Below are 55,721 nucleotides of genomic sequence, written 5' to 3' on the forward strand. Positions count from 1 at the left end.
CCCGCAGCGGCGGGCGTCAACGAAGAGCACCTCTCTGCCCGACGGCAACCGCCCGACCGAGGACGGACACCCCCCGGCACGGCCCCGACCCACAACGCACCCGCAGGCGCTACCCGCACCCCCACTCACCAAAGCGGGCCGCCGCAGGCATCGACAGCCCAACCGCCGGAGGCACGCGTGTCGGACACGTCACCCCACCAACGCACCACCCCCCGGAACCGATCCCGCCGGGGGGCGCGTCTTGGGGGGCGTGCAGCGTCAAGGCTCCATCGGCGGCAACGCCGCAATCCGCATCCGTGCGACAGGAGGCATCCTCCTGCTCGCGCACCTCGCATTCGTCGCCTGGCTCACGCTGCGCCCCCTGGACGTCCCCTGGGTGACCCCGGCCAACCTGCAGCCGCTCGCAGGCATCAGAGCCGACCTCGCGCTCGGCTGGCAGGAGGCCGCCCGCCGCATCGGCGAGAGCTTCGCCCTGCTGGCCCCCCTCGGCGTACTGATCCCGATGGCACACGGCAGGCTCACCGCCTCCCCCCTCGGCTCCCTGGTCCGCACGGTCGCCGCGGGTGCCCTGATCTCCCTGGCCATAGAGCTGCTGCAGACCGGCGTCCCCGGCCAGATCGTCGACGTGGACTCACTGTTCCTGAACACGGCCGGCGTGGCCCTCGCCCACGCGACGATCGTCCCGGCGGCCCGCATCCATCTCCGCCGCAGGTCCGAGCGCGCACACCGGGCCACGGTCCCCCAGGAGGAGCCCTCTCAGGGTCGGACCCCGACGATTCCCAGGGTCGGGATAGCTCCATAGAGTGACGCTTTGCCCGGTTCGTCTTCGTAGCGTGGATGTCAGATGAGGCAACCACTCACCAGGCCCCACAAGAGAGGCCTTGGACCGACGCTCACGAAGGAGCCGCACCATGACCGCGCTCGCCCGACCCACCAACGGCCGCATGATCGGCGGAGTGTGCGCCGCGCTGGCGCGACGCTTCGGCACCTCCGCGACGACGATGCGCGTGATCTTCCTGGTCTCCTGCCTGCTCCCGGGCCCGCAGTTCCTGCTCTACATAGCGATGTGGATCCTGCTCCCCTCCGAGGACAAGGCGAACAAGACCCGCACGGCCTGGTAACACCCGGCACCGACCACCCACCACGAACCACCGCCGCACAACGCCGCTGGGGCGCACCCCGTGTCCAAGGGGTACGCCCCAGCGGCGCGTCACGAGCTCACCCCTACCGAGGCGGGCCCAGCAGCGGAACTCAGGCGAGCGGAAGCCCGTTCACCGGCAGCCCCTGAGTGGGAAGGCCCTGGGTGGGAAGCCCCTGGGTGGGCAGGCCCTCGGTCGGCAGACCCTGCAGCGGCAGCCCGCCGAGCAGCCCGGCGACCACTTCGGTCGGCCCACCGGCCACCGCCTGCTCGGCAGCGGGCTGCGCGGCCGACAGTCCGGTGGCGAGCGCCTCCTGACCCTGGGCGAGCCCCGCTCCGGCACCGGGCGCCGACTGCGAGAGGTTCTCGGCGGGGAGCGTCCTGGTGACGGTGTCGAGCGCCGAACCGGCGGCGTCCGGCGCGACCGGCGCTGCGTTCGCGGCACCCGCGCCCGCGGCGGCGAAAGCGGCACCGAGAGCGGCGACACCGAGGGTCTTGGCAGCAGACTGCTTCATGAAATGCGTCCTCGAAAATTGGTTACGGGGATGTAAGCGGTCCTCGACCGTAAACACGCCCCGCACCCGGCCGCAAACATCGAAATGAGGACGGATTGTGAATGCCGCCCGCATTCCGTGTGACCACAAGACCCCAGGTCAGCCGGATTCTTCCGGAGAACCGCTGGTGGAGGCGGTCTGCCGGAACAGCCACTCGGACTTCAGTTCGGCATATCCGGGCTTGATGACGTCATTGATCATCGCGAGCCGTTCATCGAAAGGAATGAACGATGATTTCATCGCATTGACGGAGAACCATTGCATGTCATCGAGCGTGTATCCGAAAGCCTCGACAAGATGCTCGAATTCCCGGCTCATACTCGTATGTGACATGAGCCGGTTGTCGGTGTTCACCGTCGCCCGGAAGTGCAGCCGGCGCAGCAGCCCGATGGGGTGGGCGGCGTAGGAGTCGGCGGCCCCCGTCTGGAGGTTGGAGCTGGGGCACAGCTCCAGCGGGATGCGCTTGTCCCGTACGTACGAGGCGAGCCGCCCGAGCTTCACGGAGCCGTCGGCGTGCACCTGGATGTCGTCGATGATGCGCACCCCGTGCCCCAGCCGGTCGGCGCCGCACCACTGCAGGGCCTGCCAGATGGACGGCAGCCCGAAGGCCTCGCCGGCGTGGATGGTGAAGTGGTTGTTCTCGCGCTTGAGGTACTCGAAGGCGTCGAGATGCCGGGTCGGCGGATGCCCGGCCTCGGCACCCGCGATGTCGAAGCCGACGACACCGAGGTCGCGGTAGCGGTTGGCGAGTTCGGCGATCTCCAGCGCGCGGGCGGCGTGCCGCATGGCGGTGAGCAGGGCGCCCACGCGGATGCGGTGACCGTTCTGACGCGCGAGCGCCTCGCCCTCGCGGAAGCCCTCGTTCACCGCCTCGACGACCTCTTCGAGGCTGAGCCCGCCCTCGAGGTGCTGTTCGGGCGCGTAGCGCACCTCGGCGTAGACGACGCCGTCCTCGGCGAGGTCCTCGGCGCACTCGCGCGCGACGCGGACGAGGGCGTCACGGGTCTGCATCACCGCGACGGTGTGGGAGAAGGTCTCCAGGTACCGCTCCAGGGAGCCGGAGTCGGCGGCCTCGCTGAACCACACGCCGAGTTTGTCGGGGTCGGTCTCGGGGAGCTGGGTGTAGCCCGTCTCGCGGGCGAGTTCGACGACGGTGCCGGGGCGGAGCCCGCCGTCGAGGTGATCGTGCAGCAGAACCTTCGGGGCCCGGCGGATCTGGTCCGAGCTCGGGGTGTTCGCCTTCTGGGCAGTCTCGCTCGTCATTTCCGCACTCTAACGCCTACGCGCGTAGATCACTCCCTGAACACCCCATTTCCCCGGTTGTGCTGATCCGTCGATACGTAACGGTGATCCCAACGAAGGGTGGCGTACACCCATGCTTCTGACACTGTTCTGTCATGGCACACCAAGCGACGCCGGTTCGCAGGGTCCGGCTGGGCAGGGCGATCGGGCCGGAGCCGACGGCGGTGAGCGGAGTGGTACTTCTGCTGCCCGGAGGTGACGAGGTCTCACATCGCAAGCCGGCACCGTTGTTGGCGACCTCCTACGTGCGGACGCTGGGCCGCCGTCTGACGCGGGCGGGACGCGAGGAGGGCCTGGCCACCCATGTCGTCCGCTACCGCTTCCGCGGCTGGAACGGCAACGCCGCGAACCTCGCGAGCGACGCGCTGTGGGCGGCCGACGAGGTCGTACGGCTGTACGGGGACGTCCCCGTGTGCCTCGTAGGCATCGACATGGGCGGCCGGGCCGCCCTGCACGCCGGTGGCCACGAGGCCGTCAACTCCGTGCTGGCGATCGCCCCTTGGCTGCCGGAGGAGGACATGGCGGCCACACCCGAACCGGTGAGGCAGCTCGGGGGCAGACGGGTGATGTTCGTGCACGGCACGAACGACGAACGGACCGATCCCGAACTGTCGTTCCGGCTGGCGGAGCGGGCGAAGAAGGCGAACCGGGACGTTTGCCGGTTCGAAGTGCACTCCGACCGGCACGCGTTGCACCAGCACCGGGACGAAGTCCTCGCCCTGGCACAGGACTTCGTCATGGGGGTGCTGTTCGGGAGGGCGTTCTCCAGGCCGGTGGCGGACGCGTTCGCCGCTCCGCCTCCTTTGGGACTTCGGATGCCGTTGGCCGCCGGGTTCGGGAAGTCGCTGCGGCGCTAGCGCCGTTGGGGCGTCGGTTCGTCGGCGGGTGCGGCATCATCGTGGCTTGTCGGGCGGCTCCCCACACCCCTGGGGCGTTGCCCTTCACGTGGGTAGCAAGTTGCCCCGTCTCGACAGCAGGAACTTCTTGAACGCCGCCACCGGAGGTGTGTCCGGGCGGTCCGCCAGCCAGGCGACGCCGATCTCCCGTGCCGCTCTCGGGGCCGTCACCGTCAGCTCCACTACCCCCGGGCGGGGCACGGCGGGCGGGGGCAGAAGGGCGACCCCGAGTCCCGCCGCCACCAGCCCGCGCAGCGTCTCCGCCTCCTCCCCCTCGAAGGCGATGCGCGGCTTGAAGCCCGCCTCCTTGCACAGGTCGTCTGTGATCCGGCGCATGCCGTAACCGGGCTCCAGGGTCACGAAGATCTCGTCGGCCGCCTCCGCCAGACGGATGCGCTTGCGCGCGGCCAGGCGATGGTCGGCGGGGACGACGAGGCGGAGCTTCTGCTCGTCCAGACGCCGGCCCACCAGGTCGGGGGCGTCCGGCACCGGAGAGGTCAGGCACAGGTCGAGCTCGCCGGCCCGCAGCCGCTCGATCATCGCCTCGCCGTAGTTCTGGACGAGGCTGAAGCGGATGCGGGGGTGATCTTCGCGGAAGGCGTGCAGCAGACCGGGCACCGTCTCCGCGCCCATGGTGTGCAGAAAGCCGAAGGCGACCTTGCCGGTGGCCGGGTCGGCGTCGGCGCGGACCTCCTCGGCGGCGCGCTCGATCTCGGCGAGGGCACGTTCGACCGAGGCGTGGAAGGTGCGGCCGGCCGGGGTCAGCGAGACCGTACGGCCGTGGCGGGCGAACAGGTCGACGCCAAGGTCCTGTTCGAGGCGGACCATGGCACGCGAGAGCGTGGACTGCGGGACCCGCATCTCCTGGGCGGCACGGGTGACGTGCTCGGTACGGGCGACTCCGGCGAAGTGGGCGAGGCGCGGGGCGAGCAACCTCGACATCTCTGCCATGTCTTCTGTGTCACTGGACGGTGACAGTCGATCCTGTGACCTCTGCTGATGCGCCATGGGAACGATTATGGCGATTCCATGCATTGGACGGATGAGCGGGGCCGTACGTAACTTCGAAGCATGTCTCCCGCCAGTACCGGGGCGTCCATCACCGTGGACGCCACACCCGCAGTCCCCGTCGTCGACTCACGTATGGCCCCGGGCGGCCCCGGCTACCGCCGGATGAGCTTCGCCCTCTTCCTCGCCGGTGTCGCGACCTTCGCGCTGCTGTACTCCACACAGGCCCTTCTGCCGCTGATCTCGGGCGAGTTCGGGGTGGCGGCGAGCGACGCCAGCTGGACGGTGGCGGCCGCGACCGGCGGTCTGGCCCTCTTCGTCCTGCCGATGAGCGCACTGTCGGAGCGGTACGGCCGCCGTACGGTCATGACGGCGTCCCTGGCGGTCGCGGTGACCGTCGGGCTCCTGGTCCCCTTCGCGCCGAACCTGACCGCTCTGGTCGTGCTCCGGGCGGTGCAGGGCGCCGCGCTGGCCGGACTCCCGGCGTCGGCGACGGCGTATCTGGCCGAGGAGGTCCGCCCGAAGGCGCTGGTCACGGCGATCGGCCTGTTCGTCGCGGGCAACAGCGTCGGCGGTATGAGCGGCCGGGTGATCACGGGTTGGGTCGCCCAGGAATGGGGCTGGCGGGTCGCGGTCGGCGTCATCGGCGCGATCGCGGTGGCCTGCGCGGTGGCGTTCCGCCTCCTGCTCCCGGCACCGCGCCACTTCAAGCCCGGCTCCCTGCGCCCGCGGGTCCTGGCCCGCACGGTCCGCGAACACCTCTCCGACCCGCTGCTGTGCCGTCTGTACGCGATCGGCGCGCTGTTCATGACGGTCTTCGGCGGCGTGTACACGGTGATCGGCTACCGCCTGACGGAAGCCCCGTTCTCGCTCCCCCAGGGCATCATCGGCTCGATCTTCCTGGTCTACCTGGTCGGCACCGTCTCGGCGTCCACCGCGGGCCGTCTGGTGGGCCGGCTCGGCCGCCGGGGCGCCCTGTACGCGGCGGGCGCGACCACGGCGGCCGGGCTGCTGGTGTCCCTGGCGGACTCGCTCCCCATGGTCCTGCTCGGCCTGGTCCTGATCACCGGGGGCTTCTTCGCGGGCCACGCGGTGGCGTCCTCGGCGGTCAGCAAGGCGGCCACCCGCGGCCGCGCCCAGGCCGCCGCCCTGTACCAGTCCGCCTACTACGTCGGCTCCAGCGCGGGCAGCACGGTCGGCGCGCTCGCCTTCCACGCGGGCGGCTGGGCGGGCACGGTGGGCGTGGGCCTGCTGGCGGTGCTCGGCGTCGTGACGATCACCGTCCTCGGAACACGTGCGGCAAGGGCCGGCCGGCCCTAGGTGTATTGACCCGCAGCGGCTCGCTACGGCCTGAGCCGCACGTCCTCTTTCCCCCCGACCGGGGTCGGCCGGTCGGGGGGATCGGCTTTGTGGGCCTCTCACCTGGGTGTTCGTCCACTCCGGGGGCCGTTGTCAGTGGGCTGCGGTAGCTTCCAAGTACTGGGCGCAAAGGCGCGACACAGCACGGCCACAGGGGTGGGTGGACGATGAGCGACGGCACGGCGACTACGACAACGGACCTCGACGTCAGGCTGGAGAAACACCGCGTCGAACTGACCGGGTACTGCTACCGCATGCTCGGCTCGTCCTTCGAGGCCGAGGACGCGGTGCAGGACACGATGGTGCGGGCCTGGCGGAGTTACGACAAGTTCGAGGGCCGTTCCAGTCTCCGGTCGTGGCTGTACCGCATCGCGACGAACGTGTGCCTGGACATGCTGACGGCGGGCAACAAGCGGGCCCGGCCGATGGACCTGACGGAGTCGACGCCGCTGGCCCGGGCGGCGCTCTCGCCCCGCCCGGACAACACCTGGCTGGAGCCGATGCCGGACAGCCGGGTGCTGCCCACGACCGAGGACCCGGCGGAGGCGGCGGTCGCCAAGGAGTCGGTGCGGCTCGCCTTCATGGCGGCCCTCCAGCAGCTGCCGCCCAAGCAGCGGGCGGTGCTGATCCTGCGCGAGGTGCTGGCCTGGAAGGCGAGCGAGGTCGCCGAGCTGCTCGGCACCTCGGTCGCGTCGGTCAACAGCGCCCTGCAGCGGGCGCGGGCCACACTCGCCGAGCGGGAGCAGCCGGGCGCCCAGGCCACCGTCTCCGACCCGCTGGACGAGGAGCAGCAAAAGCTCCTGGACCGGTATGTCGCGGCCTTCGAGGGCTACGACATGACGGCGCTGACGGCGCTGCTGCACGAGGACGCCATCATGACGATGCCGCCGTTCGACCTGTGGCTGACGGGCCACGACGACATCTCCGGCTTCATGACGACGCTGGGCTCCGCCTGCGAGGGCTCACGGCTGGTGCCGGTCCAGGTCAACGGCCTGCCCGGCTTCGCCCAGTACAAGCCGGACCCCGAGGCGGGCGGCTACACACCGTGGGCGGTGCAGGTCCTGGAGATCTCAGAGGGCCGGCTCACCGGGTTCCACTTCTTCCTCGACACCAAGCGCTGGTTCCCGCTGTTCGGGCTCCCCCTCCACCTCGAAGCGGAGACCGACCAGGTCGAGCAGGGCGTGTAGCGCGGGGTCGGGGTCGCGCAGCCGGATCCGGCCCCCGGCCCGCCGTGCGGCCAGCTGCAGCCGTGCCAGCAGCTCCACGACGCCCAGTCCCGGCGGTCCGAGCCCGCCCACGTCACACACCACGACTCTCACCCCGCCGGCCTCCAGCCGGGCCCGTACGTCGTCGCACAGCCCCGCCACCTCGTCCCGGGTGACGGGGCCGGCCAGCACGAGTACAGCGGGTGTCATGGCGTCCACGATCGGTAGACCGGGCGGGAAGCGATAACTCATCGCGGCCGGAGTTCCCCCCGCTCCCCCGTCCGATGCCCGCCGCCCGGATTCCGTGCCTCGCGGGGGTGTCCGCCGACCGAGATCACATTGACCTGGTCCCCTCCTTCCCAGGAGGGTTTGCTGTATGCCCCACGTATTGTCCCACCCCCGAATACCCTGCGGTCTGCGCCCCGCCAAGGAGGTTCCGTGCAGGGGGTGTTGACGGGGTTCGCGGTGATCGCCGTTGTCATCGCGGTGGGTTATGCGATCGGCCGGCGCGGCCACCTCGGCGTCCACGGCCGCGAGGTCCTCACCAAGCTGGCCTTCCATGTGGCGTCCCCGGCGCTGCTGTTCACCACACTCGCGCAGACCGACCTCTCGGTGATCTTCTCCAGCCGCCTTCTGGTGACGGCACTGAGCACGGCCGCGGCGGCCGGGATCTTCGTCGCGGTGGGTGCCGTACGGCACTGGGGGGTGGGCCGTACGACGATCGGCGCCCTGTGCTCCAGCTACGTCAACTCCGGCAACCTCGGCATCCCGATCGCGGTGTACGTCCTGGGCGACGCGTCGCTGGTCGCGCCGGTACTGCTCTTCCAGCTGGTCGGCGTCACACCCATCGCCCTGACGATCCTCGACCTGTCCGGCGAGGGCGAGAAGGGCCCCCTGTGGCGCCGCCTCCTGACACCGCTGCGCAACCCGATCGCGCTCGGCTCACTGGCGGGCGTGGCGGTGTCGGCGACGGGACTGCGGATCCCGGCCCCCGTCCTGGACCCGCTGACCCTGATCGGCGGCATGTCGGTCCCCGCGGTCCTGCTGGCCTTCGGCATCTCCCTGTGCGGCAGCACGATGCCCGGCCGGGGCCCCGACCGCCACCCGGTGTTCCTCTCGGTCGCCCTCAAGTCACTCGGCCAGCCCGCGGCAGCCTGGGCCCTGGCAGCAGGCGTCTTCGGCCTACGGGGCGCTCCGCTGTTGGACGTGGTGGTGACGTCGGCACTGCCGGCGGCGCAGAACCTGTACACGTATGCGTCGGGTTACGGGGTGGGTGAGCGGTTGGCGCGGGACTCGATCCTGCTGTCGACGGTGATTTCGGTGCCGGTGCTGGTGGTTGTTGCGGCCTTGCTGGGCTGACGATCAGTCGACCGGGAACTCGCCGGTGTCGATCGTCACGTCGAACGGGTCCGGCAGCTTGATGGGGTCACCGAACTTCACGGCGCTCAAAACCCGGTACACATCGCCCTTCGGCTCTCCGAAGAGCGTGGCGGTGGGCCCTCCGGGGGCCCAGCGGTCGATCAGCAGATAGAGCGGAATCCCGGCGGTGGCGTAAGCGGCGGGCTTGCTGACGCGGTCGTGCTGGGCATTGGACTTCGAGGTCACCTCGACGACGAGTTCGGCCAAGGCCGCCGGGATGTGGGATTCCGCCTCCGCGCATTCCTGCACAGGAGCCACGAGCAGATCTGGGATGAGCATGCCCAGCCGTGACGGCACGGCGATCGCCAGTGTCTGGAAGATCCCCCAGTCATCGGGGATCGCGGAGTAGAGGCGACGCTGAATTCGTTCCGCGATCACGTTGTGGCGGGATGCGGGAGCAGGTGACACGGTGATGATCCCCTCAATGATCTCCACCTTGCTGCCCTCGGGCCATTCCATCTCCTCCCAAAACCGGACGAGGTCGTCCCAGTTCTGGTCGGGGTCCTGGCTCACGGTGAGTGCGCTCATCGCGGTCTCCTATCGGTGCGTCACCGATCCCAGCATGCCGAACGGGACCGGCAGGGGTCTACCGATCCCGTTCACCCGAATGGGGAAATCCCTGGTCAGGCGATGCGCTCCAGCACCACCGGCGAAGCCGTGAAGTCCGTCCCCGTCGTCGCGATGTCGTAGGAGCCCTCCACCGACTGAAGGGCGTACTCGAAGCGTTCCGGGGTGTCGGTGTGGAGGGTCAGCAGGGGCCGGCCCTCGGTGACCGTGTCGCCGGGCTTGGCGTGCATCTCGATGCCGGCGCCAGCCTGCACCGGGTCCTCCTTGCGTGCGCGGCCGGCACCCAGGCGCCAGGCGGCGACACCGATGCCGTAGGCGTCGAGGCGGGTCAGGACGCCGGAGGACGGGGCCTTGATCACGTGCTGCTCGCGGGCCACCGGCAGCTCCGCGTCCGGGTCGCCGCCCTGGGCCGCGATCATGCGCCGCCAGACGTCCATCGCCGAGCCGTCGGCCAGGGCCTTCGCCGGGTCGGTGTCACGCACACCCGCCGCTTCCAGCATTTCCCTGGCCAGAGCGATCGTCAGTTCCACGACGTCGGCCGGTCCACCGCCCGCCAGGACCTCCACCGACTCGCGGACCTCCAGCGCGTTGCCCGCGGTGAGGCCGAGCGGGGTGGACATGTCCGTCAGCAGGGCGACCGTCTTCACGCCGTGGTCGGTGCCGAGGCCCACCATCGTGGACGCCAGCTCACGGGCGTCCTCCAGCGTCTTCATGAAGGCGCCCGAGCCGACCTTCACATCCAGCACCAGCGAGCCGGTGCCCTCCGCGATCTTCTTCGACATGATCGAGGACGCGATCAGCGGGATCGCCTCGACCGTGCCGGTCACATCCCGGAGCGCGTACAGCTTCTTGTCGGCGGGGGCCAGACCGTCGCCCGCCGCGCAGATCACCGCGCCGGTGGTGTCCAGGACGTTCAGCATCTGCTCGTTGGAGAGCAGGGCCCGCCATCCCGGGATCGACTCCAGCTTGTCCAGCGTGCCGCCGGTGTGACCGAGGCCCCGGCCCGACAGCTGGGGGACGGCGGCGCCGCACGCCGCCACCAGGGGTGCGAGCGGAAGCGTGATCTTGTCGCCGACTCCGCCAGTGGAGTGCTTGTCGGCCGTCGGGCGGGACAGGGACGAGAAGTCCATGCGCTCGCCGGAGGCGATCATCGCGGCCGTCCAGCGGGCGATCTCCCGGCGGTTCATGCCGTTGAGCAGGATCGCCATGGCGAGCGCGGACATCTGCTCGTCGGCGACCTCCCCGCGGGTGTACGCGTCGATGACCCAGTCGATCTGCTCGTCGCTGAGCTCACCGCGGTCCCGCTTGGTGCGGATGACGGAGATGGCGTCCATGGCCATGGTTTTCCTTCCGAAGGTTCCAGAAGTGGTACGGCCCCTCCGAGCCGATCGCCGGATCAACTCGGAGGGGCCACAAGGGAGTTACTTGCGGAGGTGGCCCGGCCCGAAGGCCTGGGGCAGCATCTCCGACAGCGGCAGGATGCCCGCCGGGGTCTCCAGCAGGAGCTCCGGGCCGCCGAACTCGAAGAGCAGCTGGCGACAGCGGCCGCACGGCACCAGGACGTCGCCCTGGCCGTCCACGCACGTGAAGTGCGTCAGCCGGCCGCCCCCGGTGTTGTGCAGCTCCGAGACCAGCCCGCACTCGGCGCACAGGGCGAGGCCGTACGACGCGTTCTCGACGTTGCAGCCGGTGACGGTACGGCCGTCGTCGACGAGGGCCGCGACCCCGACCGGGAAGCCGGAGTACGGGGCGTAGGCACGGGACATGGCGTCCAGCGCCGCGGCGCGCAGCTTGTCCCAGTCGACGTCGTGGGCGGCGGGCGACATCACTTGCCCTGACCCTTCCGGTACGGCAGGCCGTCCGCCTTCGGCATCCGCAGGCGTTGCGCGGACAGTGTGAGGACGACGAGCGTGACGACGTACGGCGTGGCGGACACGACCTGGTTGGGCACCTCGTTGGTGGTGGCGTACCAGGTGTAGACCAGAGCGCCGATCACCGCGGTGATCATCGACGGGGCGTACTTCTTGCGGACCACCAGCCAGATGGCGCCGATGATCAGCAGGAGCGCGCCGAGCAGCAGCAGGGCGTGCACGTTGGTGGAGCCGCCGCGCAGGTTGAGGCTGTCGGTGTAGCCGAACAGGCCGGCGCCCAGGGCGAGGCCGCCCGGCATCCAGTTGCCGAAGATCATCGCGGCGAGACCGATGTAGCCGCGGCCGCTGACCTGGCCCTCCAGATAGAAGGGGTTGGCCACGATGGACAGGAAGGCGCCACCGAGACCGGCCAGGCCGCCGGAGATGATCACGGCGATGTACTTGTACTTGTAGACGTTCACACCGAGGGACTCGGCCGCGATCGGGTTCTCACCGCAGGAGCGCAGCCGCAGACCGAAGGCGGTGCGCCACAGGATGTACCAGGTGCCGGGGATCAGCGCCACGGCGATCAGGGTCAGCCAGGAGACGTTGGTGACCAGACCGCCGAGCAGACCGGCGATGTCGGAGATGAAGAACCAGCCCTGGTCGTTCAGGTCCCGCAGCCCGTCGGACAGGCCCGGGATCGTGAAGTTGCCGAGCGTGTCGACCGCCGGGGACTGCTTGGCGGAGCCGCCCGCGTGGCCCACGAAGGCGAGGGGCGCGAGGTAGCGGGTGATGCCGAGGGCGAGGATGTTGATCGCCACACCGGAGACGATGTGGTTGACCCGGAAGGTGACGGTGGCGATGGCGTGCAGGATGCCGCCGATGCAGCCGCCGAGGATGCCGACGACGACACCGGTCCACGGGCCCCACTGGAAGCCGGCCCAGGCACCGAACCAGGTGCCGAGGATCATCATGCCCTCGAGGCCGATGTTGACGACGCCCGCCCGCTCGGCCCACAGACCGCCGAGACCGGCGAGGCCGATCGGCACGGCGAGCTGGAGCGCGGTGGACATCTGGCTGACGTTGGTGATGCCGTCGGCGCCGGTGATGATGCGGACGATCGAGGTCAGCGCCAGGGCTCCGGCGATGACCAGCAGCAGGACGGACCACGACAGGCGGCGGCCCGTCGGCGCCGCGGGCTGCAGCGTGGGCTGGTTGACGTCGACCGCTGAGGTCTGCGGGGTGGTCATCGGCCGGCCACCTCCTTCTTGTTGTTGTCGGCGCCGAGGACGTGACCGGCTGCCAGTTCCGCGCCCACGCGGCGCTGCTGGCGGCGCAGGCCCCATTCGCGGACGGCCTCGTAGGAGACGACGACCGAGAGCACGATCAGGCCCTGCATGATGACCGCGATCTCCTTGTCGTAGCCGTGGAAGTCCAGCTCGGGCGAGGCCTTGTCGAGCCAGGCCCACAGCAGGGCGGCGAACGCGATGCCGACGGGGCTGTTGCGGCCGAGCAGGGCGATGCCGATGCCGAGGAAGCCGATGCCGGTGGGGAAGTTCAGGCTGTACGTGTGGGTGTCGCCGAGCAGGATCGGCAGACCGGCCATGCCCGCGATACCGCCGGAGAGCAGCATGGCGGTGAGCACCATGCGCTTGGGGTCGACACCGCTCGCCGCGGCGGCCGTCTCCGAGGCGCCGGAGGCGCGCAGGTCGAAGCCGAAGCGGGTGCGGTTGAGGGTGACCCAGTAGGCGATGCCGAGCACGACGGCGAGGAAGACCAGGCCGTAGATCTCGCCGGCGTCGCCCATGTCGATGCCGGGGATCCAGCCGGACTCGTGCATCTCGCCGGTCGTGTTGTTGTTGCCGACCTTGACGCCGAAGACGCTGGGCAGCCACAGGTAGCCGATGACGGACGTGGCGATCGCGTTGAGCATGATCGTCGCGACGACCTCGCTGACGCCGCGGGTGACCTTGAGGACACCGGCGATGCCGGACCAGAAGGCGCCGGTGCAGACGGCGGTGAGGATCAGCAGCGGGACCTGGAGGGCGGCCGGCAGGTTGGCGTGGGCGCCGACGATCGCGGCCATCATGGCGGCGAGCTGGTACTGGCCGTCGACGCCGATGTTGAACAGGTTCATCCGGAAGCCGATGGCCACCGCCAGAGCCGCGATGTAGTACAGCGAGGCCTGGTTGATGATCAGTACCTGGATGTCGGAGTAGCCGAGCTGCTCGAACATCAGGGTGTACGGCTCCACCGGGCTCTTGCCCGAGGCGACCAGCACGATCCCGCTGAGCACGAAGGCCACGGCGAGCGCGATGACCGGTCCGGCCACCGCGAGGAGCACACGCTCCTTGTCGAACTTCTTCATCAGCGGGCCTCGTCTTCGCCGGACTCGGGGGACTTGCTCAGGTCGGGAGTCTCGGGGGTGGTGTCGTCGTGCTCCAGGTGCCCGGTCGCGGCACCCGTCATCGCCGAGCCCAGCTCCTCCGGAGTGACGGTGGCGGGGTCGGCGTCCGCGACCAGCTTGCCGTTGTAGATCACCCGGAGGGTGTCGGACAGGCCGATCAGCTCGTCCAGGTCGGCGGAGATCAGCAGCACGGCCAGGCCCTCACGGCGGGCCTCGCGGATGTGGTCCCAGATCGCCGCCTGCGCGCCGACGTCCACACCACGGGTGGGGTGCGCGGCGATCAGGAAGCGCGGCTTGTGGCTCATCTCGCGGCCGACGATCAGCTTCTGCTGGTTGCCGCCGGACAGGGAGGCGGCGGTGACGTCGATGCCCGGGGTGCGGACGTCGTACTCCGTCACGATCCGCCGGGTGTCCTCCTGGGCCGCCTTCGGGTCCAGCCAGACGCCCTTGGCGAGCGGCTTCTCGGTGACATGGCCGAGGATGCGGTTCTCCCAGAGGGGGGCCTCCAGGAGCAGGCCGTGCCGGTGGCGGTCCTCGGGGATGTAGCCGAAGCCCTGCTCGCGGCGCCTGCGGGTGGTCCAGCCGGTGATCTCCTCGTCGATCATCGTGATCGTGCCGGAGTCGGCGCCCTTGAGGCCGATGAGCGCGTCGACCAGTTCGGTCTGGCCGTTGCCCTCGACGCCGGCGATGCCCAGGACCTCGCCCGCGTGGATGGTGAAGGTGATGTCGTCCAGCAGTGCCTTGCCGCCGACCGCCTCCAGGCGCAGCTTGTCGACGGTGATGACCGGGCGGTCGGTGACCGTGGACTCGGCGGTCTCCGGCGTCGGCAGCTCGCTGCCCACCATCATCTCGGCGAGCTGGCGCGAGGTCGTCTCGGCGGGGACGGCCGTACCGACGGTCGTACCGCGGCGGATGACGGTGATCTCGTCGGCGACGCGGAGCACTTCGCCCAGCTTGTGGGAGATGAAGATGACCGACAGGCCCTCGGCCTTCAGCTCGCGCAGGTTGTCGAAGAGCGCGTCCACCTCCTGCGGCACCAGGACGGCCGTCGGCTCGTCGAGGATCAGCGTGGTGGCGCCGCGGTAGAGGACCTTGAGGATCTCCACACGCTGGCGGGCGGCGACACCGAGCTCCTCGACGAGGCGGTCGGGCTCCACGCCGAGGCCGTAGCGCTCGGAGATCTCCTTGATCTTGCGGCGGGCCTTGGCGCCGATGCCGTACAGCTTCTCGCTGCCGAGCACGACGTTCTCGAGGACGGTGAGGTTGTCCGCGAGCATGAAGTGCTGGTGCACCATGCCGATGCCGCGCACGATGGCGTCGGCCGGCGACGAGAAGGTGACCTTCTTGCCGTCGATCGCGATGGTGCCCTCGTCCGGCTTCTGCATGCCGTAGAGGATCTTCATCAGCGTCGACTTGCCGGCGCCGTTCTCGCCGACGAGGGCGTGGACGGTGCCCTTGCGGACGGTGAGGTGGATGTCGTGGTTGGCCACGACGCCCGGGAATCGCTTGGTGATCCCGGCGAGCTCGACGGCGGTCACCTGACCGTTGACCGCCGCGTCGGCCGGAGGGCTGCTGGACGCGTTGATGGCGCACTCTCCTGGGGACGGGGGTCGTCTACGCGCGTAGCGCCCCGATGGCCTGAAAGGGGGCCGACGCACCGCGACAACGGGGCACGAGGAGCGAACCCTCCCCGTACCCCGTCGAGCGGACGTAACCCCGCGGTTACCGCTGCTCAGGGTGTTGCTGTGCTCAGCTGGTCTTGACCTTGATCTCGCCGCTGACGATCTTCTCCTTGGCCGTCTTGATGGCTTCCTGAAGCTCGGCATTGTCCGCGAACTTCGGGTTGGAGTTCGACAGGCTCACCTCACCCGACTTCAGATCGCCACGAACGATACCGGTCTCGGGCTTGCCGTCCTCGACCGACTGCGCCAGGTTGTAGACCGCCTTGGCGACGTCCTTCATCGCCGAGGTCAGGATGAAGTCCTTGTACTTGGCGAGGGCTTCCTGGTTGTACTGGTCGGAGTCGACACCGACCGCCCACACCTTGTTGGCGGCGGCGGCCTCGATGACGCCCTGACCGGACAGACCGGCGGCGGCGTAGACGACGTCGGCCTTCTTCTCGATCTGGCCCTCGGCGGCGGACTTGCCCTTGTCGGGGCTGGAGAAGCCGCCCTCCTCCGCGGTCTGCGTGAGGTACTGGGTGAGGACCTTGGCCTGCGGGTTGGTGTCCTTGACGCCCTGCTCGAAGCCGGCCTGGAACTTGTGGATCAGCGGGATGTCCACACCGCCCACGAAGCCGACCGTGTTCGTCTTGGTGCTCTTGGCGGCGGCGACGCCGGCCAGGTAGGAGGCCTGCTCCTCGGAGAAGACGAGGTCGGCCACGTTCTTCGACTCGACCGTGGAGTCGTCCACGATGCCGAAGGTGGTGTCCGGGAACTTCTCCGCGGCGCCCTTCACGGCGGCGGCGTACGCGTAGCCGACACCGATGACCGGGTTGTAGCCCTGCTTGGCCAGCGACACCAGTCGCTGCTCCTTGTCGGCGTCCGTCTCACCCTCGGTGGGCTCGACGTCCTGCGTGTCGTACCCGAACTCCTTCTTCGCCTGCTCCAGACCCGCGAACGCGGCGTCGTTGAAGGACTGGTCGCCCTTGCCGCCGACGTCGTACGCGATGGCGAGGCCCTTGTCGCCGCCCTTGGACTCCGAAGAGGCCGAGGTCGAGGTGCCGCCGCAGGCGGAGAGCGCGAGGGCCAGAGAGGCGGTCGCTGCGCCTGCGACCGTTATCCGGGAAATCCGGCGCATGTGGGGAGACTCCTGTCGTACGAGCGCCGGACGGTACAGCTCGGGAACGCTTCACAGCAACGGCGCTGGCTTTCGCCGCAGATTAACGCGCGTAGACCTGCCTGAAAACCCCTTCTGTCCACCTTGTTATCCGGCCGTGTTCAACTCCACGCTCGGCCTTGACCAAGGGCTTGCCGACAGCAAAGGGAGGATGGCGGCGGGAGATCCACTCCGAGCTGGGAAAAGCAGAGCGGGCGGGCACCCTCGGATGCCCGCCCGCTCTGCTCGACCACGACCGCGACTACTCGGTCTTGACCTTGATGGAACCGTCGATGATGCCTTCCTTGGCCTTCGCCACGGCGTCGGAGAGACCGGCGATCTTCGCGAACTCCGGGTTCGACTCGGACAGGCCGACGCCGTTGACCTTCAGGTCGAAGGTCTGGGTGCCGGTCAGCGGCTTGCCGTCCTCGACCGACTTGGCCAGCGTGAAGACCGCACCGCCGACGTCCTTGAGGGCGGAGGTCAGGATGTAGTTCTTGTAGTTGGCGAGCGCCGCCTGCTTGTACTGGTCGGAGTCGACACCGATCGCCCAGATCTTCGCCTTGGCGGCGGCCTCGATCACGCCCTGACCGGACAGACCGGCGGCCGCGTACTCGACGTCGGAGCCCTTCTCGATCTGGCCCTCGGCGGCGGCCTTGCCCTTGTCCGGGCTGGAGAAGCCGCCCTCCTCCGCGGTCTGCGTCAGGTACTGCGACAGGACCTTGACCTTGGGGTTGGTGTCCTGGACGCCCTGCTTGTAGCCGGCCTCGAACTTGTGGATCAGCGGGACGTCCACACCGCCGACGAAGCCGACGGTGTTCGTCTTGGTGGCCTTGGCCGCGGCGACGCCGGCCAGGTAGGAGGCCTCCTGCTCGGCGAAGACGAGGGAGGCGACGTTCTCGCCCTCGACCACCGAGTCGACGATGCCGAAGGTGGTGTCCGGGTACTTCTTGGCCACGGCCTCCATCGCGGGGCCGTAGGCGAAGCCGACGCCGATCACCGGGTTGTAGCCCTGCTTGGCGAGGGAGGACAGCCGCTGTTCCTTGTCGGCGTCCGTCTCGCCCTCGGTGGGCTCGATGTCGGCGGTCTTGTAGTTGAACTCCTTCGCGGCCTTCTGCAGGCCCGCGTACGCGGCGTCGTTGAAGGACTGGTCGCCCTTGCCGCCGATGTCGTACGCGATGGCGAGACCCTTGGTGTCGCCGCTGCCGTCGCTGCCGCTGTCGCTGTCGCTGCTGGTACCACCGCACGCCGTGGCAGCGAGCGCGATCGACGCGACCCCCACCGCGACACGGGTCAGTTTGGATGTCCGACGCATCGTGAAGTCCCCATTCTCCAAGCCCCGCAGTGGGTGCTGAGTTCGGCGCACATTAACGCGCGTAGACACTCCTGGGAACGGGGTTTCGCCCGGCCGTTATCCATTCGTGCCGATGGCCGGTTACGCCCTTGTGAACCACCGGATCGAAAGGCACGCATGGGGCAACTGCACCAGAGGTGCCTTCCCCACGACAGCGCACAGGACCGCCCGCCATGGGGCCAGACTCCCCCCGCCCTGTGGCGACCGCAACCGGAACGCCCCCGGGGGTATGAGGGCCTGCGCGCCCGGTCACGACGGACCCGCGACCGCCGCGCGAGGGCACCCGGCGGCGATCCGCCTAGGCCCTGTCGTTGGGATCAGCTCGGCCGTGAGGTGCGGTTCTTCTCAGCCGACCCGAGCGGGGCATGGCGCGTGCAGCTGCAAGGCGGAGGAGGGGGTCAACGCGATGGGGGTCCCCCCGCTCGAGCGAAGTCGAGAGTGGGGGAGTCGGCGACCGACGACAACGCCGCAGATGCGCGCGCCATGCCCCGCGACGCCGAGATGATCCAAACGACAGGGCCTAGCCCGCGGCGTCGATCAGCGCCGCCGCCGTGAACATCTCCACGCCCACCGTGATGGCCGATTCATCCACATCGAAGTCACCCTGATGGAGGTCACGCCCGCCCCGGTCCCCCGGCACCCGGACGCCGAGGCGGGCCATGGCGCCGGGGACGTGCTCCAGGTACCAGGAGAAGTCCTCCCCGCCCAGGCTCTGCTCGGTGCCCTCGACGGAGTCGGCGCCGCGGCGGGCGGTCATGGCCTCGCGCAGCAGCTCGGTCGAGGCCGGGTCGTTGACCACGGGCGGGACACCGCGGATGTAGTTGATCTCCGACTTGGCGCGATGGAGGTTGGCGACCTCGTCGATCGCGGCGACCACGACGTCGGGCGCCTGCCGCCAGGTGTCGAGGTCCAGGCAGCGCACGGTCCCGGAGAGCTCGGCGTGCTGCGGGATGACGTTGGGCGCGTGGCCGGAGTCGATACGGCCCCAGGTCACGGCGAGGCCGCTGCGGGCGTCGGTGCGCCGGGCCACCAGGGCGGGCACGTCGGTGACGACCCGGGCGGCGGCGGTGACGAGGTCGGTCGTCAGATGGGGGCGGGCGGTGTGTCCGCCGGGTCCGTCCAGGGCGATTTCCAGCCGGTCGCAGGCGGAGGTGATGGCACCCTGCCGCAGACCGATCCGCCCGGCGTCCACCTTGGGATCGCAGTGCACGGCGAGGATCTGCCCCACCCCGTCGAGCACCCCGCACTCGACGGCGTCGGCGGCGCCGCCGGGGAGCACCTCCTCGGCGGGCTGGAAGACCAGACGGACGGGCCGGGGCAGCTGCCCGCGCCGGTGGAGGTCGGCCAGCACGAGGCCGGCGCCGAGCACCACGGCCGTATGGACGTCATGGCCACAGGCATGGGCGCGGTCGGGCACCGTCGAGCGGTACGAGCACTCACTCTTCGTGTCCGGGATGGGCAGGGCGTCGATGTCGGCGCGCAGGGCGAGCATGGGCCGCCCGTCGTCCGGCTCGCCGATGTCACAGATGAGCCCGGTTCCGACGGCGAGCACGCGGGGCTTCAGGCCGGCCTTCTCCAGCCGGGCCTTGATCGCGGCGGTGGTGCGGAACTCCTGGTTGCCGAGCTCGGGGTGCATGTGCAAGTCGCGCCGGAACTCGATGAGTTCGGCACGCAGCGCCTCCGGCAGGGTGCCGGGAAGGACGGCTTCCCCGGGTTGATCGGCTTCGGACTCTGTGGACATCAGTTGGTTCACCCTCTGAAGGGTAGGACGCCGAGGTGGCCAACTGACCCTCGATCAACAAAAGTTCAACCCGTTTGGGGAAGAAAATCTGGCCGCCCGACGCGTAGGTATCGGTTTGGGTGGGTAAACTCGCCCGGCTTTCCGTCGAGTCGATCATGGAATCGACGGAGACGGAGAGTGACGATGCCAGCCATCCACACTCCACGGATACCACGCTTGGAACAGAAGCGTCGGTTGTGTTCACCTGACGGGATCGCGCACCCCCGGTGAACTCCCGGACGTCCGTCCGCCGCCCGCACTAGGGTGCGCCCCGTGACCGCCGTGAACCCCCAGAACCCCTCGATCGCCGCGTACGCCGATTTCCTGGAGGCCACCCGGGCCTCGTACGACGCCATCGCCCCCGCCTACACAGACCGCTTCTCCGACTGGCCGGCCCACAGCGCTCCCCTGGACCGCTCCCTCGTCACCGCCTTCGCCGAGCTGGCCCGGGAGCACGCCCCCGCCCCCGTCGCCGACCTCGGCAGCGGCCCCGGCTCCGTCACCGCCCATCTCGACGCCCTCGGCACCCCGGTCTTCGGCGTCGATCTCTCGCCGCGGATGGTGGCCCTGGCCCGCCGCGCGCATCCCGGACTCCGGTTCCACGTCGGCTCGATGACCTCGCTGGACCTGCCGGACGAGACGCTGGGCGGCATCCTCGCGCTGTACTCGATCATCCACGTCCCGGACGACCACCTGCCCGCGACCTTCACCGAGTTCCACCGCGTCCTGCGGCCCGGCGCCCCGGTCCTGCTGGCGTTCCAGTCCGGCGACACCGAGGACCACCTGCACCTGTCGGAACGCTTCGGCCAGGAGATCGCGCTCGACCACCACTGGCGGACGCCCGAAACGGTCATCGAACACCTGACCGAGGCAGGTCTGCGACTGTACGCGCGCATCGTGCGGGAACCCGACGGCGAGGAGAAGCGGCCTCGCGCCTTCCTCCTCGCCGAGAAGCCTGCTGCCGGGCGGCGCTGAGCCCCCAGGCGATGCCCTCAGACCGCGCTGACCGCCGACAGCCGGTGCACGTCCCGCGCCGTCCCCGTGACCCCCGACAGAAAGCCCTGCGCCCGCGGTGAGGCGTTCTCCGTCAGCCAGGCCGGGTCGATGTCGCAGACCGCGACGCGGACCTCCGTGCCCGACAGGGCCAGCGGCAGGGTGTGGACGACGGTCGACGGGAAGCTCAGGATCGTGCGCCCGATGGGGCCGCGGCGGGCGATCAGCTCCAGGGGGAGGTCGGGACGGACGATCTCCAGGCCCGTCTCCGCCGCCAGCCGGTGCAGCTTCTCCGCGCTCTCGCGGCGGTGGGCGAAGTAGCGGGTGGCGCCGTGCGCCTTGGCCAGGGAGAGGACCGCCTCCAGATAGCGGTCGCCGTCCACCACGCCGGTCTCGACGAGGGACGTGCCGACCAGGTCCGCGCCCTTGGTGATGCGGGGCGGGCCGAAGCGGTCGCGGGTCCAGGCGAAGGTGTTGGCGGTGACCGTCACGCCGTCCGGGATCTCCTCCATCGGCATCGAGGAGAAGATCTCGACCCTGCGGTGCTCACTCGGCGTGAGCCGCTTGCGGGCGGCGGAGGACACGGGGGCGAAGACCAGGTCGCGGGGGCCGGGGCGGCCGCCCTTGCGGTGCCAGCGGACCAGGCGCTCGCCCCGGGCGAGCTGCGCGACGAACTCCATGGTCGCCGTGCCGTCGTCGACGACGACGAGGTCGCGGGCCTTGGTGATGGTCAGCAGCAGCTGGACGTAGCGGGAGAAGGGGTCGCCGAGGACCACGCGGTCCGCTCGGCGGAGCAGGCCCGCGAGGCCCCCGATGGTCTGGAAGGGCGCGGCCGCGCCGCCCCGCGCCTCCTCCCAGCGGATCTGGTGCCCGTCGTCGCGCGCCAGCTCGGCCATCCGGCGCAGCTGGCCACGGGTCATCGGGTCGACGGGCGACAGCACGACGAGGGTGAGTCCCGCGCCGATGGCGTGCTCGCGGGCGTGCGCCCACTCCAGCACGTTCAGGAGCTGTACCGGACTCTCGACGAAGGCGAGAGTGTGAGGGCCGGTGTTCCCGGCGCGGGGGCTCATCGACGTACGACCTACCCGTCGTAAGGCGCTCATGCGGCGCTCGTATTCAGCTCGTTGTGTAAGGAGCTCGAAGGGGCGCCGAGTCCGAGCGCCCTTGAACGGGCACTCGGACTCGGCGCACTACCGGAACTCGGTGCGGGTCAGACCTGAACCGGCTCGCCCGCCGCCGCGGCGATCTCCGCCTCGGCGACCACACCGGCGACGCGGCGCAGCTTCTTCATCGGGCCGAGCTCGGAGTCGTAGACCTTCTTGACACCGTCACCGAGGGAGGCCTCGATCATGCGGATGTCACGGACGAGGCGCGTCAGGCCCTGCGGCTCGACGGACGCGGCCTGGTCCGAACCCCACATGGCGCGGTCCAGGGTGATGTGACGCTCGACGAAGGTCGCCCCGAGCGCGACCGCGGCGAGGGTGGTCTGCAGGCCCGTCTCGTGGCCGGAGTAGCCGATCGGGACGTTCGGGAACTCCTTCTCCAGCGTGTTGATCGCGCGGAGGTTCAGCTCCTCGGCCTTGGCCGGGTAGGTGGAGGTGGCGTGGCACATGAGGATGTTGTCCGAGCCGAGGACCTCGACCGCGTGACGGATCTGCTTCGGCGTCGACATGCCGGTGGAGAGGATGACCGCGCGGCCGGTGGCACGCAGGGCGCGCAGCAGCTCGTCGTCGGTGAGCGACGCGGAGGCGACCTTGTGGGCGGGGACGTCGAACTTCTCCAGGAAGGCGACGGCCTCGGTGTCCCACGGGGAGGCGAACCAGGCGATGTTCCTGCTCTTGCAGTGCTCGTCGATCTGGCGGTACTCGTCCTCACCGAACTCCACGCGGTGGCGGTAGTCGATGTAGGTCATCCGGCCCCAGGGGGTGTCGCGCTCGATGTCCCACTGGTCGCGCGGGGTGCAGATCTCCGGCGTGCGCTTCTGGAACTTCACGGCGTCACAGCCGGCCTCGGCGGCCACGTCGATGAGCTTGAAGGCGTTCTCCAGCTCACCGTTGTGGTTGATGCCGATCTCGCCGCAGATGTAGACGGGCTTGCCGGGGCCGACTTCGCGCGAACCGAAGTTGCGGATGCGGGAGTTGGTGCTCATGGCGTAGATGTCCTTACTTGGTGAGGGAATCGAGAGAGGGGCCGAGGATCCAGCTGGCGATCTCTCGGATTGCGCCGTCGCCACCGGGGGTGGTGGTGACCGCGCGTGCGGCGCCGCGCACGACGTCGTGGGCGCTCGCGACCGCCACGGGCCAGCCCACGAGGGCGAAGCACGGGAGGTCGTTGACGTCGTTGCCGACGTAGAGCACGCGCTCAGGCGCGATGCCCTGCTCCTCGCACCACTGCTTGAGTGCGAGGTCCTTGCGGTCGATGCCGTGCAGCACGGGAATCTGCAGCTTCCGTGCGCGGGCGGCGACGACCGGGTTCTGCTCCGTGGACAGGATCAGCATCTTGAGCGAGCTCTTGCGCAGAGCCGCGATGCCGAGGCCGTCTCCGCGGTGCACGGAGACGAACTCCTTTCCATCGGCATCGATCAGCACCCGGTCGTCGGTCTGGGTGCCGTCGAAGTCCAGTACGACCGCGTCGATGTCGTCGGCGGTCGGAAGGGCGCCGGGACGGTCCGCGTCGAACAGCGGCGCCAGCGCGCGGGCGCGGGCCAGGTCGTGCGGATCGTCGATCTCCAGCACCCGGGCGGGGTCGGTGCGCACCAGCTCGGTGCGGCCGAAGAAGCGGTGCTTGTGCTCGCGGAAGCCGGTGGCGGCCATCGCGTAGGCGGCGCCGGTCTCCAGGAAGTCCTGGGGGCGGTCCTGGCGGCGCGGGCGGAAGGACTTGTCGTGGTTGACGCCGTACCCGCCGCCGGCGGCGGCGCGCTCGGTCTCGGCCGGCTCGTCGTCGCCGTGGCGCCACACGAAGCCGTGGAAGGGCGCGACGGTCAGAGCCGTGTCGGCGCCGTTCGCGACGATCGCCTTGACGACGCCGTCGAGGTCCTCGCGGATGATGAACGGGCTGGTGCACTGCACGAGCAGGACCACGTCCACCGCAGTGCCGTGCTGCGCCTCGTGGGCGTCCATGGCGTGCAGGACGGCCGCCTCGGAAGTGGCGGTGTCACCGGCGATCGCGGCGGGGCGCAGCACGACCTCGGCGCCGGCCTGCCGGGCGGCGGCCGCGATGCCCTGGTCGTCGGTGGAGACGATGACGTCGGTCACCAGGCGGCTGGCCCGGCACTCACGTACCGCGCGGGCCACGAGCGGTACGCCGCCGACGGGCATCAGGTTCTTCGCGGGCACGCCCTTGGAGCCGCCGCGCGCGGGGATCACGGCGAGCACGCGGTGTGCTGAAGCGCCTTGGCCTGCTTCCGGGTTGGACATGGGCATTACTCCTTGGGCTCCTGGCAGAGGCTTCGGGGCGCGTCCCGGCGCCCCGGTCCCCGGATCGGTCGTCGGATCGCTCACAGCTCCCCCATCCGCCGGATGACGGGAGCCACGCGCTGCACGCCGTGGCGGTAGGCGCCGCGTGCAGCCCGGCGCACTATCTGGCGGACCGGACCGGGCTCCTTGTCGTGGGCGGGGGCGCCGGGCAACGGGCTGCCGTCCGGGCCGAGGTGGTGGCGGGCGAGGATGCCGGGCAGATAGCCGGGCGCGGTGGCCGGCGTGTAGTACGGCGTGAGGGCGGGCATCCCGCCGGGCCGCTCCAGCAGCTCGGCGATGCGCTTGCGGGCCGGGTCGAAGGCGGTGGCGTACGAGCCGTCGGCGCAGACGCCCTGCCGCGACACCCATTCCTCGTCGGGCGTGGGCCGGTGTCCCTCGTCGAGCTGGTCCCAGGATGCGAGGCAGCCGGAGCCGACGAAGTGGTGGTTGCCGAGCACCTCACGCACGCCGAGGTCGGAGAGGACGACGGTGGGGATACGGCGGTGCAGCGACTCCAGCGCCGCGGTGGAGCTGATGGTGACCATCAGGTCGGTGCGGTCGAGGACCTCGCCCATGTTGCCGTACACCAGCTTGAAGTTGGCGGGCGGTTCGAGCCGCTGCACCAGCTTCTGGTAGGGCAACTCCTCGATGTGCGTGGTGTGCTCGCCCGGCTTGGAGCGCAGCTTGAGCAGCACCTCGCGCTCGGGGTGCTTGCGGGCGTGCTGGATCAGCCGGTTCAGCAGGTACGTCCGGTCCCTGCGGTTGTCCGGCACGGAGGGCTGGGCGGCGAAGACGACCGTGTACGGGTCGTGTTCGCCGGTGTACGGCTCACCGCCGAGGAACGGCAGCGCGACCTCGGTCACCGCGGAGGCGTCCGCCCCGACCCCCTCGTACACCGCGCGGAAGCGCTCGGCGTCCTGACGGGAGTTGGCGAGGACGAGGTCCGCGCCGTGCCGCAGCAACAGGCCGTCGGCGAGCTTCTCGTAGACGACGCCGACATAGCCGGTGACGACGACGGGCCGCTCGGTCTTCTCCTCCCAGACTTGCTTGAGGCCGTGCAGTATGGCCTGCACCCCGCCGCCGACGAGCGCGAGGACAAGAACGTCGTACGACTCCTGCGCCATGGTGCGCAGGAACTCGACGGCGGACACCTCACGGAGGGAGTCGGCGTGGACGCCGACTTCCTGGAGCTGACGGGCTGTGGGGGTGGCCCGGCCACGCAGGAGGTATCCGTCCAGACGGATGTCCGAATCCTCCGGAGCGATACGGTTCGCGGTGAGCGCGCCCCATTTCCACCGGGTGTCGGAATCCGCGAGTACGGCCACTCGCCGGGTCTTCGTCACACTTGCTGGCACGTCGACGACGCTAGGAAGCGATTTCAAGGTTCCGCCCAACCAGAATGCAACAAACGGTTAACAGCACATCGACTAACGACGAATCGAGGCCTGAAGTCGTTGAAAAATAGCCTGGTTCACCGCATCGCCACGTCTCGTTCACCTGACATCAAGCTGCGAGTAAAGACGGATGCCGGACCGACCCCTAACGTCCCTCAGGTGGTCAAGCTCTCCGTCATCGTGCCGTTCTACAACGTGCAGCAATACGCGCCAGACACCCTGAAGAGCCTGCGTGCGAACACACGTGAGGACTTCGAATTCATTCTCGTCGACGACTGTTCGACTGATGGGACACCGGACATCCTCGCGCGCGCTGAGCGTGAGCTGCCGGGCGCGGTGGTCGTCAGACACGAACAGAACGGAGGGCTGGCCACCGCACGGAACACCGGGATCGACAAGGCGCGTGGCGAGTACCTGACGTTCCTGGACGGCGACGACTGGCTCGCTCCCGGCTACTTCCCGCAGCTCCTTTCCGCCATCCAGGAGTTGGGCTGCGACTTCGTACGCACCGACCATGTGCAGTCCACCGGGCGGGCGCGCAGCATCCACCGGGTGCCGCACGGCCGGCGCTGGACGGTGATGAACCCGCGTGAGGCGATCCTGCCCGCCGACCGGTCGACGTCCGTGGACTACGCGTACGCCTGGGCGGGCATCTACCACCGCCGCCTGGTCGACCGCGGAATCCTGCAGTTCACCCACGGGCTGCGCACCGCAGAGGACCGGCCGTGGATCTGGAAGTTGCACCGGGAGGCGGAGTCCTTCGCCGCGGTGGGACTGCTCGGCGTCTACTACCGGCGCGGCGTGGCGTCCTCACTCACCCAGATCGGTGATGTGCGCCAACTCGATTTCATTCGTGCGTTCGATCAGGTAATCGACGAAACGGCGCGCGACCCCGAGGCCGATAAGCTGCTTCCGAAAGCCGTCCGCACCTATTGTGCGATCATGGCTCATCATCTCGGACAAATCGAGAGGTTCGAACCCGCCGTGGCTCGAAAACTGCGCTCGATGAGCGCCGCCGCCCTGAAAAGAATGCCGCAGGACGTGCTCACGGACGTAATGGACTCGATGGACGCGCAGCGAGCGGCACGTCTGCGGCGGGTTCGCCGCAGGGCGGTCGGGGCACGGACGGTGGCCGCCTGATGCCCCGCACCACCCAGATCTTCTGCGCCTCGACGCTCTACGGCGCCGCGACCCTGGCCTCCGCCCTGGACGCCGGGCTGTTCGAGCCGGCCGACCGCCGGCTGCTGCTGATCACCAACAACGCGGTCAACCCGGAGATCACCCCGTCCGTCGACGCGATGCCGGGCTTCGCCCAACTGCGCGGGCGCTTCGACGAGGTGCTGTCCTGGAACGAGACCATCTCCCCGTTCCATCCGAGCGGCTGGTCGCCGCGCGCGGACGACATCCCCATGTGGGAGCGGTACGTACGGCTGCTGTGGAACCTCGGCGACGACGAGATCCAGCTGGCCGTCGAGTCCGTCCAGGTCAACCCGGCGCTCGCGCTGTGCCAGTTGTTCACCGGCGCTCCCGTCGACGTCTACGCGGACGGCCTCATAAGCTATGGCCCCACGCGCGACAAGATCGACCCGCTGGTCGGCACCCGGGTCGGCCGGCTGCTGCACCTCGATCTCGTCCCGGGCCTCACCCCGCTGCTGCTCACCGAGTTCGGCGTCCCGTCCGAACTGGTGCCGTCCGAGGTGTTCCTGAAGGTGCTCGGTGAACTCACCGAGGCCGAGACCGGGCTGGCCGCGCCCACCGGCAACGCCCAGCCGGCGCTGCTGCTGGGCCAGTACCTCTCCGCGCTCGGCATCCTCAGCGACGCCGAGGAGGAGGACCTGCACCTGCAGATGGTGCGCGGCGCCGTCGCGCTCGGCCATCGCAAGCTCGTGTTCAAGCCGCACCCCGTCGCGCCGGCCCGCTGGTCGAAGCTCCTGGAGGACGAGGCGACCCGGTTGGGCGCCGCACTCACCCTGCTGGACCGGCCCATGCTCGCCGAGGTGGCCTTCCAGCGGCTGCGTCCCGCGCTGGTCGTCGGCTGCTTCTCGACCGGGCTGTTCACCGCCGCCAACCTGTACGGCCTCCCGGTCGCGCGGGTCGGCACCGACGCCGTGCTGACCCGGCTCACGCCGTACCAGAACAGCAACCGCGTGCCGCTGACCATCGTCGACGCGCTGCTGCCGGACATCGCGGACGCCGCCGCGGTGCGCGGCTGGGCGATGCCCGGGCGCGAGCGGATCGACGAACTGGCCGCGCTGGTCAAGACGGTCGGCTTCGCGATGCAGCCGAAGATCTACCCGGGGCTGCGCGGCGCGGCCGAGGCCTATCTCACCAAGCATCTGAACCCGCACACCTGGCGCTACTTCAAGCGCAAGCGCCTGACCGCGCTGGCCCTGCCCGGAGCCGTGCCGGCCCAGCTCTCCTTCATCCCGCGCAACGCCACCGTGCGCCGACTGGCGCGCCGGGCCCGTGCGCTGAAGCAGGTGGCCGGCCGAAAGTAACCAAGAAGGGGTGGTCGTTCATCCGTGTGACACCTTCGCGCTCCCTGAGCGTCAGCCGTCACTCACCTTTCACCCGTCCGAGGGACATAGCGTTCAGTCGTCGTATGAAATGGCAGCGTCCATCACGTACGACTGAACGCACCTCGAGGCTCCCAGGAGAAAGGCCCCCGGATGAGCGCGGCTGACCAGGCCACGGCCGGACAAGTCACGGCCGACCAGGCCACGGCACCGCCGGGACCGGCGAAACCCCGGCTGAACCAGGTCATTGCCGCACGGCCTCCTGTCCGGCCCCGCAGGGAGAGCCGGCTGCGCGCCCTGGACGGGCTGCGGCTGATGGCCGCACTGATGGTGTGCATGTACCACTTCTCCGGCAAGAACGGCGAAGTAGCCAATTCCTGGCACCAGTCCCCCGGGGTCATGTTCCCGACGCTGTCGCAGTTCTCCACCTACGGCAGCCTGGGTGTGCAGTTCTTCTTCGTCATCAGCGGGTTCGTGATCTGCATGAGCAGCTGGGGCCGCAGCCTCGGCGACTTCTTCCGCTCCCGGATCTCCCGCCTCTACCCGGCGTACTGGGTGGCCATCGTCATGGTCACCGGCGCCGCGGTGCTCCTGCCGGTCGTCGTCCACCCGGTCCGGCCGGACGAGTTCCTGGTCAACCTCACGATGATGCAGCAGCCGCTGGGCGTGCCGCGGGTCCTGGGCGTGTGCTGGACGCTGTGGGTGGAGCTGAAGTTCTACGTGCTCTTCGCGCTGTTCGTGATCTGGAAGGGCGTCACCTACAAGCGGGTGGTCACCTTCTGCATCCTGTGGACGCTGGCCGGCGCCTTCGCCCGGGTCGCCGACAACCCGCTCACCGACGAGCTGGTCATGCGCGACCACGCCCCGTTCTTCATCGGCGGCCTCGCGCTGTACCTGATCCACCGCTTCGGCAGCGACATGCTGCTGTGGGGGATCGTGGGCATGTCCTTCCTGCTGGGCCAGCGCTACTCGGTGATGGCGCTGTGGCACCCGGGCGCCCAGGGCGAGTTCCACCGCAACCCGTATGTCATCCAGGCGATCGTCTTCTGCGCCTTCGCCGCCGTCGCGGTGGTGGCGCTGGGCTGGACGAGCTGGGCCAACTGGCGCTGGCTGACGGTGGCCGGGGCGCTGACGTACCCCTTCTATCTGATCCACGAGCACCTGGGCTGGTTCTTCATCCGGGTGCTGCACCGGGGCCTGGGGCTCGGCTCCTACGAGACGCTGGCCCTGTCCGTGCTGAGTCTGCTGGTGCTGGCGTATCTGATGAACCGGTTCGTGGAGAAGCCGTTCGGGCCGCGGCTGAAGCGGGCGCTGCCCGCCGTACCGCTCCGCTAGGAGGGCCGTCTGTCGGCTGCGGGCCGGTGGGGGCCGGTCGCGCAGTTCCCCGCGCCCCTTGGCGGCACTTGGCCTCAACACGCGTTCGGCGCGTCCCCCCGGTCGGGGAGACGCGCCGAACGCGCTTTTCGGAACCGCTCGTTACTTCCGCGTCGTCTGCCGCAGCTGCCGTACGGCCCTGCGGACCGCCGGGTGCCTGCGCAGGGCTTCCGCGCGGACCGGGCTGCCGCCGGGGAGGCGCAGGCTGGTGAGGCGGCGGCGCTTGAAGTAGTGCTGGTACTGGGCCAGGTTGGCGGTGAGCCAGGCGGCCACCTCGTCGCGCATGCCGTGGTGCTTGCGGGACTGCATGCAGTAGCCGACGCCGCGCACCAGCGGGGCCAGGTCCTCGGCCATGCCGCCGAGTTCGAGCGGCGAGCCGAGCTCGGCGATCTCCGCGTCGGGCAGGGCCGCGTCGATGATGGTCAGCGGGATCCGGTTGCTGTTCTCGTACGGCGTGATGCGTTCGAGGAGCACGTCCGTGCCGACGCGGGCGACCGGGATGCCGTAGAAGGCGGCGGCGGTCATCAGTGCCGTCGAGAAGCAGCCGATGACGAGCTTCGGCTCGAGGAAGGCGAAGACCGTCTCGGCGAGGACGGGTTCGTTGAGCACCGTGAGGTTGACGCCGAGTTCCGCCGCGACCGCTTCCAGGGACTCGTTGAAGACGGCCGGCGCGCTCGGGTGCGGCTTGAACAGCACATCCTGGTGACCGGACCGGGCGGCGGCGCGCAGCATGCGGATGTGCAGCTGCTCCTCCTCGTCCTGGGTGATCAGGTCGATGGCCGAGAGGTACTGGCCGAGGAGGACGGCGGTGGGCGGGTTGTCGGCCGGGAGGCGCTCGGCGAGGATGCCGGCGCCGGACTCGCCGATCTGCGCGAGGACGTCGACGATCGCCTCGTTCGGGACGGCCTCGGGCTCGACGCCGTACTCGGACAGCAGCATGGGCGTCAGGCCCGGCACCAGGTCGAGGTGCAGAACGCGCTTGATGCGGCTGCTCATGCCGTGCGGGATGCGGTTGCGGGTGGGGCCGTAGCTCATCAGGCCGTCCGCGTACACATGGATCGGGCTGTCCGCGAAGATGTCCGCGACCGCGCGCGAGGGGTTGGCCTGGATGGACTCACAGGCGATCTCGACGGGCTCGTCGCCCAGGTTCCAGGCGAGACGTACGGCCTTCTCCCACAGCAGGGCGTCCTGGCCCCGGGGCGACCAGCCGGCGGGGTGGTGCGGGGAGATGAACTCGTTCCAGGAGCGCACCTCGTCGAACTCGGGGGCCAGCTTCTCGAAGCCGGCCATCTTGTTCAGCGGGGTGCCGACCTCGGGGATGGCGGCGGTGTTGCTGACGACGAGGATGCGGCGGACGCCCTCGCGCGGGCCGAACTGGCCGGCCCGTATGGCGGCGGTGACCGTCGCGGCCGCGTACTGCGTGGCCGAGAAGAAGATCTGGATCATGCCGCCACTCCCTTCATGCCACCCCGTATCCGGCGCAGCATGTACACGCGCTCCTCGCCCATCCCGACGAGGGCCTCTTCCAGTTCGTCCTCCGACATCCTGCCCAGTGCCTCGGCGGCCATCTGCTTCAGTCTGGCGGCGATGCTGCGTTCGAAACGGCCGCGGCCGAGCAGCTGGTGGGCGATGACCACGCAGTAGTTGCGCAGTGCCTTCTTGCGCAGCCTGCCCACCTCGGGGTCGTCGGCGAGCTCGGAGAGGACGAGATCGAACGAGCGGAAGAAGTCCAGCTGGCGAACGTCACCGATCTGAGTGAGCGAGCTGGCCACGCCCCGGCGGTAGAAGACGCCGCGCAGGCTGGCGACGGCGTAGGAGTCGGCCCTGCGGTGCAGGTCCCAGATCCAGGGTCGGTCCTCGGCGGTCTTCAGTCCGTCGTGGAAGCGCAGCATGCCCTTGTCGAGGAGGCGGCGGTGGTAGATGCCGGCCCAGGCGTAGGGGTAGTCGACCATGGTGGTGTCGTCGACCGGGAGGATCGAGCTGCGCGGGTCGAGGGCGGTGTGGCGGCGGCCCTCGGGGGCGCGGTGCACGGTCCGCTCGATGCCGGTGACCTGGACGTGGTCGGTGCGCACGAAGTCGACGTCGTGGCGCTCGATGGAGTCCACCAGATCCGCGAGATAGCCCGGGGCGAGCCAGTCGTCACCGTCGAGGAAGGTGAGGTAGCGGGCATCCGAGGCGTCGATGCCGGTGTTGCGGGCGGTGGCCAGTCCGCCGTTCTGCTCGTGCCGTATCACCCGGCTGTTCTTGAGTCTCTTCGTCAGCGTCAGCAGCGCTTCGTACGTCTTGTCCTTGGTGGACCGGTCCTCGACGAAGATGAACTCGAAGTCGTCCCGTTCGTTGTTGACCAGGCTGGTCACCGTCTCGGGGACATACGACTCGATGTTGTAGCAGGGGACGATCACGGACAGTGTCGGGGGGCGGTTGGTCACGCGTACACCTGGGCTCTCTCCGGGGCGGATCCCTGCGACCGTAGGAGACGTTCGACGCCGGACATTGTCCCCACGGCGGCCATCAGGTGAACGATAAGTAACGGCCCGCCCTCCTTTTTCGAGAATCAATGACGCAACGCCGCATTCACGCCCTCAGACATTCGATCGTCGATCGACTGTTCGACGATCTGGGTGACTGATATTGGGATACACCCGGTACGGCCGCACCTGATCCGCACGCCTCACCGGATGCCGTACCGGGCCTCGATCCCGGCGATCACGAGGGCGAGCCCCTCCTCGAAGTGCTGTTCGTAGTCAGCGAAGATCTCCGCGCCCGCCTGAGCCGACAAGGGAAAGTCGGCCATCAGACGGGCGCGTTCGCTTATGTCGTAACCCTCGCGGCGCTCGCCCGGAAGCGGCTCGACGCCCTGTTCCTCGGTGACGAAGCCGAGGGTGTAGAGGTACGTCGTCGAGGTCGCGCGGACCGCGTGGGCGAGGGAGAAGCCCGCGGCCGTGAAGACCCGCAGGGTGTCCTCCATCTGCTCGGCGTGCACGAGGCCCGTGAAGCGTGAGCCGCTGAACACCTTGGCCCCGTCGCGGTAGCCGAGCAGCGCCGCGCGCAGTCCGCGGTTGGCCTTCAGCAGCCGCTCCCGCCAGGTGTCGGCCGCGTCGAGGGGCGTCCCGGCGACCATCCGGCGGTACATCTCGGTCGCCATCTCGTCGAGCAGCGCCTGCTTGTCCTTGAAGTGCCAGTACAGGGCCGGCGCCTTGACGTCCAGCTCCTTGGCGATGGCGCGCAGGGTCAGCCCGTCCAGGCCGACCTCGTTCAGGAGCCTCAGGGCGGTTTCCGCGACGCGTTTGCGGTCGAGGGGCGCTCGTCGTTCCGTAGTCACGCTTGACAGCTTAACGGCGTTAAGTGCACTCTCGAAGCCGACAGCACTTAACAGCGTTAAGGAGTTATGGCATGAACACGGATGTTATGCACACGGACGTACTGATCGTCGGTGCCGGTCCCACCGGCCTCGCGCTCGGCATCGACCTGGCCCGGCGTGGGGTGGACGCGCTGGTGGTGGAGCGGGACGAGAGCCTGTTCCCCGGCTCGCGCGGCAAGGGGATCCAGCCGCGCACGATGGAGGTCTTCGACGACCTGGGCGTGCTCGACGCGATCCGTGCGGCCGGCGGCGGCTACCCGGTCGGGATGCTCTGGCAGGACGGGAAGCGCACGGGCGAGCACCAGATGTTCGACCCGGCCGAGGTGACGGAGGACTCCCCGTACGACGAGCCCTGGATGGTCCCGCAGTGGCGGACGCAGGAGATCCTCTTCGCGCGGCTGGAGGAACTGGGCGGGAAGGTCCTGTTCGGCCGGGAGGTCGTGGGGCTGACGCAGGACACCGACGGCGTGACCGTCGCCTTCGCGGCCGGCGGCAGTGTCCGCGCGCGCTATGCCGTCGCCGCCGACGGAGGTCGCTCGGTGGTACGGCGGACCCTCGGCATCGCGATGACCGGCGAGACCGTCGACCCGAACCCGACGCTGGTGGCGGACGTCAGGATCACCGGCCTGGACCGGGACAACTGGCATCTCTTCCCGCCCCGTGGCGAGGGCGACGGCTTCCTCGCGATCTGCCCCCTCGCGGGCACGGCGGACTTCCAGGTCGCGGCCCAGTTCACGGACGGCTCGTCGGTGGACGTCTCCCTGGAGGGTGTGCGCAAGGTCGTCGCCGCGCGCTCGCATCTGGCGCCCGAGGACGTGACCGAGGTGCGGTGGGCCTCGAACTTCCGGCCGCGCGCGGCGCTCGCGGACCGGTTCCGGGACGGGCGGGTCTTCCTCGCGGGGGACGCCGCGCACATCCACTCACCGGCCGGCGGTCAGGGGCTCAACACCAGCGTGCAGGACGCCTACAACCTGGGCTGGAAGCTGGGCGCGGTGCTGCGGGACGGGGCCGCCGAGGCTCTGCTGGAGACCTACGAGGAGGAGCGGCGCCCCATCGCCGCCGGCATGCTCGGGCTGTCGACGAGCGTGCACCGCGGGGAGGTGCGGCGCGGCGGGGCGACCCGGCAACTGGGCATCGGGTACCGGGAGTCGAGCCTGACGACGGAGACACGCGAGGCACCGGGCCCGCTGCACGCCGGCGACCGCGCGCCCGACGGGACGGTCGACGGCGTCCGCCTCTTCGACGCCTTCCGGGGACCGCACTGGACGCTGCTGGCGCTGGGTGCCGAGGCCCCCGAGCTGCCCGAGTCGATCGGCGTGGTCCGGGGAGCGGCGCAGGAGCCGTACGGCACGGGCCTGTTCCTGGTGCGGCCGGACGGCTATGTGGGCTGGGCGGGCGCAACGGGCGACGGACTGCGGGAGTACGTCGAGCGAGCCGCCCGATAGCCTCAGGAACCGGCGAGGGACAGCTTCACCGCGAAGCCGAGGAACAGCGCGCCCGCCGCCGAAGTCGCGCCGGCCGACAGCCGCTTGCGCCGCCGGAAGGCGCTCGCCAGCCTCGTACCGCTGAATATCAGCGCAGTGAGGTAGAGGAAGCTCGCGAACTGCGCGAACGCCCCGAGGACCACGAACGACAGCGCGGGGTAGGCGTACCCGGGGTCGACGAACTGCACGAAGAAGGCGACGAAGAACAGGATCGCCTTGGGGTTGAGCAGACTGATGACGAAGGCGCGGCGCAGGGGCCGCTCGTCGGCGACGGCTTCGGACGCCTCGACGACGGCCTTGTCCCGCCGGGTCCGCCACATCGCCCGGGCCGCCCGCAGCATCCCGATCGCCAGCCAGGTCAGATACCCGGCACCCGCGTACTTCACGATCCCGAACAGCACGGCGTTCGCCTGCAGCAGCGAGGCGACGCCGGCGGCGGACAGGGTCATCAGAACGGTGTCACCGCACCACACCCCGGCCGCGGCGGTGTATCCGGCCCGGATCCCTCGTCGGGCGGCCACGGACAGCACGTAGAGCGAGTTGGGGCCGGGCAGCAGGACGATCAGGACAAGACCGGCCAGATAGGTGGGGAGATCGATGACACCGAACATGAGAAGGAGTGTCGCACGCGGCTCTGACACCGAGCCCGAGCGTCTCGGATCAGAAGACGTCCGACGGGACGTACGTCCCCCAGACCTCCCGCAACGCGTTGCACACCTCGCCCACGGTCGCCCTGGCCCGTAGCGCCTCCTTCATCGGGTACAGGACGTTGTCCACGCCCTCGGCCGTCTTCTTCAGGGCCGTCAGGGCCGCGTCGACCGCCTGCCCGTCGCGTTCCGAACGGAGCCTCGCGAGACGTTCCCACTGCTGTGCCTCGATGGCGGGGTCGACCCGGAGGGGCTCGTAGGGCTCCTCCTCGTCGAGCCGGAAGCGGTTGACGCCCACCACCACCCGCTCCCCGGAGTCGGTCTCCTGGGCGATGCGGTACGCGCTGCGCTCGATCTCGTTCTTCTGGAAGCCCTGCTCGATGGCGGACACCGCACCGCCCAGGTCCTCGACCCGCCTCATCAGCTCGACGGCCGCCCCTTCCACGTCGTCCGTCATCCGCTCGATGACGTAGGAGCCGGCGAACGGATCGACCGTCGCCGTCACGTCCGTCTCGTAGGCCAGCACCTGCTGGGTGCGCAGGGCCAGGCGGGCCGACTTGTCCGTGGGCAGCGCGATGGCCTCGTCGAAGGAGTTGGTGTGCAGGGACTGGGTGCCGCCGAGGACCGCCGCGAGGCCCTGGACCGCGACCCGGACCAGGTTCACCTCCGGCTGCTGGGCCGTCAGCTGCACACCGGCCGTCTGGGTGTGGAAGCGCAGCATCAGTGACCTGGGGTTCCGTGCGCCGAACTCGTCCCGCATCACCCGCGCCCAGATACGGCGGGCGGCGCGGAACTTGGCGACCTCCTCCAGGACCGTCGTACGGGCCACGAAGAAGAACGACAGGCGCGGGGCGAAGTCGTCGACGTCCATGCCGGCCGAGACCGCCGTACGGACGTACTCGATGCCGTCCGCGAGGGTGAAGGCGATCTCCTGCGCCGGGCTCGCCCCGGCCTCGGCCATGTGGTAGCCGGAGATCGAGATCGTGTTCCACTTCGGGATCTCGGCCCGGCAGTACTTGAAGATGTCCGCGATCAGCCGCAGGGACGGCTTGGGCGGGAAGATGTACGTCCCGCGCGCGATGTACTCCTTCAGCACGTCGTTCTGGATCGTGCCGGTGAGCCGGTCCGCCGGGATCCCCTGCTCCTCCGCCACCAGTTGGTAGAGGAGCAGCAGCAGGGCCGCCGGCGCGTTGATCGTCATGGACGTCGACACCTTGTCCAGCGGGATCCCGCCGAACAGCACCCGCATGTCGTCGATCGAGTCGATGGCCACGCCCACCTTGCCGACCTCGCCGTGCGCGATCGGGGCGTCGGAGTCATGGCCCATCTGGGTGGGCAGGTCGAAGGCGACCGACAGGCCCGTCGTGCCGTGGGCGATGAGCTGCCGGTAGCGGGCGTTGGACTCCGTCGCCGTTCCGAAGCCGGCGTACTGGCGCATCGTCCAGGGGCGGCCGGTGTACATCGAGGGGTACACGCCGCGGGTGAAGGGGTACGAGCCCGGCTCGCCCAGCTTCTCGGCCGGATCCCAGCCGGACAGCGCGTCCGGGCCGTAGACCGGCTCGATCGGCAGTCCGGACTCCGACTCACGCGCCATGGTGTGCCTCCCGTGGACCGTTCCTCTCTGTGTCCCACCATGCCGTGTAGTTCGCGAGCGGTCACGTGCGGGGAACATCTCAGGGGACATCGGGACGGCCGGTGTGAGACGCCGGGGGGCGGGATGCGTACCAAAGGCATGGGGATGGGGAGAACGAGTGCCGTACTCGCCGCGGGAGCCGCGTTCACCGTGCTGCTGTGCGGTTGCACGGTGCAGTCCTCCGACGGGGAGCGGCACTCACCGATACGCATAGAGCTCCCGGACGGCACGCCGTCCCCGAAGTCGGCACCGCCCGACGACAAGCCGGTCACGACGCCCGCGCCCGCCACCACGTCCGCCCCGGCCGCGGTGCTGTGGCAGCGGGGCGACACGGGCCGGGACGTCCGCGAGCTCCAGGCCCGGCTCCGGCAGATCGCCTGGCTCTTCGACGGGCCGACCGGGACCTACGACGATCTCACCGAGCGGGCGGTCGAGGGCTTCCAGGGCAAGCGCGGACTGCCGAGGACCGGGAAGACGGATGAGGTCACCTGGGAGCGGCTGCTGCGGATGACCCGCGAACCCGGCAACTGGGACCTGTATCTGATGGGCGGGCAGCCCGCCGACGCGCCGGACGCACGGTGTCTGACCAGCCGGGTGCTGTGCATCAGCAAGTCGAGCCGGACCCTGCGCTGGATGGTGGACGGGCGCACGGTCGCAATGGTGCCGGTGCGCTTCGGATCGCAGTACACACCGACCCGGGAGGGCGTGTTCACCGTCTACTGGAAGTCACGGCACCATGTGTCGACGCTCTATGACTCCCCCATGCCGTACGCGATGTTCTTCAGCGGCGGCCAGGCGGTGCACTACTCGTCCGACTTCGCGGCGAGGGGCTACGGGGGCGCCTCGCACGGCTGCGTCAATGTGGCGGACGAGCCGGCGATCAAAGAGATGTTCGCGCAGGTGCGGACCGGCGACAAGGTCGTCGTCCACTGGTGAGGCGCGGGCGGCGGATGTGGGGCGCGGGCGGGACCGGGGGAACGTGTCCCGCCCGCGCCGATGCACGAGCCGCAGGTACGGGGGGAACCCCGGCTCTGTGCGACGGCCGATGACCAGTCGGCTCACTCTCATCAGCGCCGCCGCGGCTGAAAACGTCACTCTGCGGCCGAAGTATTTTCCGCGACCCGCAAATCCGCAGGTCAGCGGCTTGTGACAGAGGAAGGCGTCAGCAGGGTTCGGTCCGACAGGAAACCGGCCACGGTCGACGGGAGCCGCGCGGCGCTGTCGGTGCGGCGACCGTCGCGACCTCGGGAGTCGTCCTCGTCATGGCCCCGGCCCTTGCCATGGCCGTGGCCTTTCCCATGGCCCTTGCCTCTGTCCTTCTCCTCGTCCTGGCCGTCGTCGCCACTGTCCCTGCCCCTGTCGCCGTCCCCGTCGCCCTGCTGGGACCGGGTGCTCTCGCCGACGGCGGCCAGGACCTTCTTGCAGTACTTGCGCACCCGGGCGGGACTGCCCGCCACGCCCTCCAGGGTGCGCCGGCGGTCCAGGGACAGCGGCTTGCCGTCGCGCAGGTCGCGGCAGTAGGAGGCAACGGCCTTCCACCGGCCGCCGGACCCGTCCCGTTCCCCGGCGGCGGACTCGGGGTCCCCTGCCGGGCCGCCGGGCGTCACGCCCTTGGGGCCGCCGGTGTCGGTGGGGGCCTTCGAGCCGTCGTCGGGGGTGGGCTCGTCCTGCGCGCCGGCCGGCGGGGAGGGCGAGATGAGCGGCCGCTCCGTGGGTACCTGCGCCGGGACGGTGGCGGCCGGACGTGCCGGTTCGTCCGAGTCGAACGGCGTCGGCAGGACTCCGGTTCCGGCCGCGACCGCCACCCCGCCGACCATGCCGACGGCCAGCGCGGCGGCGAGGCCGAGCCGTACGGAACGTGCCCAGCGGGGGCGGCGGACGGTGCGCACGGGGGCGCCGATCCGGACGAGCCCCACGTCGGAGACATCGGAGGCGTGCGGACCGGGGTCGTCACCTTCAGCGGCCAAAGCGTCCTCCCGCTGTGCGCGGGCCGCCCGGAAAGCGGCCAGCGCGGCGGCCTCTCCGGGGAGTTCCTCGCTGGTCAGCGGGGGTTCGACGGTCAGCGACTCAAGCGTCTTGGCGAGCCGTTCGGCCTGGTCACGGTCGGTGGCGTCGACAGCCTCCAGCGGCTCTCCGCTCAGCAAGCGCTCCGCCGTTTCGCGGTCCAGCCATCTGTACAGCTCGTCGGCCATCACACATCCTTCTGCGTCCGCGAACGCATATGCGTCACACTCGCGGACGTCACCGCACGACCGCGCGGTTCTCGCTGGGGAGGCAGGCCGTCGAGCACCCCGGCCGATTCCGGATCGTCGCCGAGCAGCTCCGCGAGCCGCTTCAGGCCCCGGTGCGCGGCGGTCCGTACGGCACCCGGACGCTTGCCCAGCGTCTCCGCGGCCGTCTTGGCGTCGAGCCCCACGACCACGCGCAGGACGACTGCCTCGGCCTGGTCCTGCGGGAGCCGGGAGATCAGGGAGAGGGTGCCGTCGGTGGCCAGCGCCTCGATGGCCTCGCCCGCGGTGTCGGACTCGGCGGCCTTCCCGGTCAGCTCGGTCTCGTCGCCGCCGATCGCGGGCCGGCGGCCCCGCATGCGTATGTGGTCCAGTGCGCGGTTGCGCGCTATCCGGGCCGCCCAGCCGCGGAACCGGTCCGCGTCGCCGCTGAAACGCTCCAGGTCACGGGCTATCTGCAGCCATGCCTCCGACGCGACGTCCTCGGCGTCCGGGTCGCCGACCAGCGTTCGCACGTACCCGAGCAACCGCGGGTGCACGGAGCGGTACACAGTCCGGAACGCGGTCTCGTCCCCGTCCTGCGCCGCAAGCACCGCGGTGGTCAGCTCCGCGTCGTCCCCCAGCACTGGATACCTCAATTGGTGGTTGCGGTGCCAAGACCGCAGGTCGTTGCGGTGGTCATACACCCTCCGCGTCCGGCGCGAAAGGCACGTTACGGCCTGAAACCGCTGGCCGTCCATGTCCGTACAACATGCAACTACCCGGGAATCCGCGATGTGTCCGCCCTGGTGTGACAGAAAACGCAGTCATGGCGCTGTAGAGAGTACGGGCCGCCGCGCGGCCCGTGCCGCGCGACGGCCGGGGCCTCTCCTGTGGGGGGTGGCGGCCCCGGCCGTTGCCTCGGCGCGGAACCGATGGCCGTCGCCTCGGCCGCGAACGGCCCACCGGACCGCTTCTTCTCGCCCCCGCCGGGTCACTTCTTCTTGACGGAACCCTCGCCGGTGCCCTTGCCGGACGTACCGTTCTCGCTCCGGCCCTCACCGTTGCCGTCGGCAGTGCCCTTGTCGGCCTGGCGGGTGGGATCACTCTTCGCCGCCGCCAACTGCCCTGCGCAGTAGGCGGCCACCTTGTCCTCGCCGCCCGCCGCCTGGATCAGCCGCTGCCAGGCCGTGGAGTCCAGGGACTTGCCGCTGTCCTTGACCTGGTCGTAGGCGCGGCACTTGGCCTCGGTGTCCTGTGCCGTTGTCGGATGGCCGGGCTTCGCGGAGCCGGCGCCGTCCGTCGACGGCCCGGCGGCCGGACGGTCGGGGGCGCCGGCGGACGGCGTGGGCCTGCCCCTGTCGTCGGCCGGGGCGTCCGAGGAGCCGGACGAGCCGATCGCGGCGAACGCCGCGCCGCCCAGCGTGAGGCTCGCGAGGAACAGGGAGAGCGTGGTCTTCACCGACAGCGCGAGGCGTCGCTGCTCGCGGGGCCGCCAGTCGTCCCGGCGCCGGGTGCGCGCCCGCAGTGCCCCCGCGTCCCGGGCGGCACGGAACGCGGCGACGGCCCGCTGCTCGCCCTCGACGTCCGGTCCGTGTCCGCGCAGTACGGCGGCGGACAGCAGCGCCTCCAGCTCGGCGTCGTCCAGCGCCACGACCTGACCGGAGGCGGGTCCGGAAACCATGCCGTCAGGGTGCACACGCCGACGGCCGGGGGACCCACCGCCGCTCTGCTGCTCACCCATGTCCGTTTCCCGTTCCTGTCCGACCTGCTTGGTAGGCCTTTGTTGCTCTTGCGACCGCGCATGTTGCTTCTGTGACCGCGCAACCCGCGCAACCTGCGTGACTCATGTGACAGCTGTGACTCACGAGCTCATAAGCCTGTACGTCTCTCACGCCCCGTACGACTCACCGCACACCCCGGCTTCGTCTCACCGAAGCGCCGATGCACCGCCCTGGTCGCCGCCGTCGCCCTCACTGTTCATTTCGATTCCCCCAGCGTCCGGGGGCCGTCATCCGTCACACCTGCGACGCCCAGCTCCTTGGCCAGGCGCTTCAGCCCCCGGTACGCGGCGGTCCGCACCGCGCCCGGCCGCTTGCCGAGGACGCGGCCCGCGGAGGGGGCGTCGAGGCCGACCACCACCCGCAGCAGCACGGCCTCGGCCTGGTCCCGCGGCAACCCTCGGACCAGCTCCAGGGCCGCCTCCGTGGAGATCGACTCCAGTGCCTGGTCGTGCGTGCTGTACGGACCCGGCAGCTCCAGTACGTCCTGCTCCAGCGCCGACGACCGGGGCCGTACCTTCTGCCGGCGCAGATGGTCCAGCGCCCGGTGGCGGGCGATGGTCGCGCTCCAGCCACGGAACCCGGCACCATCGCCCTTGAACCGGCCGAGGTCCCGGGCGATCTCCAGCCAGGCGTCGGACGCCACGTCCTCCGCGTCGTCGCCGACCAGCCCGCGCAGATACCCCAGCAGTGCCGGCTGCACGAGCCGGTAGGCCACGGCGAACGCGGCCTCGTCGCCTTCCTGGGCCCGCGCGACGGCCGCGCCCAACTCCCCGTCGTGCGCGCGCACGCGGCGGGGTTCGCCTCCCTGGCCCAAGAACTGTCCTCGTCCGTACCGGTTCGTGGCGAATCCGCACCATTTGGTGAGGCCACCCTCTCCCACGTCCCTCCACGCTCAACAGCGCCCGCACTCACAGAAGTGTCACAGCGAGCCCGTACGACACCCGTCGCCCGGCTCGCCCATGCGGCGGTGGCCGGAACTCACCGCCGATCGCCTACAACCATTGCGCGCCACCGGCAGTCACAGACGCCGCGACCTTCGCACAGCCCCGTCACAGCAATGGCATACGATGCGCGCGACCCACATAAAGCTCAGATAAAGGGATATAACGCCATGTCAATCCGCAGCCCATACCGCTCCCTTCGGGGCATATCCGCCGTCGTCGCCGTGCTCGCGATGGGTGCGGTGGGATGCTCGGACGTCTCGGACGCCGTCGACAGCGCCAAGGACGGCGCGAAGAAGGTGGCCCGCCAGCGTTCGGTGTTCTCGCTGGCCACGGGGGACTGCTACAACCCGAACAGCAAGGGCGAGGGCACCGAGGTGCTCGTCGAGATCGTGCCCTGCGCCGAGGCGCACACGGCTCAGGTCGTCGGTGACTTCAAGATCGACCAGGGGTCGGCGTACCCCGGCGACGACGCGATCTCGGCCATCGCCGACGAGCGTTGCCCCGTCGAGGCAGGGAAGTTCGCCCCGGACACCTGGGCGCTTCCCAAGGGGGTCGCGATCTTCTACTACACCCCGACCAAGGAGAGCTGGACGACGGGTGACCGCGCCGTGAGCTGCACCTACACCCACGAATCGGGTACGTTCACCGGCTCGTTGGACACCGCGAAGTCCCTGAAGCCCGAGCAGAGCACGTACTTGACGGGGTCGAACGGCGTCTACGACGCGCTGTGGGCCAACCAGTCCGAGAAGGACACCGTCGAGGAGGACCTGAAGGGCTACAAGGCGCAGGCCAAGGCCGTCGCCGCCGCCCTCGACGCACACCTCAAGGGCCTGAAGGGCGTCGAGGGCACGGAGGTCGGCAAGCTCCGCGCGCAGCTGACGAAGACCGCCGAGCACTGGCGGAAGGCCGCGAACGCCGCCGACGCCGACGCGTTCTACATCGCCTACGACTCCGCGTTCACCGGCATCGACCCGAGCAAGACGATCGCCGCCCGCAAGGAACTGGGCCTGGCCACCACCGTCCCGGCCGACGATGCCGAGGTCTGGGCGGGCTGACACCCCTTCGCAACAGCGGGGCCGCGTCCACCGAGGGCGCGGCCCCGCCCCCTTGTTGTCACCGGGTGACAGTTCTTGGCACTTGTGCGCTGTCTGTACATGCCACCTGTGTGACAGGTGATGCGAAACGTGACCATTGCTAGGGGTGGGGTAGTTGAGTCCTCGTAGGACCCATGCGTACAAACCGCTGAGTCTCAAGAGACGTGCGTGGCTGACGGTGGGGGCCGTCGTGCTGAGCGGCGCGGGCGTGGTGACGTACGCCATCGCGGACCCGTCCGCGCCGGCCGACACCAAGCGGGAGAACCGTGAGCCGTCGATCCACACGCTCAAACTGAAGGACCGCGGCTCCGGCCGCAGGGGTCTGGCCGAGCAGGACACCGAACGCTTCAGCGCGGTGGTGCTGACCTGGAACGACCCCGATGCGAAGGCCAAGGGGACACCCGAGGTGCGCACCCGGGACGTCGAGACCGGCGAGTGGTCCGGCTGGCTGAAGGTCACGCTCGAACCGAGCCAGGCGGACGGCGAGGAGGGCGCGCGGGCCGCCCTGCGCGGCGGTACGGAGTCGGTGTGGACCGGCGACTCGGACGCCGTCGAGGTCCGCCTCGTGAACGCGGACGGCACCGAGGCGGCGGGCCAGCCGGCCGGCATGGACGTCAAGCTGCTCGACCCCGGCACGGACCCGAAGGGCGCGATACGCCCGGTCGCCTTCGCGGCGGAGGAGACCACGGCACCGGCCACGGAGACCCCGGTGCCGACGGACCCGGCCACCCCCACGGAGACGGCCACAGCGACCGACCCGGCCACACCGACCGGCTCCCCGGCGCCCACGGACACCCCGACGGCCACCGGCACGCCCACCGAGTCCGCGTCCCCGACCGCCTCCCCCACCCCGACCGCCACGGTCCCCGCGCCCCGTCCCTCGACGGTCGTCAAGCCGCCGATCATCACGCAGGCGGAATGGGGCGCGTCCACGGACTACGACGGCACTCCGGAGTACGGCACCGAGATCAAGGCCGCCGTCGTCCACCACACCGGCGAGAGCAGCGACAACGGCCTGTCCTGCGGCGAGTCCCGGGCCCGGATGCGCTCCATCCAGCAGGCGCACTTCGCCCGCGGCTACTTCGACATCGGCTACAACTTCGTCGTCGACAAGTGCGGCCAGATCTTCGAGGGCCGCAGCGGCGGCACGGACCTGCCGGTGCGCGGCGCGCACGACGTCGGCTTCAACACCGACACGGTCGGCATCTCGTACATCGGCAACTTCGAGACGGCCAAGCCGAGTCGCGCCGCGATGGACGCGATCTCCCGGATCGTGGCCTGGAAGTTCGGGATGTACGGCATCGACCCGACCGGCAAGGTCACGCTCACCTCGGGCGTGGAGCAGGGCGTCGACGGCAACAAGATCCCGATGGGACAGTCGATCACCCTGCCGCGGGTCTTCGGCCACCGGGACACCAACGCGACGGCCTGCCCCGGCGCGAACCTCTACGCCCAGCTCACCCGGATCGCCCAGGTCGCCAAGACCCCGGGCATCTCGCACGCCCTCGCCACCTCGGACTTCAACCGGGACGGCATCGCCGACCTGGTCGCCGGCACGCCCCGCGCACTGAGCAACGGCGGCACCCTCACCATCGTCCCGGGCGGCCTCGACGGCCCGGTCCCCGCCTCCCGGCGGACCCTCACCCAGAACAGCACCGGCGTCCCCGGCTCCCACGAGTCCGGCGACAACTTCGGCGCCGCCACCGCCTGGGGCGACGTCAACGGCGACGGCTACGCCGACCTCGCGATCGGCGCGCCCGGCGAGGACGACACCAGCGGCCACGCGGACCGCGGCCAGGTCGTCGTCATGTACGGCCCGGCGCTGAACACCGGCTTCTCGTACACCACGTCGGGCAGTGTCACGGCGACCGGCGCCAAGCTCGGCTCGACGGTCACCGTCGGCGACTTCAACGGTGACGGCAAGGCCGACGTGTTCTCCGCCGGCACCGGAAAGGGCGGCAACTGGCATGTGCGGCTGACCGGCGGGGCCACGACGTCCGGCGCGCTCACCACGGCCACCGGCTCCGTCGCCTACCTGGACGCCGCGACCGGCGACTTCAACCGGGACGGCTACGGCGATGTCGCCCTCAACTACCGCGACACCGGCGGCATCGGGCGCGTGGTCCGCTTCGCGGGTTCGGCGACCGGCCTCACCAAGGCCGGCGTGATCTCCGTCAAGGGCGGCCGCTCGCTCGCGGCGGGCGACGTCAACGGCAACGGCTACGACGACATCGTCATCGGCCAGCCGGTGGCCTCGGAGTCGGGCGGCCTCTCCGGCGGCCAGATCACCATGGTCCCGGGTACGTCGACCGGCTTCACCACGACCGGCATGACGACGATCCACCAGGACACCGCCAACGTCGCGGGCGGCAACGAGTCCGGCGACCTGTTCGGCGCCTCCGTCTCGGTCGGCGACTACAACGCCGACGGTCTCGCCGACGCCCTCACCGGTGTCCCCGGCGAGGACTTCCCGCGCGGCGGCGTCAACCAGGCCAACGCCGGTGACGTGCTGCTGGTCAAGGGCACCTCGACCGGCCTGACCGGCACCGGCTCGATCCGCTTGTCGCAGGACACGACCGGTGTCCCCGGCACCGCGGAGAGCGGCGACCTGTTCGGCTCCGCGGTGTCGCTGACCGACCTGTCGGGCTACGGCCGGGCGGACCTGACGCTCGGTGCGGAGGGCGAGGACGGCACTGACGGCATCGTCATGTACCTCCCGAGCAACAGCACGGGCCTCGGCTACGCCCAGGCGGTCATCCACAGCAAGACCGCGCTGGGCACCCCGACCGACGCCCACCTGGGGCAGATGCTGACGCCGTAACCACCGACGTCATCCGACCCGGCCGGGACCCCGCCCATTCACGGGGTCCCGGCCGGGTCATGCCCGCACCGCCGTCCTACGGCCGTGTCGCGTCCCGGCACAGCAGCCGCAGCGACCCGTCGCCCGCGAAACAGCGCCGCGCCTCCTCGATCGGATCCCACAGCCGCCCGTCGGGCGTACGGATCCAGTGATCGCCGCCCGTCGCCCACCACTCGGCGCCGGTCCGACGGGCGATCACCTCACCGGCGTACGCACCGAAACCGCGCAAGGTGGTCTCCACCGCGGCGTACGGCGTCCGCTCGCGGCGCAGGCTCTCGATCATCCGGTCGACCCGCCACAGGCTCTGCTCCGAGTAGTCGAGGCGCAGCCGGGCTCCCTCACGCATCGTCGCCACCGCGTCCGCCGCCCACCGCACCGGCTTGGTCGCGGCTGCGGGCCTGGTCTCCGCTTGAGTCGTCACATTTTTGAAGAGCGTGGCCGACCTGCGATTCGTCACCCGGATCCGGGGGTTTCCCGGGACCGGTGCAGGACCGCCCCACCTCGCCCCCACGACAGTCACAGGACTCCCGCAGGAACCAGGTTTACGCGGGAGTGACGCTTCGCCGCTCCCATGCGCTCCAGTCACTGATGAGCATGTACTTCCATCTGCGCGCGGTGCCGCCCTCGGCCCTGCGCAACAGCGCGACCTGGTTCCAGCGTCTGTTCGAGGACGACTGGGACACCGTGCGGGAGCGGATCGGCCGGCATCGCGAGGAGGTGCTCGACAAGCTGTACGGCGACGTCGAGCGCCTCTACTGCGGCATCCCCCCGAACCACGCCCCGGAAGGCCCCCGCACCCAAGTGGTCCTCGGCGGCGGCCCGGTCTTCCACACCGACCCGGCCCTGCCGCCGTTCCTGCTGCTCACCGCGTCCCAGGTGGGCAGGGTCGCCGAGTTCCTCAAGGGCGCCGACTTCGACGACCTGTGGCGGCACTCGCGCATCCGGCTGCTGCGACCGTACGGCGCACCGGACGCCGAACCCGAGGTGCGCGGCCTGTTCGCGGCGACCCACCGCGATCTGACCGCCTTCTACGCACAGACGGCCGCGTACGGCGACGCGGTGGTGAAGTGGCTGCTGGTCTGACCGGGACGGCGCGGTCCGGGCGTCAGCTGCGGCCCCGAGCCCGCCGCGACACCACCGCCCGCAGCACCCGCCGTCCCTCCGTCGACACCTCCAGCGCCCGGCGCAGCCCGCCCGCGCCATGCCCTGCGAGCAGCTCCAGGACGCTGATCTGGCGGCGCAGTTCAGCGGCGACGAGCGGCGACATGCCCTCCGTACGGCCCACGACAGGCGACCCGCCCGTCCGGACGGAGGCGAGGGCCTCGGGCGGCGCGCCGTCCGAGGAGATGTCGTCCTGTCCGGGGTCGAGCAGCCGGTGGATCTGCAGCGCGGCGACGGAACAGGCATCGGCCCAGATCCGTGCCTCGGCGGCGGACCGTACGACGGGGGCGGCGGCCAGCATCCGGCGCGCGAGCAGCGCGGCCTCGTCCTCCACCACCTCGTCGTCCACGATCTCCGCGACGCCGAGCTTTCCGCGCACCTGCTCCAGCAACTCCCCCCAGACGGCGGGGTCCCCGCCGTCCGCGAGGTTCGCCCACAGCGGCCGCAGCGCCTCGTCGTCACCGCCGAGCAGCGGTACGCATCGATCCAAACAAGCCAACCCGCTGGCGGCCAGTCCGCGTTCGTCGGCCTGAGCGATCAGTTCCACCAGGCTCATCCACGCCTCCTTGAGCGGGTGAGTTGTGAGGGTCGGGGTCCCCGCACAGGCCCCTTGGCAGGCACCGTCCTTAACGGAGCCCGCACCTCCCCTTACTGCGTGCGACGACCCGGGATTGTCACAGGGGCACGACGCCGAGCCGGTCGAGCAGACGGAAGAAGAGGTTTTCGGCCAAGGGGTCCGCTTCAGCGGTGAGTACGTCGATCACCGACTCGGCGTTCACCTCGTGCCCTGCCTCGGCGGCCCAGGCGATGGCCCGCTGGGCGGCGTCGGGGGGTTCGAGGAAGTAGTCCTCCAGCGTGAGGCCCTCGTCCGAGGCGCCGAGCTGGCCGGCCATCGTGGCCCGCGCCAGACAGGTCGTCCATGCCCCGCTCTCCGGAGCCGCCGCCTCCACCACCACCGACGCGCTGTCCATGACGTATCCGAAGAGCGCGGGCGCCCCGGTCTCGCGGGCCAGGTCGTTCATGTTGCCGAGCTCGCCGTCCCCGCTCGGGTACTCCCACACCTGCCAGCCGTCCGGCGCCTCCTCGCGCAGGGTCATCCCCTCGGCGCCGGCCAGCGCGTCCAGCTCCGTCAGCGGCCGCGCGGCGCGGCACACGACGAAGTACCCCCAGTAGCCCATCCCGGTTCCCCCTGGCTGATCGGTTCGGCTCGGGCCGAATACACCACATTCGCACAGGGATTCGCAGCCGTACGGGTCAATCCACAGCTCGGTCCAGCCGGTCCGCGAGGGCCCTGAACTCGGCCCAGGTCAATTGCGGCTTACCCGCGTCCCACAGCTTCTGCACCGTCGCCCGCAGCGGCATCCGGATTCCCGCCGCGACCTGCGCCTGCGTCTGGGAGTTCGCGAGATCGCACCACACGGCGAAGGACCCGCCCAGGATCTGGGCGTCGTACCGGGCCGGTACGGCCGTCGTCCCCCGCAGGACCCGCGGCGTCCACTGCCCGTAGATCCGCTCGCCGGTCGGGTAGACGAAGGTCTGCGGCTCCCCGAGCACGTAGTAGAGGAACTCGTCGTTGTAGTTGATGACCTTCCGCCCCGTGCTCAGATACGCCGTCGGCAACCGGGCCCCGATCTCCTTGCCCGTCCAGTACGCGACCTGGATGTCCTTGTCCGGCTGGACGGAGGTGTCCCGGAAGAACCCGTCGTTCCACGCCCGGGGCGTGCGGCCGTCGGCGCGGACGGTGGCGGCGCGGCCGTTGAGCCACCCGGTGGCGAGGTCGGCGACGGTGGCGCCGGAGCCGTAGGCCTTGCGGGCGGCGGCGGCGAGCTGCGGGTAGGACGCCTCGGGATTCGAGACGACCAGCGCCTGGTACTCGTCGGCGCCCAGGTGCCACTGGTCGCCGGGGAAGAGGCCGGCGTACTCGTTCAGCAGGTCGTCGACGATCTCCGCGGCCGCGGGCTTGGAGATGTCGACGGCGCCCCGGGTCGCGACCCCGTTGACATTGCGCAGCTGAAGATCGGGGTGCGCGGCGATGACGGCTCCCAGATGCCCCGGCGAGTCGATCTCGGGCACGATCTGGATGTGCCGGCTCTGGGCCAGCTTGACGATCTTCTGGACCTGCGCCTTGGTCAGGTACTGCTGGGACACGATCTCGGGATGCGACTTGGACTCGATGCGGAAGCCCTGGTCGTCGGAGAAGTGCAGGCCCAGCTGGTTGAACTTCAGATCGCCGAGCTCCCGCACCCGGTCCTCGATCCAGTCCGCGGTGAAGTGCTTGCGGGCGATGTCGAGCATGAACCCGCGCACCGGCTTGGCGGGTGCGTCGCGCACGACGCCCTCCGGCGCCGTACCGCCGCCGTGCACCTCCTGCTTGAGCGTCCGGGTCCCGTAGAAGACCCCCGCCTCGCCGGGCCCGCTGATGTCCACACGCCCAGCGCGCACCGCCATGGTGTACGACTCGGTGTTCGCGCCCTTGCGCTTGTTCAGCGCCAGCCGTACGTCCCCGGCGCGCACGTCGTCCTTCCGCCCGGCATACGTCAGGCCCAGCTCACCGGCGATCAGCCGTCCCTCGTCGGCGAGCCCCGAGTCGCTGACGACGACCCGCTCCCCGGCCGCGGGACGCCAGCCGGGGCCACGGGCGGCGGTGTGGGAGTCCACGGCCGGGATGGTCTGCGGTGCCTTCGAGAGCGCGTACGACCGGGTGGGCGAGGGCGTGGGGCTGGCCGCGTCCGCGGAGGGCGAGGTCCCCGGCGCCGACCGCCGCTGTTCGGAACCGCTCGACGAGTCCCCGTCGTCACTGCTGGCCAGGAGCCCGAGGCTCACTCCGGCCCCGACCGTCACGAGGAGCACCGCGACGATCAGCACCCAGGTCTGCTTCAGGACGCTCTTCGCCGGTGCCCGGCGCCTGTGCTTGTGCTGACTCACGGCGCCAACCTAGGCCCTTTCGCGCTCCCGAGGCCGTCCACCACACGTTCCGAAACTCTCCCGTTCGGCTGAAATTCGGGCATCCGTCGGACACCTCATGCCCACACTCGGTAACGTGGCGCCACTCCTCCCCCAAATTCCCCTGCCGAAACCCACGTGACGCCCACACACCTTCCCGGCCGAGTCGCCATACCGTCGCTGCCCGAGCAGACCCGCACTCCACCGTCCCCGGACGTGCTGGAGCCCTTCAACAGCGTCCCCGCCGACGAGATCCGGCGCACCCTGCTGACCTGCCTGAACAGCCCCCGCTGGGCCGACCGCATCGCGGCCCACCGCCCCTATCCCGACGTGGACTCGCTGCTGGCCGCGTCCGACGAGGCGGCGTACGACCTCACACCGGGGGATCTGGCGGAGGCGTTGGCGGAAGAAACGTTGCCCGCGCTGCCGGAAGGCGCATACTCGGCGGCACATACGGCGCTGAGCGCCGCATACGCCGCATACGAGGCCAAATTCGGACACGCCTTCATCATCTGCCTGGACGGCCTCTCGTACACGGAGACGCTGGACCAAGTATTGGCAGGCATCCGATCACGATTGACAAACGATCCGGAGGAAGAACGGGTGGTGGCGGCAGAGGAACTTCGGCGCCTGGCAAGAGGCCGACTGGTCGCCCATCTCAGGGGCACGGGGAACTGTGCGACCAGCCACAACAAGGCCACACATGGCAAATAGCAGGACACCCCACCCCATTGGCCGCCAATCACCCATCCGCGTGCCAGTTTGATCACACCGCCAGCCCCCCGCTCAGCCCGGCGGCAGCGGATGGCTACGATGCTGGGGGCCGGTGGACCGTACCCGGCCGGGCCCGACCGACAGCACAAGCCGGCGCGGCCCCAATCCCCGCTCCCGGAGGAACTTCCGTGCCGGCTGGAACGCTGTACCGCGGCCGGGAAGGAATGTGGTCCTGGGTGGCTCATCGAGTCACCGGCGTCCTCATTTTCTTCTTCCTGTTCGTTCACGTGCTGGACACCGCTCTCGTGCGTGTCTCCCCCGAGGACTACGACAAGGTCGTAGCCACGTACAAGACGCCGATCGTCGCGCTGCTGGAGTACGGCCTCGTCGCCGCCATCCTCTTCCACGCGCTCAACGGCCTGCGTGTCATCGCCGTCGACTTCTGGTCGAAGGGCCCGCGCTACCAGAAGCAGATGCTCTGGTCCGTCGTCGGCCTCTGGCTGGTGCTGATGCTCGGGGCGATCTACCCCGTCCTCGGCCACGCCGCTCGTGAACTGTTCGGGAGCTGACGCGCAAGCATGTCAAACAACACAGTCACCACTGACAAGACCGCCGCCGGTATCGGCCCGGTCGAGGGCGAGTCCCTCTACAACGTCGACAACCCGGCCCCGTTCATCGAGGCCCCGCGCAAGCGCACCAAGAAGACCCCGAAGTCCACCCGGGGCAACTTCGAGATGGCCGCCTGGCTGTTCATGCGCCTGTCCGGCGTCGTGCTGGTCGTCCTGGTCATCGGCCACCTGCTGATCCAGCTGGTCCTGGACGGCGGCGTCTCCAAGATCGGCTTCGCCTTCGTGGCGGGCCGCTGGGCGAGCCCCTTCTGGCAGGTCTGGGACCTGCTGATGCTCTGGCTCGCGATGCTGCACGGCGCCAACGGCCTGCGCACGGTCATCAACGACTACGCGGAGCGCGCGAACACCCGGCTGTGGCTGAAGGGCCTGCTCTACACCGCCACGGTGTTCACCATCCTGCTGGGCACGCTGGTGATCTTCACCTTCGACCCGAACATCCGCTAGGCACGGGGCTGAGGTACTACTGATGAAGATCCACAAGTACGACACCGTCATCGTCGGCGCCGGCGGCGCGGGCATGCGCGCGGCCATCGAGTCGACGAAGCGCAGCCGCACCGCCGTGCTGACCAAGCTCTATCCCACCCGCTCCCACACGGGCGCCGCGCAGGGCGGCATGGCCGCCGCGCTGGCCAACGTGGAGGAGGACAACTGGGAGTGGCACACCTTCGACACGGTCAAGGGCGGTGACTACCTGGTCGACCAGGACGCCGCCGAGATCCTGGCGAAGGAGGCCATCGACTCGGTCCTCGACCTGGAGAAGATGGGCCTGCCGTTCAACCGCACCCCGAACGGCACGATCGACCAGCGCCGCTTCGGCGGTCACAGCCGTAACCACGGCGAGGCCCCGGTGCGCCGGTCCTGCTACGCGGCGGACCGCACCGGCCACATGATCCTCCAGACGCTGTACCAGAACTGCGTCAAGGAGGGCGTGGAGTTCTTCAACGAGTTCTACGTCCTGGACCAGCTGATCACCGAGGTCGACGGCGTCAAGAAGTCGGCCGGTGTCGTGGCGTACGAGCTGGCGACCGGCGAGATCCACGTCTTCCAGGCGAAGGCCGTGATCTACGCGTCCGGCGGCTGCGGCAAGTTCTTCAAGGTGACGTCGAACGCGCACACGCTGACGGGCGACGGTCAGGCGGCGGTCTACCGCCGCGGCCTCCCGCTGGAGGACATGGAGTTCTTCCAGTTCCACCCGACCGGCATCTGGCGCATGGGCATCCTGCTGACGGAGGGCGCCCGTGGTGAGGGCGGCATCCTCCGCAACAAGGACGGCGAGCGCTTCATGGAGAAGTACGCGCCGGTCATGAAGGACCTCGCGTCCCGAGACGTCGTCTCGCGCTCCATCTACACGGAGATCCGCGAGGGCCGTGGCTGCGGCCCCGAGGGCGACCACGTCTACCTGGACCTCACGCACCTCCCGCCGGAGCAGCTGGACGCCAAGCTGCCCGACATCACGGAGTTCGCGCGCACGTACCTGGGCATCGAGCCGTACACGGACCCGATCCCGATCCAGCCGACCGCGCACTACGCGATGGGCGGCATCCCGACGAACGTCGAGGGTGAGGTCCTGAGCGACAACACCACGGTGGTCCCGGGTCTGTACGCGGCCGGAGAGGTCGCCTGTGTGTCGGTGCACGGTGCGAACCGTCTCGGCACGAACTCCCTCCTGGACATCAATGTGTTCGGCCGCCGTGCGGGTATCGCCGCCGCCGAGTACAGCCAGAAGGCGGACTACGTCGAGCTGCCGGAGAACCCGGCGGAGCTGGTGATCGAGCAGGTCGAGCACCTGCGCGCGTCGACGGGCACCGAGCGGGTGGCCGTGCTCCGCAAGGAGCTCCAGGAGACCATGGACGCCAACGTCATGGTGTTCCGCACGGAGCAGACGATCAAGACGGCGGTCGAGAAGATCGCGGAGCTGCGCGAGCGCTTCAAGAACGTCTCGGTCCAGGACAAGGGCAAGCGGTTCAACACGGACCTGCTGGAGGCCATCGAGCTCGGCAACCTCCTGGACCTCGCCGAGGTCATGGCGGTTTCGGCCCTGGCCCGCAAGGAGTCCCGCGGCGGTCACTACCGCGAGGACTACCCGAACCGCGACGACGTCAACTTCATGCGCCACACCATGGCGTACCGCGAGGTCGGCGACGACGGCACGGAGTCCATTCGTCTCGACTACAAGCCGGTCGTCCAGACCCGCTACCAGCCGATGGAGCGTAAGTACTGATGGCAACCCCCGTTATGGACAAGGCCGAGGCGGAGTCCGCGGCCTCCCCGTACATCACGGTCACGTTCCGGGTCCGCCGCTTCAACCCGGAAATCTCCGCCGAGGCTGTGTGGGAAGACTTCGAGCTGGAGATCGACCCCAAGGAGCGCGTCCTCGACGGCCTCCACAAGATCAAGTGGGACGTCGACGGCACGCTGACCTTCCGCCGCTCGTGCGCCCACGGCATCTGCGGGTCGGACGCGATGAGGATCAACGGCAAGAACCGCCTTGCCTGCAAGACCCTCATCAAGGACATCAACCCCGAGAAGCCGATCACGGTCGAGCCCATCAAGGGCCTGACGGTCCTGAAGGACCTCGTGGTCGACATGGAGCCGTTCTTCCAGGCGTACCGGGACGTCATGCCCTTCCTCATCACGAAGGACACGAACGAGCCGACGCGCGAGCGCTTCCAGACCGCCGAGGAACGCGAGCGCTTCGACGACACGACGAAGTGCATCCTCTGCGCCGCCTGCACCTCCTCGTGCCCGGTCTTCTGGAACGACGGCCAGTACTTCGGCCCGGCCGCGATCGTGAACGCCCACCGCTTCATCTTCGACAGCCGTGACGAGGCGGGCGAGCAGCGCCTGGAGATCCTCAACGACAAGGACGGCGTGTGGCGCTGCCGCACGACGTTCAACTGCACGGACGCGTGCCCGCGCGGCATTGAGGTGACGAAGGCGATCGCCGAGGTTAAGAAGGCGCTGATCACTCGGCGGTTCTGACGCCGCGTTGGTCATGGCTATCCGTCTGACTGTGAGGGCCCCGCTTCCCGGGTTGGTACCGGGGGCGGGGCCTTCGCCGTACAGTGTGCCGGCCCTGCCTGGCCGGGCCTTGCCTGGTCTCGTCGTGAACATGCTGTGCGGCAAGGGAAGTTGACGGCATACTCGGTCCACTGAAGTGGGGGCGAGCATGGCGGGGATGCGGTTCGGCGGAGCGGGATTCGGGTGGCGGCTACTGGTGTTGGGCTGGGCGATCGCCGCGATGCCCTCGCCACCGCGTGGCTCGTTCGGCGACCCGCTCCCGGCGGATGACGAGTGGAGAACGTGGATCCACGTCTGCATGGCGTCGAACTGCTTCGAGAGCATCCGGCGCGTCGAGGCCCGCGAGAGCGTGACCATGCGGTGCACCTGCCGCAGCCCCATGCTCTGCAGTGAATTGACGCCGTCCGGCAGCTTCTCGCCGGTTCTGCGGCACAACCACGAGATCTGGGCATGCACCGAGTGCCAGGAAGCTCCGGTGCGGGACGGGGCACCTTCCCACGGAGGACAAGGGCACGTCTTCAAGCTGTACGCCCGACCAACGACGAGGAGGTGAGACATGTTGAAGGCACTCGCCGAGGCCGGCGGCAAGGTCATCGGTGGCGCGCGTTTCAGCCTGACCAGCGTCCTGCCCGGCGTGCTGCTGGTGACAGTCGTCGCCGCCGTCGAGCGTGCGGGGCTCTACGAACTTGATGCGCGGCCGGACTTCTCCGCGATACCACCAGGCCGGAACGACACTGGGGCCGTCGTCCTCTTCGTCTTCTTCGCCTTCGTGGTCGGCGTACTGCTGCGGCCCTTCGAAGCGGCCGTCGTTCAGCAGCTGGAAGGGTACTGGGCGAAACCCTCACCGCTGGCCCTCCTGCGCGAGGCGGCGGTGGAGCGGCACCGTCGCCGCAGGGACCGTGCACTGATCGTGCTCCAGCACGCCAAGGACGTGGAGGCTGCGGAAAGGGCAGCGTCCGCGTCGCCGGGGAGCCGTCCAAGGAGCGGATCCGTCTCCTTGGGAGAACTCGCCCGCCGGGACCGGCGCAAGGTCGGACTCCGCCGCCGCACCGAGCAGGCCCGCCGTATCCGGTCCGGCTACCCCACGGAGATACGCCCCGACGCCCGGAAGCGCAAACGGGATCTCGACGGGGAACTCATGCCGACATCGCTGGGGAACATGCTGCTGCGAGCCGAACGGCTCTCGGGCGACCGCTACGGGCTCGACATGATGCGGGCCTATCCCCGGATCTACCCCTTCATCGCGCCCCGGCTGGAGAACGCCGTCACCCAGCAGCTCAGCCTCATCGCGGCCACCGCATCGCTCACTGTGTCCCTCGGACTCACCACGCTGGCGACACTTCCGCTGGTCCTGCGCTGGGACCTCTGGTCACTGCTTCCACTGGTTCCCGCGGCCCTGACCGCCCTCGCCTATCGGGGCGCGGTCGCGGCGGCAGCGTTCCACGGCACCCTGCTGTCGGCGGTGTTCGACGTACATCGCTTGGACCTCATCAAGGCCTTTCACCTGGAGCTGCCGGAGACAGCCGAGGAGCTGACGGCGACGAACGAGGTGATCTCGGACTTCCTGGCCCGGGACACGGCCCGCTTCGAAAGGCATTTCAAGCTCCAACCCTTGGTGAATCCGCCCGAGAGCGAGGACGTCCTACAGCGAGCGAACGGCAACGGCGCCGCCCAGGCCTAGTACGTTCAGCACCATGCGGTGCGGACGGCGCAAGCCGTTGGCGTCGAAATGGAAGTACTCGTCCACATCGGCGTACACGACGACCTGCTCCGCGAAGCGCACGGCGTGTGTGCCCTCCACGTTCCCCTTCACCACCGCGCAGTTCGGCCCGACGACGAGTTCGACGC

At 69.9% G+C, this 55,721-nt stretch carries 52 protein-coding genes (1 of these 52 running past the window's edge); 21 read left to right on the forward strand and 31 right to left on the reverse strand.

Annotation, left to right across the window (positions count from 1 at the left end):
• The first annotated feature begins 250 nt into the window (after window positions 1-250).
• Window positions 251-802, forward strand: a complete 552-nt coding sequence (locus ACFQ6S_RS40870) for a VanZ family protein (RefSeq protein ID WP_383420823.1) — start codon at window positions 251-253, stop codon at window positions 800-802.
• Window positions 803-911: 109 nt separating this feature from the next.
• Window positions 912-1,121, forward strand: a complete 210-nt coding sequence (locus tag ACFQ6S_RS40875) for a PspC domain-containing protein (protein WP_383420825.1) — start codon at window positions 912-914, stop codon at window positions 1,119-1,121.
• 130 nt (window positions 1,122-1,251) lie between these two features.
• On the opposite strand, the gene ACFQ6S_RS40880 is transcribed toward ACFQ6S_RS40875, so the two are convergent.
• Both ACFQ6S_RS40880 and ACFQ6S_RS40885 read right to left on the reverse strand, forming a co-directional pair.
• Window positions 1,252-1,653, reverse strand: a complete 402-nt coding sequence (locus tag ACFQ6S_RS40880) for an ATP-binding protein (protein ID WP_383420827.1) — start codon at window positions 1,651-1,653, stop codon at window positions 1,252-1,254.
• Window positions 1,654-1,791: 138 nt separating this feature from the next.
• Window positions 1,792-2,955, reverse strand: a complete 1,164-nt coding sequence (locus ACFQ6S_RS40885; RefSeq protein ID WP_383420829.1) for an adenosine deaminase — start codon at window positions 2,953-2,955, stop codon at window positions 1,792-1,794.
• A gap of 134 nt (window positions 2,956-3,089) precedes the next feature.
• Here ACFQ6S_RS40885 and ACFQ6S_RS40890 point away from each other — a divergent pair, with 134 nt between their 5' ends.
• Window positions 3,090-3,851: an alpha/beta hydrolase gene (locus ACFQ6S_RS40890; RefSeq protein ID WP_383420831.1), complete on the forward strand. Its 762-nt coding sequence runs from the start codon at window positions 3,090-3,092 to the stop codon at window positions 3,849-3,851.
• A gap of 84 nt (window positions 3,852-3,935) precedes the next feature.
• Here the strand turns inward: ACFQ6S_RS40890 and ACFQ6S_RS40895 are convergent, their stop codons facing one another.
• The gene (locus ACFQ6S_RS40895) at window positions 3,936-4,898 is read right to left on the reverse strand and encodes a LysR substrate-binding domain-containing protein (protein WP_383420833.1); all 963 of its coding nucleotides are present in this window, start codon (window positions 4,896-4,898) and stop codon (window positions 3,936-3,938) included.
• Between the two features lie 63 nt (window positions 4,899-4,961).
• Here ACFQ6S_RS40895 and ACFQ6S_RS40900 point away from each other — a divergent pair, with 63 nt between their 5' ends.
• Window positions 4,962-6,218 carry an MFS transporter gene (locus tag ACFQ6S_RS40900; protein ID WP_383420835.1) on the forward strand — a complete coding sequence of 419 codons (1,257 nt, stop codon included), beginning with the start codon at window positions 4,962-4,964 and terminating at the stop codon, window positions 6,216-6,218.
• Between the two features lie 206 nt (window positions 6,219-6,424).
• Entirely contained in the window at window positions 6,425-7,444 is a 1,020-nt protein-coding gene (locus ACFQ6S_RS40905) for a sigma-70 family RNA polymerase sigma factor (RefSeq protein WP_383420837.1), read from the forward strand.
• Here the strand turns inward: ACFQ6S_RS40905 and ACFQ6S_RS40910 are convergent.
• A complete protein-coding gene (locus ACFQ6S_RS40910) occupies window positions 7,328-7,714 on the reverse strand; it encodes an STAS domain-containing protein (protein WP_383420839.1) in 387 nt (128 codons plus the stop codon). The genes ACFQ6S_RS40905 and ACFQ6S_RS40910 overlap by 117 nt on opposite strands.
• 186 nt (window positions 7,715-7,900) lie before the next feature.
• Between ACFQ6S_RS40910 and ACFQ6S_RS40915 the strand changes: the two genes are divergently transcribed.
• On the forward strand, window positions 7,901-8,821 hold the full coding sequence (locus tag ACFQ6S_RS40915) for an AEC family transporter (RefSeq protein WP_383420841.1): 921 nt from the start codon (window positions 7,901-7,903) through the stop codon (window positions 8,819-8,821).
• 3 nt (window positions 8,822-8,824) lie between these two features.
• Here the strand turns inward: ACFQ6S_RS40915 and ACFQ6S_RS40920 are convergent, their stop codons facing one another.
• From ACFQ6S_RS40920 to ACFQ6S_RS40960, 9 genes are all read right to left on the reverse strand, one after another.
• A complete protein-coding gene (locus ACFQ6S_RS40920; RefSeq protein WP_383420843.1) occupies window positions 8,825-9,409 on the reverse strand; it encodes a Uma2 family endonuclease in 585 nt (194 codons plus the stop codon).
• A 95-nt stretch (window positions 9,410-9,504) separates the two neighbouring features.
• The gene (locus ACFQ6S_RS40925; RefSeq protein WP_383420845.1) at window positions 9,505-10,782 is read right to left on the reverse strand and encodes a thymidine phosphorylase; all 1,278 of its coding nucleotides are present in this window, start codon (window positions 10,780-10,782) and stop codon (window positions 9,505-9,507) included.
• A gap of 87 nt (window positions 10,783-10,869) precedes the next feature.
• Window positions 10,870-11,274: a cytidine deaminase gene (locus tag ACFQ6S_RS40930; protein ID WP_383420847.1), complete on the reverse strand. Its 405-nt coding sequence runs from the start codon at window positions 11,272-11,274 to the stop codon at window positions 10,870-10,872.
• Window positions 11,274-12,551, reverse strand: coding sequence for an ABC transporter permease (locus ACFQ6S_RS40935; RefSeq protein WP_383420849.1), 1,278 nt, complete (start codon window positions 12,549-12,551; stop codon window positions 11,274-11,276). The genes ACFQ6S_RS40930 and ACFQ6S_RS40935 overlap by 1 nt, the downstream gene beginning before the upstream one ends.
• On the reverse strand, window positions 12,548-13,669 hold the full coding sequence (locus tag ACFQ6S_RS40940; RefSeq protein ID WP_383420851.1) for an ABC transporter permease: 1,122 nt from the start codon (window positions 13,667-13,669) through the stop codon (window positions 12,548-12,550). The genes ACFQ6S_RS40935 and ACFQ6S_RS40940 overlap by 4 nt, the downstream gene beginning before the upstream one ends.
• Window positions 13,669-15,246 carry an ABC transporter ATP-binding protein gene (locus ACFQ6S_RS40945; RefSeq protein ID WP_383420853.1) on the reverse strand — a complete coding sequence of 526 codons (1,578 nt, stop codon included), beginning with the start codon at window positions 15,244-15,246 and terminating at the stop codon, window positions 13,669-13,671. The genes ACFQ6S_RS40940 and ACFQ6S_RS40945 overlap by 1 nt, the downstream gene beginning before the upstream one ends.
• Window positions 15,247-15,457: 211 nt before the next feature.
• Entirely contained in the window at window positions 15,458-16,507 is a 1,050-nt protein-coding gene (locus ACFQ6S_RS40950) for a BMP family protein (protein ID WP_383420855.1), read from the reverse strand.
• Window positions 16,508-16,787: 280 nt separating this feature from the next.
• Window positions 16,788-17,840 carry a BMP family protein gene (locus ACFQ6S_RS40955; protein ID WP_383420857.1) on the reverse strand — a complete coding sequence of 351 codons (1,053 nt, stop codon included), beginning with the start codon at window positions 17,838-17,840 and terminating at the stop codon, window positions 16,788-16,790.
• Between the two features lie 559 nt (window positions 17,841-18,399).
• A complete protein-coding gene (locus ACFQ6S_RS40960) occupies window positions 18,400-19,620 on the reverse strand; it encodes a M20 family metallopeptidase (RefSeq protein ID WP_383420859.1) in 1,221 nt (406 codons plus the stop codon).
• Window positions 19,621-19,941: 321 nt separating this feature from the next.
• Between ACFQ6S_RS40960 and ACFQ6S_RS40965 the strand changes: the two genes are divergently transcribed.
• On the forward strand, window positions 19,942-20,634 hold the full coding sequence (locus ACFQ6S_RS40965) for a class I SAM-dependent DNA methyltransferase (RefSeq protein ID WP_383421140.1): 693 nt from the start codon (window positions 19,942-19,944) through the stop codon (window positions 20,632-20,634).
• 17 nt (window positions 20,635-20,651) lie between these two features.
• Here the strand turns inward: ACFQ6S_RS40965 and ACFQ6S_RS40970 are convergent, their stop codons facing one another.
• The 4 genes from ACFQ6S_RS40970 to ACFQ6S_RS40985 all read right to left on the reverse strand — a co-directional run bounded on the left by ACFQ6S_RS40970 (window position 20,652) and on the right by ACFQ6S_RS40985 (window position 25,462).
• Entirely contained in the window at window positions 20,652-21,722 is a 1,071-nt protein-coding gene (locus ACFQ6S_RS40970) for a hypothetical protein (protein WP_383421142.1), read from the reverse strand.
• A gap of 140 nt (window positions 21,723-21,862) precedes the next feature.
• Complete coding sequence (locus tag ACFQ6S_RS40975; protein ID WP_383420861.1) at window positions 21,863-22,801, reverse strand: N-acetylneuraminate synthase family protein; 939 nt, start codon at window positions 22,799-22,801, stop codon at window positions 21,863-21,865.
• Between the two features lie 13 nt (window positions 22,802-22,814).
• Window positions 22,815-24,068 carry a cytidylyltransferase domain-containing protein gene (locus tag ACFQ6S_RS40980; protein ID WP_383420863.1) on the reverse strand — a complete coding sequence of 418 codons (1,254 nt, stop codon included), beginning with the start codon at window positions 24,066-24,068 and terminating at the stop codon, window positions 22,815-22,817.
• A gap of 80 nt (window positions 24,069-24,148) precedes the next feature.
• The gene (locus ACFQ6S_RS40985) at window positions 24,149-25,462 is read right to left on the reverse strand and encodes a DUF6716 putative glycosyltransferase (RefSeq protein WP_383420865.1); all 1,314 of its coding nucleotides are present in this window, start codon (window positions 25,460-25,462) and stop codon (window positions 24,149-24,151) included.
• Window positions 25,463-25,660: 198 nt separating this feature from the next.
• Between ACFQ6S_RS40985 and ACFQ6S_RS40990 the strand changes: the two genes are divergently transcribed.
• The 3 genes from ACFQ6S_RS40990 (at window position 25,661) to ACFQ6S_RS41000 (ending at window position 29,352) form a co-directional block, all read left to right on the forward strand.
• Window positions 25,661-26,641: a glycosyltransferase family 2 protein gene (locus ACFQ6S_RS40990; RefSeq protein WP_383420866.1), complete on the forward strand. Its 981-nt coding sequence runs from the start codon at window positions 25,661-25,663 to the stop codon at window positions 26,639-26,641.
• Entirely contained in the window at window positions 26,641-27,999 is a 1,359-nt protein-coding gene (locus tag ACFQ6S_RS40995) for an alpha-2,8-polysialyltransferase family protein (protein ID WP_383420868.1), read from the forward strand. Before ACFQ6S_RS40990 ends, ACFQ6S_RS40995 begins: the two co-directional genes overlap by 1 nt.
• Window positions 28,000-28,170: 171 nt before the next feature.
• On the forward strand, window positions 28,171-29,352 hold the full coding sequence (locus ACFQ6S_RS41000; protein WP_383420870.1) for an acyltransferase family protein: 1,182 nt from the start codon (window positions 28,171-28,173) through the stop codon (window positions 29,350-29,352).
• A gap of 141 nt (window positions 29,353-29,493) precedes the next feature.
• Here ACFQ6S_RS41000 and ACFQ6S_RS41005 read toward each other — a convergent pair whose 3' ends face one another.
• From ACFQ6S_RS41005 to ACFQ6S_RS41015, 3 genes are all read right to left on the reverse strand, one after another.
• Complete coding sequence (locus ACFQ6S_RS41005; RefSeq protein ID WP_383420872.1) at window positions 29,494-30,837, reverse strand: alpha-2,8-polysialyltransferase family protein; 1,344 nt, start codon at window positions 30,835-30,837, stop codon at window positions 29,494-29,496.
• A complete protein-coding gene (locus tag ACFQ6S_RS41010) occupies window positions 30,834-31,820 on the reverse strand; it encodes a glycosyltransferase family 2 protein (RefSeq protein WP_383420874.1) in 987 nt (328 codons plus the stop codon). The genes ACFQ6S_RS41005 and ACFQ6S_RS41010 overlap by 4 nt, the downstream gene beginning before the upstream one ends.
• Window positions 31,821-32,062: 242 nt before the next feature.
• Entirely contained in the window at window positions 32,063-32,713 is a 651-nt protein-coding gene (locus tag ACFQ6S_RS41015; RefSeq protein WP_383420876.1) for a TetR/AcrR family transcriptional regulator, read from the reverse strand.
• Between the two features lie 86 nt (window positions 32,714-32,799).
• Between ACFQ6S_RS41015 and ACFQ6S_RS41020 the strand changes: the two genes are divergently transcribed.
• Window positions 32,800-34,197 (forward strand): FAD-dependent oxidoreductase, encoded by a 1,398-nt coding sequence (locus ACFQ6S_RS41020; RefSeq protein ID WP_383421145.1) that lies wholly within the window; start codon window positions 32,800-32,802, stop codon window positions 34,195-34,197.
• Window positions 34,198-34,199: 2 nt separating this feature from the next.
• Here the strand turns inward: ACFQ6S_RS41020 and leuE are convergent, their stop codons facing one another.
• Both leuE and ACFQ6S_RS41030 read right to left on the reverse strand, forming a co-directional pair.
• Window positions 34,200-34,847 carry a leucine efflux protein LeuE gene (gene leuE / locus ACFQ6S_RS41025; protein ID WP_383420878.1) on the reverse strand — a complete coding sequence of 216 codons (648 nt, stop codon included), beginning with the start codon at window positions 34,845-34,847 and terminating at the stop codon, window positions 34,200-34,202.
• A gap of 49 nt (window positions 34,848-34,896) precedes the next feature.
• On the reverse strand, window positions 34,897-36,477 hold the full coding sequence (locus ACFQ6S_RS41030) for a methylmalonyl-CoA mutase (protein WP_383420880.1): 1,581 nt from the start codon (window positions 36,475-36,477) through the stop codon (window positions 34,897-34,899).
• A 144-nt stretch (window positions 36,478-36,621) separates the two neighbouring features.
• Here ACFQ6S_RS41030 and ACFQ6S_RS41035 point away from each other — a divergent pair, with 144 nt between their 5' ends.
• Complete coding sequence (locus ACFQ6S_RS41035) at window positions 36,622-37,452, forward strand: L,D-transpeptidase family protein (protein WP_383420882.1); 831 nt, start codon at window positions 36,622-36,624, stop codon at window positions 37,450-37,452.
• Window positions 37,453-37,652: 200 nt separating this feature from the next.
• Here the strand turns inward: ACFQ6S_RS41035 and ACFQ6S_RS41040 are convergent, their stop codons facing one another.
• The 4 genes from ACFQ6S_RS41040 to ACFQ6S_RS41055 form a co-directional block, all read right to left on the reverse strand.
• On the reverse strand, window positions 37,653-38,708 hold the full coding sequence (locus tag ACFQ6S_RS41040) for a hypothetical protein (protein WP_383420884.1): 1,056 nt from the start codon (window positions 38,706-38,708) through the stop codon (window positions 37,653-37,655).
• Window positions 38,708-39,370, reverse strand: a complete 663-nt coding sequence (locus ACFQ6S_RS41045; RefSeq protein WP_383420886.1) for an RNA polymerase sigma factor — start codon at window positions 39,368-39,370, stop codon at window positions 38,708-38,710. Before ACFQ6S_RS41045 ends, ACFQ6S_RS41040 begins: the two co-directional genes overlap by 1 nt.
• Window positions 39,371-39,717: 347 nt before the next feature.
• Window positions 39,718-40,407, reverse strand: a complete 690-nt coding sequence (locus tag ACFQ6S_RS41050; protein WP_383420888.1) for a hypothetical protein — start codon at window positions 40,405-40,407, stop codon at window positions 39,718-39,720.
• Between the two features lie 296 nt (window positions 40,408-40,703).
• The gene (locus tag ACFQ6S_RS41055) at window positions 40,704-41,321 is read right to left on the reverse strand and encodes an RNA polymerase sigma factor (RefSeq protein ID WP_383420890.1); all 618 of its coding nucleotides are present in this window, start codon (window positions 41,319-41,321) and stop codon (window positions 40,704-40,706) included.
• Between the two features lie 297 nt (window positions 41,322-41,618).
• Between ACFQ6S_RS41055 and ACFQ6S_RS41060 the strand changes: the two genes are divergently transcribed.
• Window positions 41,619-42,506, forward strand: a complete 888-nt coding sequence (locus tag ACFQ6S_RS41060; protein WP_383420892.1) for a septum formation family protein — start codon at window positions 41,619-41,621, stop codon at window positions 42,504-42,506.
• 229 nt (window positions 42,507-42,735) lie between these two features.
• Window positions 42,736-45,366, forward strand: coding sequence for an N-acetylmuramoyl-L-alanine amidase (locus tag ACFQ6S_RS41065; RefSeq protein WP_383420894.1), 2,631 nt, complete (start codon window positions 42,736-42,738; stop codon window positions 45,364-45,366).
• Window positions 45,367-45,442: 76 nt separating this feature from the next.
• Here the strand turns inward: ACFQ6S_RS41065 and ACFQ6S_RS41070 are convergent, their stop codons facing one another.
• On the reverse strand, window positions 45,443-45,826 hold the full coding sequence (locus ACFQ6S_RS41070) for a hypothetical protein (RefSeq protein WP_383420896.1): 384 nt from the start codon (window positions 45,824-45,826) through the stop codon (window positions 45,443-45,445).
• Between the two features lie 131 nt (window positions 45,827-45,957).
• Here ACFQ6S_RS41070 and ACFQ6S_RS41075 point away from each other — a divergent pair, with 131 nt between their 5' ends.
• Complete coding sequence (locus ACFQ6S_RS41075) at window positions 45,958-46,488, forward strand: DUF1877 family protein (RefSeq protein WP_383420898.1); 531 nt, start codon at window positions 45,958-45,960, stop codon at window positions 46,486-46,488.
• Window positions 46,489-46,510: 22 nt separating this feature from the next.
• Here ACFQ6S_RS41075 and ACFQ6S_RS41080 read toward each other — a convergent pair whose 3' ends face one another.
• The 3 genes from ACFQ6S_RS41080 to ACFQ6S_RS41090 form a co-directional block, all read right to left on the reverse strand.
• Window positions 46,511-47,122: a hypothetical protein gene (locus ACFQ6S_RS41080; protein WP_383420900.1), complete on the reverse strand. Its 612-nt coding sequence runs from the start codon at window positions 47,120-47,122 to the stop codon at window positions 46,511-46,513.
• A gap of 118 nt (window positions 47,123-47,240) precedes the next feature.
• Window positions 47,241-47,744 (reverse strand): hypothetical protein, encoded by a 504-nt coding sequence (locus ACFQ6S_RS41085; protein ID WP_383420902.1) that lies wholly within the window; start codon window positions 47,742-47,744, stop codon window positions 47,241-47,243.
• Window positions 47,745-47,820: 76 nt separating this feature from the next.
• Window positions 47,821-49,431 (reverse strand): glycoside hydrolase family 20 protein, encoded by a 1,611-nt coding sequence (locus tag ACFQ6S_RS41090; RefSeq protein WP_383421148.1) that lies wholly within the window; start codon window positions 49,429-49,431, stop codon window positions 47,821-47,823.
• 216 nt (window positions 49,432-49,647) lie between these two features.
• Between ACFQ6S_RS41090 and ACFQ6S_RS41095 the strand changes: the two genes are divergently transcribed.
• The 6 genes from ACFQ6S_RS41095 to ACFQ6S_RS41120 all read left to right on the forward strand — a co-directional run bounded on the left by ACFQ6S_RS41095 (window position 49,648) and on the right by ACFQ6S_RS41120 (window position 55,554).
• Window positions 49,648-50,223: a 2-oxo-4-hydroxy-4-carboxy-5-ureidoimidazoline decarboxylase gene (locus ACFQ6S_RS41095; protein WP_383420904.1), complete on the forward strand. Its 576-nt coding sequence runs from the start codon at window positions 49,648-49,650 to the stop codon at window positions 50,221-50,223.
• A 188-nt stretch (window positions 50,224-50,411) separates the two neighbouring features.
• Window positions 50,412-50,792, forward strand: a complete 381-nt coding sequence (gene sdhC, locus ACFQ6S_RS41100) for a succinate dehydrogenase, cytochrome b556 subunit (protein WP_078504082.1) — start codon at window positions 50,412-50,414, stop codon at window positions 50,790-50,792.
• 9 nt (window positions 50,793-50,801) lie between these two features.
• The gene (locus ACFQ6S_RS41105; protein WP_383420906.1) at window positions 50,802-51,296 is read left to right on the forward strand and encodes a succinate dehydrogenase hydrophobic membrane anchor subunit; all 495 of its coding nucleotides are present in this window, start codon (window positions 50,802-50,804) and stop codon (window positions 51,294-51,296) included.
• A 22-nt stretch (window positions 51,297-51,318) separates the two neighbouring features.
• Entirely contained in the window at window positions 51,319-53,073 is a 1,755-nt protein-coding gene (sdhA, locus tag ACFQ6S_RS41110) for a succinate dehydrogenase flavoprotein subunit (protein WP_383420908.1), read from the forward strand.
• Window positions 53,073-53,834 carry a succinate dehydrogenase iron-sulfur subunit gene (locus tag ACFQ6S_RS41115; protein ID WP_383420910.1) on the forward strand — a complete coding sequence of 254 codons (762 nt, stop codon included), beginning with the start codon at window positions 53,073-53,075 and terminating at the stop codon, window positions 53,832-53,834. Before sdhA ends, ACFQ6S_RS41115 begins: the two co-directional genes overlap by 1 nt.
• Before the next feature lie 595 nt (window positions 53,835-54,429).
• Window positions 54,430-55,554: a hypothetical protein gene (locus ACFQ6S_RS41120; protein WP_383420912.1), complete on the forward strand. Its 1,125-nt coding sequence runs from the start codon at window positions 54,430-54,432 to the stop codon at window positions 55,552-55,554.
• Here ACFQ6S_RS41120 and ACFQ6S_RS41125 read toward each other — a convergent pair.
• A protein-coding gene (locus ACFQ6S_RS41125; RefSeq protein WP_383420914.1) for a hypothetical protein crosses the window boundary here: on the reverse strand, window positions 55,516-55,721 show its end. 538 nt of this gene lie beyond the right edge of the window; only the last 206 of its 744 coding nucleotides appear in the window; its start codon lies off the right edge, out of view; it ends in the stop codon at window positions 55,516-55,518. The two genes, ACFQ6S_RS41120 and ACFQ6S_RS41125, sit on opposite strands and share 39 nt — an antisense overlap.

This window comes from Streptomyces sp. NPDC056479 (genome assembly GCF_042795335.1).
Lineage (GTDB): Bacteria > Actinomycetota > Actinomycetes > Streptomycetales > Streptomycetaceae > Streptomyces.

What these genes read in the sequence shown, in the direction of transcription:
- ACFQ6S_RS41000 (WP_383420870.1), top strand. Translation starts at nt 28,171, where the DNA reads ATGAGCGCGGCTGACCAGGCCACGGCCGGACAAGTCACGGCCGACCAG.
- ACFQ6S_RS40875 (WP_383420825.1), top strand. Translation starts at nt 912, where the DNA reads ATGACCGCGCTCGCCCGACCCACCAACGGCCGCATGATCGGCGGAGTG.
- ACFQ6S_RS40925 (WP_383420845.1), bottom strand. Translation starts at nt 10,782, where the DNA reads ATGGACGCCATCTCCGTCATCCGCACCAAGCGGGACCGCGGTGAGCTC.
- ACFQ6S_RS40940 (WP_383420851.1), bottom strand. Translation starts at nt 13,669, where the DNA reads ATGAAGAAGTTCGACAAGGAGCGTGTGCTCCTCGCGGTGGCCGGACCG.
- ACFQ6S_RS41120 (WP_383420912.1), top strand. Translation starts at nt 54,430, where the DNA reads ATGTTGAAGGCACTCGCCGAGGCCGGCGGCAAGGTCATCGGTGGCGCG.
- ACFQ6S_RS41035 (WP_383420882.1), top strand. Translation starts at nt 36,622, where the DNA reads ATGGGGAGAACGAGTGCCGTACTCGCCGCGGGAGCCGCGTTCACCGTG.
- ACFQ6S_RS40980 (WP_383420863.1), bottom strand. Translation starts at nt 24,068, where the DNA reads ATGTCCAACCCGGAAGCAGGCCAAGGCGCTTCAGCACACCGCGTGCTC.
- ACFQ6S_RS41040 (WP_383420884.1), bottom strand. Translation starts at nt 38,708, where the DNA reads ATGGCCGACGAGCTGTACAGATGGCTGGACCGCGAAACGGCGGAGCGC.
- ACFQ6S_RS40955 (WP_383420857.1), bottom strand. Translation starts at nt 17,840, where the DNA reads ATGCGTCGGACATCCAAACTGACCCGTGTCGCGGTGGGGGTCGCGTCG.
- ACFQ6S_RS40920 (WP_383420843.1), bottom strand. Translation starts at nt 9,409, where the DNA reads ATGAGCGCACTCACCGTGAGCCAGGACCCCGACCAGAACTGGGACGAC.
- sdhA (WP_383420908.1), top strand. Translation starts at nt 51,319, where the DNA reads ATGAAGATCCACAAGTACGACACCGTCATCGTCGGCGCCGGCGGCGCG.
- ACFQ6S_RS41060 (WP_383420892.1), top strand. Translation starts at nt 41,619, where the DNA reads ATGTCAATCCGCAGCCCATACCGCTCCCTTCGGGGCATATCCGCCGTC.
- ACFQ6S_RS40930 (WP_383420847.1), bottom strand. Translation starts at nt 11,274, where the DNA reads ATGTCGCCCGCCGCCCACGACGTCGACTGGGACAAGCTGCGCGCCGCG.
- ACFQ6S_RS40935 (WP_383420849.1), bottom strand. Translation starts at nt 12,551, where the DNA reads ATGACCACCCCGCAGACCTCAGCGGTCGACGTCAACCAGCCCACGCTG.
- ACFQ6S_RS41050 (WP_383420888.1), bottom strand. Translation starts at nt 40,407, where the DNA reads ATGGTTTCCGGACCCGCCTCCGGTCAGGTCGTGGCGCTGGACGACGCC.
- ACFQ6S_RS40970 (WP_383421142.1), bottom strand. Translation starts at nt 21,722, where the DNA reads ATGAGCCCCCGCGCCGGGAACACCGGCCCTCACACTCTCGCCTTCGTC.
- ACFQ6S_RS40885 (WP_383420829.1), bottom strand. Translation starts at nt 2,955, where the DNA reads ATGACGAGCGAGACTGCCCAGAAGGCGAACACCCCGAGCTCGGACCAG.
- ACFQ6S_RS40950 (WP_383420855.1), bottom strand. Translation starts at nt 16,507, where the DNA reads ATGCGCCGGATTTCCCGGATAACGGTCGCAGGCGCAGCGACCGCCTCT.
- ACFQ6S_RS40890 (WP_383420831.1), top strand. Translation starts at nt 3,090, where the DNA reads ATGGCACACCAAGCGACGCCGGTTCGCAGGGTCCGGCTGGGCAGGGCG.
- leuE (WP_383420878.1), bottom strand. Translation starts at nt 34,847, where the DNA reads ATGTTCGGTGTCATCGATCTCCCCACCTATCTGGCCGGTCTTGTCCTG.
- ACFQ6S_RS40960 (WP_383420859.1), bottom strand. Translation starts at nt 19,620, where the DNA reads ATGTCCACAGAGTCCGAAGCCGATCAACCCGGGGAAGCCGTCCTTCCC.
- ACFQ6S_RS41085 (WP_383420902.1), bottom strand. Translation starts at nt 47,744, where the DNA reads ATGGGCTACTGGGGGTACTTCGTCGTGTGCCGCGCCGCGCGGCCGCTG.
- ACFQ6S_RS40995 (WP_383420868.1), top strand. Translation starts at nt 26,641, where the DNA reads ATGCCCCGCACCACCCAGATCTTCTGCGCCTCGACGCTCTACGGCGCC.
- ACFQ6S_RS40910 (WP_383420839.1), bottom strand. Translation starts at nt 7,714, where the DNA reads ATGAGTTATCGCTTCCCGCCCGGTCTACCGATCGTGGACGCCATGACA.
- ACFQ6S_RS40895 (WP_383420833.1), bottom strand. Translation starts at nt 4,898, where the DNA reads ATGGCGCATCAGCAGAGGTCACAGGATCGACTGTCACCGTCCAGTGAC.
- ACFQ6S_RS40905 (WP_383420837.1), top strand. Translation starts at nt 6,425, where the DNA reads ATGAGCGACGGCACGGCGACTACGACAACGGACCTCGACGTCAGGCTG.
- ACFQ6S_RS41115 (WP_383420910.1), top strand. Translation starts at nt 53,073, where the DNA reads ATGGCAACCCCCGTTATGGACAAGGCCGAGGCGGAGTCCGCGGCCTCC.
- ACFQ6S_RS41105 (WP_383420906.1), top strand. Translation starts at nt 50,802, where the DNA reads ATGTCAAACAACACAGTCACCACTGACAAGACCGCCGCCGGTATCGGC.
- ACFQ6S_RS40880 (WP_383420827.1), bottom strand. Translation starts at nt 1,653, where the DNA reads ATGAAGCAGTCTGCTGCCAAGACCCTCGGTGTCGCCGCTCTCGGTGCC.
- ACFQ6S_RS40900 (WP_383420835.1), top strand. Translation starts at nt 4,962, where the DNA reads ATGTCTCCCGCCAGTACCGGGGCGTCCATCACCGTGGACGCCACACCC.
- ACFQ6S_RS41030 (WP_383420880.1), bottom strand. Translation starts at nt 36,477, where the DNA reads ATGGCGCGTGAGTCGGAGTCCGGACTGCCGATCGAGCCGGTCTACGGC.
- ACFQ6S_RS40975 (WP_383420861.1), bottom strand. Translation starts at nt 22,801, where the DNA reads ATGAGCACCAACTCCCGCATCCGCAACTTCGGTTCGCGCGAAGTCGGC.
- ACFQ6S_RS41020 (WP_383421145.1), top strand. Translation starts at nt 32,800, where the DNA reads ATGCACACGGACGTACTGATCGTCGGTGCCGGTCCCACCGGCCTCGCG.
- ACFQ6S_RS41005 (WP_383420872.1), bottom strand. Translation starts at nt 30,837, where the DNA reads ATGATCCAGATCTTCTTCTCGGCCACGCAGTACGCGGCCGCGACGGTC.
- ACFQ6S_RS41080 (WP_383420900.1), bottom strand. Translation starts at nt 47,122, where the DNA reads ATGAGCCTGGTGGAACTGATCGCTCAGGCCGACGAACGCGGACTGGCC.